Genomic DNA, 54,399 nt, shown 5'->3' with positions numbered 1-54,399 from the left:
TGGATCAACACCCGCCACGCTGGAGGCGACCATGAACGCAGCAATAAATATCTGTCAGGCCATGCACGACGCGAAGTTGCCTTCGGCGGTGAGCGAACCGGACGATCAGCGCGAATGGCTGGAAAGCGCCGCTGAACAGCTGGTGTGCGGCTCGGATGTGGAATGGAAGCGTCGGTTTGGCCCGGCGCAGAAAGTCACCTCAGCGCAGTATGCCGAACACCTGCAAACGCACCTGAATCAGCGGCAGATCGACGGCCTTGATGATCGCGACTCGTTCGCCAACTTGGTGCTAGCGGTGGTCGTAGGCAGCCCGGCCGAGGCGCTGACCCACGCCAAGCACTTGCTGGGCAGCAATAGTCCGGTGACGCAACTTGAGGCGATCGCCGCCGACTTCCTCCGCCCGCACGCTGCCAACGCGGTCTCTGCCGAGCACGAAGCCGCTGAAGACGATGTGGATGGCGACCTGTGAGCCCGCACATCCTGATCGACCAAGCCCTCGATAGCGTGTCAGCACCTGCCGGCGAAGAAGACATCAGCTTACTAGTTCAGGGGCTCATCACCCGTCTCTTTACCGACGGCGCGATCACCATCGACGAGTTCAACCACTACTGCAAACGGCTGCGTGACATCTGTCAGCGGCGGAAGGAGGACGCATGACCACGGCACCGGTTAAATCGCTGATCGACGAGCAGCTGGAGGATATCGAACACAAGATCGCTCTCCTCGGCTTCGGCCTTCCCTTCAATGAGGTAATCGGCCGCAAGCGCGAGGACCTGGTCGCGAATCTCCCCCAGCGCCTGGCGCCTTCCATGAAGGGCAAGCGGATTGCTGTGAGGGTTCGGTCGTGACCGGTCGCCAGTTCGCCCGCCGCCTTTTCATACGGCGCGGCTCCTTCTCAGCCATCGGTGTATTTACCTTTCTGATGCTGCTCAGCGCCCTCGCCGACCGCATCACTCAATAAGCCCATCTTTCAAAGCCGCGCACCTGCTCGGCGGGAGATAGTCATGTCAGCACCCAACCTAACTCTTTGGGAGGAGGTCGAAAAGACCGACCCCAAGTTCACAAAGGAATACACCGGCCTCGGCGGTTTCACTGGTACTGCAGTGAATGCCCAGTACTTGGCTAAACGCGCTACTGAGCAGTTCGGCCCGTGCGGTACCGGCTGGGGTTACGACGTCATCGAGGAGCGCTTCGATATCGGCGGCCCACTTTTGAACAAAGAAGGATCGGTGGTGGCCCATGCCCAGGTGCATACCCTCAAAGTCGCACTTTGGTACCTAGGTGGCGACGGCGAGCGCAAAACAATCACACACTATGGGCACACACCTTTCATCACTCAGAACAAATTCGGAAGTATCAGCACTGACTTCGATGCCCCGAAAAAATCCCTCACCGACGCCATAGGCAAATGCCTGAGCCAGCTCGGCTTCTCTGCCGACATTCGCTTGGGCCTCTACGACGACATTCATTACGTCAACGAACGCCTAGGTGAAGCAGAAATCGAGCGCGCCGAGGACAAAATCGAAGCGAAGGAGCGTCTGGCTGCTGAATACCGCGAATGGCTGGCTGAAACACTCCACTTGATCGGTACCGCGCAATCACTCAACGAGTTGGAGCAGCTCTACAAGTCAGCGATGCGCAAGCTGGATTTGCGCAAAACCGAACCAGATTGCGCTGCCCACAAACTCAAATTCACGCGCGCCAAAGACGCCCGTAAAGCAGACCTTGAAGATGCCTTGGAGGGCGCAGCATGACCGATCTCTACAAACTGAATGTGCAGATGGCCGAGCTCGCAGCCTTGGCTGACAGCGACGACGAAGGACTGCGCCAGGCCATCCAAGACACCATGGACGGCATCAAAGGCGAGTTCGAAGTGAAGGCTGATAGCGTCGTCATGCTGCGTCGCAACATCGAGGGTGACATCGACGCAATCGACAAGGAGGTCGACCGTCTGAACGAGCTCAAGCGCATCAAGAAAAATACCGTTGGGCAACTCAGTGATTATCTGCGCCGGAACATGGAGGCCGCAGACATCAAGTCAATCAAACGACCACTGTTCACCATCACACTCGCGCTCTCGCCCGAGAAGGTCATTGTCGACAACGAGCAAGCAGTGCCTGACGAGTTTGTCACGTTGAAGAGCGTGATCACTCCAGACAAGAAAACTATCGCCGTGAAGCTCAAAGAAATCCGTGATCACAACGACGCGGTGCGCAAGCGCATCGAGGCTGGCGAAGACGCGGAACACGAACTGCTGCCGGAACCAGCTTGGGCTCACCTTGAGCGCGGCGAAAGCTCGATCCGGATCAAGTGAGGCCAGCATGATCAGTCTCAACCTCAACGCAGTTCGGGCAAAACAAACTGAGTCGGATCGGATCGCCGCAGCGATGGCTGACTTCTGGACACGGCCCGGCGGCAGCTACAAGGAGTTGCCGTCGGCCCGATTGAAGCCCAGGCCCGCGCGGCGGGACTGGGTAGACCCTGAAACGGTTCTCAAGCGGCGACTAAAGCCAATATCGGCCGCTGACCGCAAGGCTCTACGCAAAATGACGGACTCGCTATGAAGTCGAAACGCAAACCCAACAACGGCTTCGCCCGGGCTGAACGCAGTTGCCGGGCGCTGCTGCGCACCAACCACGTCGCGGTGGTGAACATCGATCCCAGCGGCAGCCAGATCATGGCGAACTGGAAGAGCTGCAAGCAGATCCGCAGTCTGGCGATCGCCAATGCGATATTCGATTTCTCCTACCGCTGGACGATCTACATCGGCGCCATTTGTCGAGACGAGCGCGGTGCCGAGTACATCAAGTCGGTCGAGATATCGCCCGAGGGCATCTACAAGGTCGAGCGCCTGACTGACGCCATCGAGCATTACTACCTGGAGTTGCGAAACGCCTGCAACCCGAACCACATGGTTGCTTCAGGCTGGATCGCCATCCCGGCAGAGGTATCGCTCGACGAAGCACAAGCCGCGAAGCTGTTCTACGCCGCCGGCGCTTGGCACCAGGTGAAGGTAGCAGCGTGAGACGGTTTCGCACCCAACAACGCAAACGACAGAGCTGGCTGGATTTGCCGGCCAGCGGAATTCGAGAGGTAGGCCATGGCCGAGGAACAGCAGCAGCCGACGGCGGAAGCCATGAAGCAGCGCAGGAAGCGCGAGAAGTCAGCGGCGAAGGATGCCGCGCTCGGGATCGGAAAGTTTCAAATCGAAGTGGCCGGAGTATTCAAGCCTGACTTGCAGAAGGTCATGAAGGCCCATGGAATCAACAACCAGCAGGATGTTCACCAGCGGCTGCTGAGGAACCTGATCGGCGCCGACTTCGAAACACAGGCTTGGATGTTGCGGAATGTCACGACACCTTATGAGTTGAGCGAAAAGGTGTCGCAATCATTTTACGAAAAGAGCATCGCCGAACTGGCAGCCGATCCGGGCGACGAGATTGTCACGCCTGATGATTATTTCCCGAGCTAGACATGAGAAAATTTTCAAAATCCCGGATAGATCGGTGCAGCTCTTGCTGCGCGTTGAGAAACTCTTCTACGTGACTCGAGGTTGAGTAGTCATACAGAGCAAGACGCTTCGAGGCAGCGAGTTTCGCCTGCATGTTGCTCGTCAGCCTCGTGCACTCGTCCATGAATTTCTGGATGCTCATAAATAATCCCTTGCGGCTCTCGATACCGAACCCCAAGAAATAACCTATCTGACATCGAATTGCCATAATAATGTGTTAATTCGCCGATCGCTTTGCGTGGTGCCTGACTCAGATAACGCCCGGTGCTTCGATAAAGCGGTCAGCCGAATCCATATAGGTGGCGAGATCAATGATCTGACGCAGGCAGATGACCATCTCAAGCTTCTGGCCGTCGTCGGGCAACCCTATCCGCTTCAGCATTGCTCTCGCGTCTTCCTCAATTGCTGCGAGTGCATCTACATCGCTTTGCAATCTCATGTCGGCCTCCTGCCGGTGTGAGCTGCGAGATAGATACACCACCTGGTGGCTTGCCGGCCAGCGGAATTGAAGAGGCAGGCCATGGCCAAGACGCCAACAGAGCGTAAACGCGATCAGCGCGAGCGGGACAAATTGACCCAGGCGGAAAAAGAAGCCGCTCTATTGTCACGGCGGATTGTCACGAAGCTCTATCGCAACGATGACGCAGCACTTAAGCGTGTCATGTCCAGGTGTGGCATCGAAGAAGAGCAAGATCTGATTTCCCGATTCATCCGCGGAGCTGACCGCATGGACGACGAGCAACTGGCTGATCACATTCGCATTGCGTGACATGCCACCGTGACATACCCACCCTACTCGCTGCATCCGGATACAGAGGGCTCCGCCTACATATGCTTTTCCCGTCTCACGGATACAACGGCTGACTCAACCTCATTCCATGCGTTGGTGACATGCGGATGCCCTACTTGGCGATATCTCGTGTTGTCGATTATGAGGTTTTTAGCCTTCAGACTGATTTCCACCAAGTCCAAATTTAAATCTTGTGCTGCGCCAAGCACCGCAATAAGTGCTTGTTCCAGCGCGATTTCACGATCTGTAGCCATTTCAAACTCCTTTTGTCCCAGCATCATGCCGGGCCGAACACAAATACTGCAACGATCGGCAATACGCCAGCTCAGACAAAGCTCGGCGACTCAACGACTCGATGCGCCGACTCCATGTAGCTGGCCAGGTCGATCACCTCCCGAAGGAACACGACCACTTCCAACTTCACTGCGTCATCCGGCAGTCCTATCCGTTTCAGCATCGCCTTAGCGTCCTCTTCTATAGCCGCTAGCGCATCTTCATCGCTCTGCAACCTCATGTCGGCCTCCTGCCAGTGTGAGTTGAGTCATAGATACACCACCTGGTAACGAGCCGGCCAGCGGAATTGAAGAGGTAGGCCATGGCCAAGAGCAACGCAGATCGCTCAGCGAAAGCCGCGGCGAAGAGGAAGGAGCGCGGCGAAGAGGAAATCAGGCTGCACTGCCTGCCCGGTACTCGCCAAGCACTTGCTGAGCTGATGGCCTGGAGCGGTATCGAGGAACAGGGCGAGGCAATCACGCTGATGATTCATCACCTGCATGGCCTTGGCCCAGGCGGCGCCCTTCCCTTACTCACGCCGCCGCGACACGAATACGTGATACCCGAAAACGTGTCGCGGAAGTTAAAGCTGGCCTACGCCCGCGAGGCTTTACGGGTTACGGACGATTCGTAGTTTTGATGGGCGAAGCGGCTTTCTGAACAGCCAGATCTGTCAGTCGGGAAAGCATCTCGGCATTTCCAACCGAAGCCTGGCCAAAATTCGACTCGATCACGTCGAGAGGCAACTGTTCCTCACTCTGCATTTTTCCGTCGGGCTTATAAAACCCGATGAATGCCGCATCAACATGTCCTTGTAACAGGCCGACACTGATAGTCGAATGCTTACCGTTTTCATGAGTGTATTCACGACGCTCTGCATCGGGATAGCGCTCGAAGAACCCCAAAAAGACTTCATGACGTTCCAGCATTTTCGCTCCTTGATCCGGCCCTATGCCGGCCACCCGTAATACCCCAACCCAAACCAAATTGCCACCACCCGTCACGGAGGGCGGCGCCTGACTGGAGATATTCCATGAAAGAGCAAGAAAGCGCCGCGCTCACCGCACGCGTTGCAGACGACTTGGCCCAGCACCAATACACCCAGTTGGTGAACGAAAGCGGCGTCGAGGTTTGGCGCTGCGCACGGCCAGGCAGCAGCTGCTACGGGTTCGATATCTGTGTTACCCGCTTCGGCATGAGCATGATGGGCGATATTGGTCCTCTGGTGTTCCACGTCGGCGCCAGCTACGGCATCAACTTCTTGCGCCATCAGAGCGATGGTTATCTGCATGAGAAGCTGGACGGTGACATCAAGCGCGTGGTGATCGATTTCGACGCGATTCGTGACACGGTGTGCGAATGCGTCGCCGGGCGGATCGATTACGAATTGCCTGGGGATGAGGTCCCGGAATGGATCGCGGACATCCCGAACAAGGGCGCCACCCTGGAGCAGGCTGAAAAACTCATTGAATGGCTGCGCGGGCGCGATGAGGCCGAAGACGAGCGCCTTCCTTTTGCTGATCTGGCCGACGTAGTTGAGGAGGTCGAGACCTTCGCCGATGGCCGCGACAGCGAGGTGGTTCTGGCCTACGACTTCCTGCGTGAGCACGAAGAACTGATTGGTGGCAGCGACCTTTGGGAATCGACGATCAGCAAGCCGTGCCCAAATCTGATGGCTCGCCTGTACTACGTACGCCACGCCGCAAACGCCATCACGACGATCAAAGAAGCCGCCAGCGCCGCCGCCTGATCCTATAGTAGGCTTCCGCTAAAGACGCTTATGCTCGATGAGATCTTGAGCGATTTTATTTAGATCGTCATGTGCGGCACGCTCATCAGTCCAACGGCCTGCAACTTCCTGGTAGTACTCGACAGCCTTCGTGCTATCGCCCTCCGGCTGACGAATCGGCCCGAGGAATGCTACTTGTGGCGGACCGTCCTTTTGCGTGCCGAACGTGATCCAGACTTTCGGTTCGTTCTCTGGATAGCCGTAAGAGTCCCAATAAGCCATATCAATTCTCCTTGATCCGGCTCCATGCCGGGCCGAACACAAATACCCCACTTCAACGAACTGTGCCAGCAGGCTCTGCGCTGGATAAGCCGGCCAGGTCTCGCCACCGCGCCAGTTCGGCGATCAGCTTAAGCCCATGGCGCACCTCAACCTCAAGCCTTTCATCAGGAAGGCTGAGTAGACGGACAACCTCATCGCCGATCAGGCGCACCGCTTCCACATCGGTTTTCGTACTCATCGCAATCACCGTTTGATTTCGCTGAGTGCAAATCATCATCCCAATTTACGAATCACGCCAGCCGGCGAGGATCCCCTATGCCACCCTCTTACCAGATCCTGGTCGGCGACTGCCTCGAGTTGCTGCGTCGGATGCCCGATTGCAGCGTCGACAGCGTGGTCTCCGACCCGCCATACGGCCTGTCTTTCATGGGCAAGAAATGGGACTACGACGTTCCTACGACCGAGGTCTGGGCTGAGTGCTTGCGCGTTCTCAAACCAGGCGGTCACTTGCTGGCCTTCGCCGGGACGCGCACCCAGCACCGAATGGCAGTCCGTATCGAGGATGCCGGCTTCGAGATCCGAGACATGATTGCTTGGGTATACGGGTCGGGCTTTCCGAAGTCGCACAACCTCGGCGGTTCGCACGCTGGCTGGGGTACAGCATTAAAACCTGCGCTCGAGCCAATCACCGTTGCTCGCAAACCTTTCTCCGGAACAGTCGCCGCCAACGTCATCGCCCACGGAACGGGCGCACTGAATATCGATCGGTGCAGAGTTGGAACCCAAGACGACACAGCGCGAATCAGCAACGGAGCAATCAAGGGCGGCAACTTCGCCGGGGGTGGATCTGCGCGAGGCCCGATCGCCGGCGGCCATTCAGCCGGACGATGGCCGGCAAACCTGGTCCACGACGGCAGCGAAGAAGTACTCGCTGCATTCCCAGATGCGCCCGGCCAACTCGCACCCGCCAGCACCAGCGATACCCAGCGCGCCGGACAAAATGTTTACGGCAACATGAAGAGAGGACGCGGCACCGAGGCCAGTGCCGGTAGCGAAAACGCCGGTGTTGTCGGCTTCCATATGAGACCGGGCGCTCGAAGGCTCGATAGCGGAAGCGCCGCCCGGTTCTTCTACTGCGCCAAGACCAGCCGTAAAGACCGAAACGAAGGCCTTATCAGCTCAGACGCTCCCGCTGTCGCCAAGGACGCAACCATGCGCGACTGCGAGACGGCCGAGTGGAGTACTCGAAACGGCAACAGCCACCCTACGGTCAAGCCCACTGACCTGATGGCCTACCTGCTGCGCCTGGTGACCCCGGCCGGCGGCGTAGCGCTCGATCCATTCATGGGTAGCGGCAGCACCGGCAAGGCTGCGATGCGCGAAGGCTTCCAGTTCATCGGCTGCGAGATCGACGAGCAGTACGCGGCGATCGCCCGATCGCGAATCGAGCACGAAATCAACCGCCAGCAAGAACAGCAAGCCGAATCAGACCAGCTCGACCTTTTCGGCACCGCCTGACCCATCCACACCACTCCTAAATGAAACGCTGAATTTACCGGCGAGGATCCTCTATGTCCGCACAACAGAAGAAACACCCCTTCGATTTCAAAACTCAATACGGACTCGGCTTCAGCACTCAGGACGATGAGATCGTTGTCGACTTCTTCTGTGGTGGTGGTGGCGGCGGCGCCGGTACCGGACTGGAGATGGGTCTTGGCCGCGCGGTGAATGTCGCGAAGAACCACAGCCCGCAGGCGATCAGCATGCACACCGTGAATCACCCGGGCGCCGTGCATTACACCACCGACGTGTTCGAGGGGGATCCGGACACGGAGTGCGGCGGCAAGGCCGTTGGATGGTTCCACATGTCGCCGGACTGCACGCACCACAGCCAGGCAGCCGGCGGACAGCCGCGCAAACGCGAGATCCGGAACCTGTCGTGGATTGGCCTGAAGTGGGCAGGCATGAAACGCCCCCGCGTGATCAGCCTCGAGAACGTTAAGCAGATTTTGCAGTGGGGCAGACTGATCGCCAAGCGCGACAAGGACACCGGCCGGGTGGTGAAACTCGGAGGCGAAGTGGCCGCACCTGGTGAGGTTGTACCGGTCGGCCAGCAGTTCCTGATTCCCGATCCGAAGCAGCGCGGCAAGACATGGCGCCGCTTTGTGGCACTGCTGGAAGTCATGGGCTACGTCGTTGAATGGAAGGTGATCAAGGCCTGTGATTTCGGCGCGCCGACCAGCCGCGAACGCCTGTTCATGATCGCCCGCTGCGATGGCCAGCCAATCAACTGGCCTGAGCCAACCCACGCGAAGAATCCCGCAAAGGGCCAGAAGAAGTGGCGCACCGCCGCGGAGTGCATTGACTGGACGATCCCGAGCAAAAGCATCTTCGACCGTCCAAAACCGCTGGCACCGGCCACCCTTCGCCGAATCGCCAAGGGCATGAAGAAGTTTGTCATCGATGCGGCCGACCCGTTCATTGTGCCGATCGCGAACTGGTCCGGTGAAAGCGTGCAGTCGGCACACGACCCGCTGCGAACCGTGACTTCATGGCCGCGCGGCGGATCGTTCGCCATGGCCAGCCCAATCATCGCGCCAGCAACGCATCAGGGCAGTGATCGCATCAACGATCCCCACGCCCCGCTGCCGACAGTCACTTGTGCCAATCGCGGCGAGCTGACGCTGATCAGTCCTACCCTGATTCAAACCGGTTATGGCGAGCGAGCCGGCCAAGAGCCTCGAGTGCCTGGATTAGATCAACCGCTAGGAACAGTGGTTGCCGGTGGTGTGAAGCACGCACTCGCTGCCGCGCACTTGGTGAAGTTCAGGTTTGCGGATGAAGGCAAGGCGCTCGACGAACCGCTGCCGACCATCACCAGCGGCGGCAACTACCAGCGCCCTGCCGGTGCTGCCCACGCCATGGGCATCTCAACAGTGTTCATGGCGCAGATGAATGGCGGCTTCAATACGACGGCAGCCAAGAGCATCGAGGATCCGATGACCACGGTGACCAACACCGGCAGCCAGCAGCAGTTGGTGACGGCGAACCTGGTGCACTTGCGTGGCAACTGCGATGCGCGGGACACCGCCGACCCGTTGCACACTATCAGCGCCGGCGGCACTCATCACGGGCTGGTCACCGCCTTCATGGAGCGCCAGTTCGGCGCCAGCGTTGGCCAGGGTGTGGACGAACCGGCGCCGACGATAACCGCAGGCGGTGGCGGCAAGAGCTCGCTGGTTGAGTTCCAGCTATCGCCAGAGGTTGAAGCCGGTGCTCTGCGAGTCGCCGCGTTCCTGATCAGCTACTACGGCACCGAGAACATGAGCGCCGCCGACGCGCCAGCGCCAACCATCACCACCAAAGATCGGCTGGGCCTGGTCACCGTCACTATCAAGGGAACGCCTTACGTGATCGTCGACATTTGCCTTCGGATGCTTCAACCGGCCGAGCTGTACAAGGCTCAGGGCTTCCCCGCCGACTACATCATCAGCCACGGCTCCGACGGTAAGCCTTTCACCAAGACCCAGCAGGTGCACATGTGCGGCAACAGCGTCAGCCCGCCGCCGATGGCCGCACTGGCTCGAGCCAACGATCCGTGGCGTGTTGCTGAACGCCGAGCGGAAGCGGCCTGACTTCAAATCAAAGTTGCGGCCCTTTCCGAGCTGATCAATGGAATCGTGCCGCCCTTTCGCTGTGTTTCAAGCCAGAGCCTCGTGAATTCAATATTGAATTTCCAGTTGTGCTCTTTGAAAAGAGCTATCGCCGTTCCTGAGAGTTTGTACTCACCACACTCTGGGCAAGCGAGCTGCTTGTAGTCGCCCGCTGATGGAACTTCGCTCGACTCAGTGCCGCAGATAAAACATTCCATACCCACCTCCGTTGGCTGATCGCTGAACTGTAGCGGATCCTTCATCTTCTGGAGGTGATTACGATAAATCATTGCTCATCGAAGTCGGAGAAGGACTCAAGAACATACGTTCGACTTTCAAGAACTTTAAGCTTCTCGACTATGCCCAAAGAGTTGTAAAGAGATGAGTAAATCATAACAGCCGAGATCGTAAACCTAGCCCTTGGAACTTGCGAACTAAATTCGCTAAAAACGTCTGCCAGTTCAAGCTTCTTAAACATATCCCGAATATCAGGGTGATGAAACTTCATTCCTTCCAAAGCGTTGTGGGCGAATTTATTACGAATTTTAATAAGCCGATTCAGTTCATCACGCTCACGTTGAGATATCGCGCCAATTAAAAAAGCGTTGCTGACTGTGGCCGACAGTCGCCCAAAAGGTGCCAGCGCTCGGAGTTCATCAGCAGAGCATGGAGGAAGCCGATGTCTCACGACTTCAATGAGCAAATCTTCGAGCACGCATAAAACGAGTACAGCGCACCCCCGATCAGATTCAGTTTTGAATTCGTCAACGATTCGAAGAATCTTTTTTCTATCCTCGCCGAAAATCATAAAAAATCTCTACTTAATTAATCCGCCAATTTTAGCACTAAATATATCAACCCTTCTTATTCAAGTCAGCCGCTATAGCGGCAAGGAACCCCTATGCGCGATGCAAACATTCACCACTCACTGAACACGCTCACTGCAAGCCAGATGGCCAAACTGCTGGTAATGCATCACGGAATCGATGCTTTCGGCTACAAGTACGACAGCCTGGGCGATGCACCAAATGGCCTCGTTACGCTTGAAGATTTGGCGTCCATGTCCGGCGAGGATCTGGATCAGCTTTACGATGAGAGCTCGCACGATGATGCGGTGAACGAGGTGCGTTACAGCGCAGTGGACGCCCCCGGGGTTCCGTCTTGGTGCCACTACAGTTGGGAGCGAAACTACGAAGTCGATGTGAAGGCCTTCATCCTGCCCGATGGTCGTGCTCTCGCCTTTTGTGAGATGAGCGGCGGCGGCAAGCATGCCGAGCCGGACGCCTACCCTTGGGTTGAAGAGGCCAAATTTATCAAGGTCTCTGGCGTCGAAGAGCGCGTCATCAAGACTTACAAATTCGAGGATATTCCAGAAGCCTCAGAGGTGACGCCACGATCTTCGCCCCGCTCTACGTGAACTCCCTGATGTGCAGGGGGCCGTGGAGATGAAGGTTGTCCCACACACCGGCTGGCTTAGGCGTCGGCTCGAATCCGCAATCATCCTCTTAGCAGCCTGGATCATTGACGGTCGCAACGTTAGGCGATCGGGCGTCGTCTCCCGCCGCGATAACAATGACATGCGATACATGGCGGAAAAGCTCGAAGGCATCGCCGATCGCATTAAACGCCAGTACCCGTAACACATCACCCAACTCAACAACCTGCCCGCGTGCGGCCGTGCTGCGGGCAATCACTCACTCATAACCAGTTCAGCACTCGCAGCACTCGATCGAATGTTCGCTCACTCGCCACCCACGCCAGCATGACAAGGCCGCCTCCCGCGACGACGAAAATAAACCCACCAACCGCATCGATGATGACCAGAAAAATCCCCAGCGTCAGGAGTGCGGCACCGAGCGCCCCCAGTACCGTCCGGCTTTGCTTTTGCTCGGGATACTTGTTGAACATCCGAATACTCCCCATCAGGTGCGCATCAATCAACTGTAGCCCAAGCGCAACCACCCAATATCCACCACCTTCTGCCGCCACGCGCGGCATGGAGCAATACCTCATGGAAACCGAAATCCTCTCCGACGAGGAACTGGCCGAACTCACCGGCTACAAGGCCCGTGCCTACCAGCGCCGGTGGCTGATTGATCGCCAGTGGGTGTTCGTCGAAAGCCGCGGCAAGCGCCCGCTGGTGGGCCGCATGTATGCCCGCATGAAGCTGGGCATGATCAGCCCTACGATTGCCGATCCGAACCCGCCGCCGGCTGCACCGGTATGGACACCTGACTACTCGCGAGTGAATTGATATGCGCCCCCGCAAGGCCGACACACGCAACTTGCCGCCTCGGATGTACCAGTGGACGCGAACACGAAAAAGCGGAAAGGTTTGGATCGCCTATTACTATCTGGATATGACAGGCAAGGCGATCCCGCTGGGCAAGGATCTGGACTTGGCCAGGGTCAAATGGGCAGAGCTTGAGGCTAAGGAAAAGCCGCTCGATTTGCGCACGATGAAGGGCATCTTCGACCGATATATCCGCGACATCGTATCGAAGAAAGCGGCGCGGACGCAGAAGGACAATTTGGCGGAGATAAAGCAGCTTCGGCCGATGTTCGACAGCGCTCCCATCGACTCAATCACCCCAGCAACTATCGCCGGGTACCGCGACGCGCGGACCGCCAAGGTTCGCGCGAATCGCGAGATTGCCACCCTATCCCACGTGTTCAACATTGCTCGGGAATGGGGACTGACGACCCAAGAAAACCCCTGCCAAGGGGTGCGCAAAAACAAGGAAACGCCGAGGGACTATTACGCAAATGATGTGGTTTGGGATGCTGTTTACATGAAGGCAGCTCAAGAGCTGAAAGACGCGATGGACTTGGCCTATCTGACCGGGCAGCGACCGGCAGATGTTCTGGTTATGAGAAAGGACGACGTTGAGGGAAATTACTTGGGAGTTCAGCAAAACAAGACACACAAAAAGCTGCGTATCCAGATGACTGACGGTGATGAGCCAAACAGCCTGGGCCTGTTGATCGGGAAAATGGCCGAGCGCAATGCTCAGCACATTTGCAGCTATTTGATCGTGAGCGCACGCGGCAAGCGGATGACCGCGAAGATGCTTCGCGATCGATGGGACGACGCCAGAGAAAGGGCCAAGAAAGAAGCTGAAGAAAAAGGCGATGTTCAGCTGGCGGAGAAAATCGGAGGCTTCCAGTTCAGAGACATCAGGCCGAAAGCGGCGTCGGAAATCCTCGACGTCGGCGATGCGAGCCTACTCTTGGGGCACACCAAAGGAGACATTACCGAGCGCGTCTATCGACGAATTGGCGCCATTGCCAAGCCATCAAAATAGCCCCAAAAACCGTTACAAAACTCAAAATCCGCCCCTTGTAGAATGCGGGCTGTAGAGGTGTCAAAAAATAAACGTATTGTAACGAAAAGCGGCTACAGGCCACGGTTTCATTGGCTTTGCATATCGGTCTTGAAAACCGTCGACTGTAACAGGTCCATGAGTTCGAATCCCATCGCCTCCGCCATATTTGATACGACAAAGCCCTGATTATTCAGGGCTTTGTCGTTTCTGGGGTTTGAGATTTCAGTCCCCCACTTCTGTTTCGCTACCGCTTCTTGTCAGCCGTTCGCGCGCCCTCTTCTGAAACCCTCCTGTGCAAACCAAATAATCGCTCGCAACAACAGGTGTGGGGATTTTTGACCGTGATCGATAGGCGGATTTCGTCGTGCAGGTGCTCTGATCTGGCGATCCAACTAAGGTCATACGATCTCTCGGTCTTTTACCCCAACACCCAATAACTCCCCTGAAGCCAGACACTGAAACCTATAGTCCTCCCAAACCCTCTTGCCCGACCTACCCTAATACGGTACAAATCGACCAAGTTGTACGACAACATAAGAAAAAACCCGCACGCCATCTCGGATGGCCGAGCACAGTTCGAGATCTATCATGCCCCGCCCTACCCTCGCGCAATCCGCACCAACACTTTTCCCCCGCCATCTCGCCGTGATCATTCTGCTGTGCATGGGCTGTGCGTTCGCCGGTAACCATGTGGCGGCGCGGGTGGCTTTTGATAATGGCGCGGGGGTGTTGCTGGCGATTTTGCTGCGTTCGGGCGGGACCTTGCTGGTGCTCGCCATCCTGGTGCTGTGGCAACGACAAAGTCTGCGTCTGCCGGCGGGTGCCTGGCGCTGGCAATTACTGCTGGGGCTGCTGATTACCGCGCAAAGCCTGTGCCTGTATTCCGCCGTCGCTCGCGTCCCGGTGGCGCTGGCGCTGCTGGTGGCCAACGTCTTTCCCATCCTGCTGGCGTTGCTCACCTGGGCGATGGGTGGCCCGAGACCGACCGCACGCACTGCTTCGTTGATGGGTTTGATTCTGGTGGGGCTGGTGTTTGTGCTGGACGTGCCCGGACGTCTTTCGTCGACGACCAGCGTCGGCCCGGAATGGTGGCTGGGCGTCGCGCTGGCGTTCTGCGCCGCCAGCGTGTTCGCCTGTGCGCTTTGGATTACCGATCACAAGTTGTCTCAGGTGCGTGGCTCGGCACGCAGTCTGCTGACCATTTTTATCGTCTTCAGCAGCATTAATCTGGCGGGACTGACAGGCGCTTTTCCAAGCGGACTGAACCTGCCCGCAACCTCGACCGGATGGCTGGCCCTCGCCACCCTTGTCGTGCTGTACGGCACCGGTTTTATCGTGCTGTTTATTTCCGTGCCTCGGCTGGACATGCCCCGCAACGCGCCAGTCATGAATATCGAGCCATTGGCCACGTTGTTGATGGGCTGGATTGTGCTGGATCAAATGCTCAGTACCGGGCAGGTTCTGGGCGGGGTGATTGTGGTCACCGGCATCGTATTGCTGACGTATCGCAAGTCAGCTATCAAGGCGGGCGCCAAAGCGCAGGTGTGAGAATCACTTGAGAGGCGGCCTCTTCGCGCGCGGTTCTTGAATATGAGAAAACGCTGCCACCGGTGCCGCGCTTTCAGTTTCTGATTTCGCTCAAAAATGCTCTGATTTTTTCATGCTCTTCAAATGTCAACTCATAAGTGAGCTTGATTTTCTGAGCGGGCAACGGTTTTACCGCAAGAAGCTTATGTAAAGAGTTCCACGCTGCCACCATTAGAAACAAAGCCCCGAGGTAAACAAGGAGATACAAACTGAAGACAAATATAAGCTGCGGGGCATCATTAAAATCCAGCAACGTTGAGAGATAAATCAAGGTATCGGTGGTAACTATAAACAGAAGAATAAAAATCCATAACAAAAAATTTTGCATCCCAGCTGCAAGCTTCATATTTTTCATTCCTCATTTTCTGAACAACTAACACAACAATTCAATAGCTTTTAAAGCCCAGCTCCATCTGTGCTAAGCGGAACGATCAAATACCTGCATCTACATAGTACCAACCCCCACTCATATCAGTGACACTGGCTTTTTCCGCCTTATCGGGCTGGTATGCAGTCTTCGGTGAATAGATATAGGAGGCATAACAGTAAAAGCACGAAAGATCGACTTTCGCGAACGACACAATGCCTTTCTCGGACCGCACACTGATTCTAATGGGAGTTATGCTGGCCTTTTTCGCTGCATCTTTGATCTTGGTAAAAATCTCGCTTCCGTGCCCGTCGAAGGGTTTGGCTTTGTCGCCATCGCCGCAAGTAGAGGCAGGCGAAGTAGCATAGTTACCCACCTCGGCAAGCAGAGCTTCACACCAGTCCTGATCCTGAAAATAAGCAACCTTATAATCAACGGCAGTGGCGACCAGAGTATTTAGCCGAGGCACCATATTGGAGCTCGTCGAATCAGCCGTTACGTAGATAAGAACCACAACAAAACTCACAATTGCAGCGATACCCAGCACGAGTTTTATTAAAACTCCAGCCAGGTATTTAACAACTTCCCAAAGAACACGACACAACGATCTCATGGAGCGCGTAATAACGACTATAACGCGCCTGCTAGCAGACTCGTCGCGGTTCCATTTATCCGGGGGGTGTTTGGGTATAACGGGGATGGGTGCGTTTGCCTTTTCGCTCATGAATCATCCTTGTTCTTCCTTGAAAATCCCGTCCTGAAATTGTGTCCAACTGCAAGACGAATCCACAACTCAGCGCTGATAAGACGGATCCTCGCCACGCGCGGCGGCGGAAGGATAACACCAACGGCTTCCGTTCAGACCGTTCTACACGTCAGCCTCGCCCCCCCAAAACAGGCTGCTAAAAAACCGCGTAGCCTCGCCAAACCCCGCCTCATGCATTAAGGCCTGACGGCTCCAGCGTAGCCATTGCGATGATTTCCTGCGCCGTACCGCCAGCGCCGACGACCAGCACTTTGGCCGACGGCGAGTGGCCGAGACTCGCGGCCAACATGCACGCCGCGAGATCGTGACAGGCATCGTAACCAGCCAATGCGATGCGGCTTTGCCTGGCGTATTCGCTGGCGCGGGAGGTGTCGAATTTATCGGTGGCGAGGTTGGGAGTGGATGAGTTCAATGGGCGATTCTCCTTGTCTTTGCAGCAAGGTACGTCGGGGAATCGGATAAGAAAAATGCATTGATTTTATGTGGTGCATTCCTGTGGGGAATGCATATTTGGAGCAGCGACCAGGTGGAACTCTGCAATTCTCGCTGGTGGTTTGGCAGGTGCGTTTAACCTTATTTGGACTGGTGTTTAAACGCCACCTCGCGTTACGCCATCCAGACTACAAGACCTTGCGTCGTTGCCTACGACCACGCCAGAATCCGCCGGCTTGTGCGCTTGGAAGCCCGTTGGTAACTTGGTTCTCGTCGCTGATTGACGTATTTCAGCAGGTTCGGTGTTTCACATTCAGCGCGTCTTTAATCAAGGAATGACCCGAGAAATCAAGGATTCAGATTGATGTCACTTTCCATCGCGAGTTTCTTCCACCCTTATTTTAAATTCTTACATGGCGCCGCCTACAACTTGCACCAGAATCTGGAAGGTCTGGGCATCGTGTCATCGAGCTTCACCGAGCGTGACGAAGCTGGAAAAATCATCGCAAGCTACTGGTCGCCCGATCAAGCAATGGTGATCACGCTGGGCTATCTGGTGATGCTGTCACTGCTGCTAATTCCCTTACTCTCAGCGGCGGCCTATACGGTGGGCAAGAAGTGGGGCCTGCTCATCTTCTTCGCACTCCTGTTCCTGCCGGGTGCATTGAATTGCCTGGGCCTGTTTCCAATCATCAATTACCTGCCCACCCGTTACGCCATTAATGGTGTGGGTAACCTGGGCAGCGAGGTCGGGCTAATTCCCCTATTGATGCTATGCGCTATCACCGGATGGGGCGTCATGATTCTGTTCTATGACAACCTCAACCTCACTGAACGCTTTCGCCAGATCTACGATCACTTCTGGTTCCCGCTGGCCTTGGTAGCAGCGGTGTTTTTCGTGGCGGACAACGGCGCCAACGAAGACACCGCATTACTAAAGGAGGCAACGGTGAACATCCAGGACGCCAGCGGTTACTTGTTGAACCAAATCAGACGCTACGACGACTACTGTAAGACCAATGGCCTGGATGACCTTCGGTCGTGCCAGTGGAGCCGCGATTCGCAGAGGACCTTCACACACATCAAGGAAGGCGAAGCCGGCTACTTTATCCAATTCGCACCCGATGAATCCAAAGGGTTTTACTCCGCGAGTCGCCGGACCGTAAGCGATGATGATGTGAGCGCCATTCGCAAAGAGATCGCCGAATACAATCAACGTTTGTGTCCCGCGAAGTACTTTTCCAGTGATTTCTCGCGATCATCGCCGCTGTCAAGCACCTGTGAGTACGCGCCTTACCACTATTGCTCAGCCAGACCTGATGGTCCACCGGGTGTTGTGGACATGGGTATCAGCAGCCACACAGTGGCCTTGGCCAGCGAGTGCATCATCCCCGGGCTGGCCGCGGCCAAACCATACTTGAAGCAGTTGTCGGCACTGGTAAGCCAACATGACAAAGCCAAGAATCATCGTTGGATGTATTTCCTCGCCGTTGCTTTAGCGATCGGAGCAAAAGTGGCTCTATCCACCACCAAGCTATGCCTGATTGATGCGCGACCCGCAGCTGACAGACGTCTCATTCTGCGGGCTGTACGCTACCGCCTCGGCCAGTGCGCCCATTTAATGAAGCGTCTGCTGGTTGATTGCGGCCAATGGGCATGGTTCGCTGCAATTGGCGTAGTCAAGCGGTTCAAACGTGAGTAGCCCGCATGGGCACGTCCCTGTAACAGATCGAAACATTCTCCCCGTCGATCGGCCCGTGCCCTAGTGCATTCCTCTTGAATGCTTGCCTAATCCTATGGGGATGCACCGTGGTGGATAGGAAACGTTTGTTGCGCGGATTAGAGTTCGGTCAACAGGAGTGACCCACCATGATCCCTATCCCCAGCGCCACGAGTCACCTTTGGCGTTGAACATTGGCCCTCGCGTGAGCGTACCGGGCGACTTCTCGACAGCTATTCCCGGTCTGTCGCTGTTTCGTCGCGACCAGCCGGCGCCCCCTGCCGTGTGCATGATCGAGCCGAGCCTGATTCTGGTAGGACGTGGTGAAAAACGGCTGTGGGTCGGTGGTCAGGGTTACAGCTACGACCATTCGCGTTTTCTGGTCACGTCACTGGATCTGCCAGCCAACTCCGAAGTGCTTCTTGCCAGCCCGGAACAGCCCTGTGTCGGCCTCGTACTAAAATTGGATGTCAGCATGCTCGCCGAGGTCATCACCAAGAGCGGCTTGCCCGCGAAGCGGCATCAATCTACGAGGACGGGTGCTGGCATTGGCAACATGTCGTCCGCTCTGGAAGGCGCGCTCGATCGACTGCTGGCATTACTCGATGAGCCCGAGGCGATCCCGGTGCTGGCGCCGCTGGTTCTGCGAGAAATCCACTTTCGACTGCTCAATACCGATCAAGGGGCGCGGCTGCGGCAAATTACTGCCGTCGATGGCCAGGGTTATCGCATCGCCAAAGCCATCGACTGGCTCAAGGTCAACTACACCGCTGCGCTGCGCATCGACGAACTGGCGGCGCGGGTGCAGATGAGTCCTCCCACCTTTCACCATCATTTCCGCCATCTCACCGGCATGAGCCCGCTGCAGTACCAAAAATGGCTGCGTCTGAACGAGGCCCGCCGGCTGATGCTGGTAGAGCGCCTCGACGTATCGCGGGCGGCGTTTGCTGTCGGGTATGAAAGCCCTTCGCAGTTCAGCCGTGAATATGGCCGTCTGTTCGGTACCGCGCCCAGTCGTGACATTGCGCTGCTGCGGGGACAGCCATTGGAAGCAGAAGCGCTCGACAACGCGGCAAATTGAACGAAAAACCAGCTTTGCCGGTGATACGCCTCGCCGCGTTTCACTGCTTATAACAATGCAAGTCAACCGATGATCAAGCGGGTGAGCCATGGAACTACGAATAAACCAGAAGACCTATCAGGTCGATGCCGACGCCGATACACCCTTGCTGTGGGTGATCCGCGATGATCTGGGCATGACCGGCACCAAGTACGGCTGCGGACTGGCGCAATGCGGCGCCTGCTCGGTGCTGGTGGACGGCAATGTGGTGCGTTCGTGCGTCACGCCGGTGGCCGGTGTGGTCGGCCGGGAGGTCACCACCATTGAGGCCATCGAGGCGGATGAAGTGGGCAAGCGGGTCGTCTCCACGTGGGTCGATCTTCAGGTCGCCCAATGCGGTTACTGCCAGTCCGGACAGGTGATGGCAGCCACGGCACTGCTCAAACAAAACCCCAACCCGAGCGATGCGCAGATCGAGGCCGCCATGGTCAATCTGTGCCGCTGCGGTACTTACAACGCCATTCATGCGGCGATGCATGAGCTTGCCGGTAAGGGAGGCGTGTGATGAACGTACGTATCGACCCTTCCCAAGAGATCTCGACATTCCCTCTGCACGATCCGGTCAATGTCTCGCGCAGACGTTTTCTGACCGGCACCGCCGTGGGCGCACTGGTCCTCGGCTTCGGCCTGCCGCTGGGTTCGACACGCGTGCAAGCGGCGGCGGCGACTACCGAACGTGGCACGCAGGTGCCGGCGTTTCTGGAGATCCGCCCGGACAACCGGGTGCGTCTGCTGTGCCCGTTCATGGAAGGCGGGCAAGGTACGTTCACCGCAATGGCGCAGATCGTCGGTGAAGAGCTGGATGCCGACCCGGCGACCTTCCTCGTCGAAGCCGCTCCACCCGGCGAGGCTTTTGTGGTCATGGAGAACGGCATGCGTGTCACCGGCGGCAGCATGTCGGTACGCATGAGTTACCCGGTCATGCGTCGCCTCGGCGCACTTGCCCGCGCCATGCTGTTGCAGGCGGGCGCAGTAAAACTTGGGGTGCCGGTCGGCGAACTGACCACCGAACCTGGCAAAGTGGTGCATGCCGCGTCGGGCCGCTCGCTGGCGTACGGTGAATTGGCCGAGCGTGCGATGGATCTGCCGGTTCCCGATCCTGCCTCCGTGCAACTACGGGATCCGAGCCAGTTCCGCTGGATCGGCAAACCGGTCAAGCGCCTCGATGCCTATGACAAGTCCACTGGCAAGGCGCTCTACAGCATCGATCTGAAGGTCGACGACATGCTGCACGCCGCCGTTCAGCATGCCCCACGCCTGGGCATGACGGTGGGTAATCTACGCAACGAAGCTCAGGTCAAGGCGATGAAAGGCGTTCATTCCGTGCATCGTCTGCCGGGTGCCGTGGCAGTGGTCGCCGAGCGTTGGTGGCACGCAAAACGTGCGGTGGAAGCGATTCAGGTCGACTGGCAAGAGCCAACGGCCGACAGCAAAGTGCGGCCAATGCCCGCAGACTTTTCCAGTGATGACTGGCTCAAGCGACTCGCTGAAGATAAGAGTCCTGCCAGGGATGACGAAAATGAAGGCAACGTTGCGTCGGTTCTTGCTGATGCCAAGACTCGAATCGACGCCACTTACCACAACCAGTACCTGAACCACGGGCAGTTGGAACCGCCTTCTGCGCTGGCCAGATTCAATCCGGACGGTTCGCTGGAGGTCTGGCTGCCTAATCAGGCGCCGGACATGTTCCGTGCGGACATCGCCAAACGCACGGGTCTGGATCCGTCTCGCATCACATTGCATTCGCCACTGCTGGGTGGATTTTTCGGTCGGCACTTCCTGTACGACTCGGCCAGCCCCTATCCGCAGGCGATCGAGCTGTCCAAGGCAGTTGGCCGCCCGGTCAAGCTGATCTGGAGTCGGGAGGAGGAGTTCCTGCGTGACGTGCTCCGCCCCGTTGCTGCGGTGAATTTCCGGGCCGCTCTGGATAACGATGGCTGGCCGCTGGCAATCGAAGCGATCAGTGCCACTGAAGGGCCCTCCGAAGCCATCGCCGGCAAACAGGGTGAAAAACTCGACCCCACAGCGCTTGAAGGGTTGTCGGGCAAGTCCTATGCGATAGCCAACAAGCGGATCGCACAGATCTATGTCAAAGGTCCGGCGATGTTGGGTTACTGGCGTTCGGTGGGCAATTCCCTCAACGACTTCTTCTATGAATCGTTCCTTGATGAGTTGGCCGACAAGGGCGCCAAGGACCCGTTCGAACTGCGCCTGCATTTGCTGCGTGACAACAAGCGACTGACCACTCTGTTGCAGGCGGTGGGTGAGCTGTCGGGAGGCTGGAAGCGCGGGCCGTTTACTGCCGAGGACGGCACCCGACGTGCGCGAGGCGTGGCGATGGCTTCACCGTTCGGTACAGAAACGGCCGTGATCGCCGAGGTGTCCATCGAGAACGGACAGGTCAAGGTGCACGACATCTGGCAGGCAATTGACCCCGGCAGCATCGTCAATCCCGCGATTGTCGAGGCTCAAGTCAATGGCGCCGTGGCGCTGGGATTGTCTCAGACGCTGGTCGAGGAGGCAGTCTGGATTGACGGCAAGCCTCGGGCTCGCAACTACGACTTGTATCCGATCCTGCCGCCTGCGCGGATGGCACGGGTACACGTTCGTGTCGTCGAGAGTGGGGAAAAAATGGGCGGCATCGGCGAACCGCCGTTGCCCGCCGTCGCGCCGGCCGTCGCCAATGCGGTGGCGACGCTGACGGGACAACGGGTTCGCAGCCTACCCATGAGCCGACACACCTTCACTTGATCAGCGCCGGAGCGTCCATGAATAACAGCCGATTCGTTAGAACCGCAGGCTGGCTGGCGGTGCCGTGCCTGGTCGCGGCAGGCCTGCTGGCCTGGTATGTGACCCGCGAGCCCGCCTCGCCTCTTCAAAGCCAACAGATCACTGTGGCCAACATCGACCCGGCGCTGGTGGCTCGTGGCGAATATGTCGCCAGGCTCAGCGACTGCGTGGCTTGCCACAGCGTGCCGGGCGGACCACCGTTCGCCGGCGGCCTGGAAATGGCCACACCGCTGGGAGCGATCCACGCGACCAATATCACACCGGACACAGAAACAGGCATCGGCCATTACAGCCTGGCGGACTTCGACCGTGCCGTGCGCCAGGGCGTGGCACCCGACAGTCGCCGTCTGTATCCGGCGATGCCCTACCCGTCTTACGCCAAGCTCAGTGACGACGATGTGCGTGCGCTGTACGCGTTCTTCATGAAAGGCGTGACGCCGGTCAAACAGGCGAACATCCAGAGTTCAATTCCCTGGCCGCTGAACCTGCGCTGGCCTATTGCAGTGTGGAACGGTGTGTTTGTCGACGCCGAGCCCTACGTGACCAAACCGTCGCAGGATGAGCTGTGGAACCGCGGCGCTTACCTCGTTCAGGGCGCAGGACACTGCGGCAGTTGTCATACGCCGCGCGGTCTGGCGTTCAACGAAAAAGCACTCGATGAATCCGGTACGCCGTTCCTCGCGGGGGCTTTGCTGGATGGCTGGTACGCGCCGAGTCTGCGTGATGATCACAACACGGGCCTGGCCCGATGGAGCGAGCCCGAAATCGTGCAATTCCTCAAGACCGGTCGCAACAAACACGCGGTGGTCTACGGCTCTATGACCGAGGCGTTCAACAACTCCACGCAGTTCATGACTGATGAAGATCTGACGGCCATTGCCCGCTATCTCAAGTCGTTGCCCGGGGACCGCCAACGCGACGGAGAGCCATGGCAGTACCAAGAGGTTTCGGCAGCGACGCGTCCGGACTCACCGGGTGTCCACACCTACGTGACGAGTTGTGCCTCGTGCCACGGCCTGGACGGCAAGGGCCAGCCTGAATGGATGCCGCCGCTGGCGGGCGCGACCTCTGCACTGTCCAAAGAGAGCGCCTCGGCGATCAACATCACCCTCAATGGTGCGCAGCGTGTGGTCGCTGCCGGTGTGCCGGACGCCTATCGCATGCCCGCATTTCGTGAACAGTTGTCGGATCAGCAGATTGCCGAAGTCCTGACATTCATGCGCAGCAGCTGGGGCAATCAGGGCAGCGCTGTTGATGCACAGGCGGTGAGCAAGCTGCGTGAACACACCGATCCGGCCAGCAGCAGCCCGATCATTCTGCATATGCGCTAAATGAAATCTTGAGAGCCCTTCGAACGCTAATCAAAAGCACCGTTAAGCACCTCGTAAATCAAGCCGGTAGCAATGGCAACCAGTATCAAGTCCGTACCCGCCTGCTGCCATTCATAACCGTCGTAATGGGGAAGCCTGCCCAGTAACCGACCGTCCAGTTTCTTGGCGATGCCTGGAGGGAGCGGCTTCCCTCTGGCCAGGTTCTTCTGTATTCCCGGTGGTAGCGAGGGACCAGGATTCCAGTAGTTCGGGTAGCCATTGAGTACCCCCAAGACTCCGCCACGATCGATAACAGGCGCACGCCCCCAATTGTCCGAGCTGGAACCTTTGCCTTTACCTCCCTGATTGCCGTGTGCCTGATTGTTCTGGGGCCCGCCCTTTCCGTTCCCTTGACCTTTGCCGTTGCCGTTGCCGTTGCCTGGATCAGCCAGCGCCATCACTGAGCCCACAGCCAAAGCAAAACAAGTAACAGACGCTACGAGAAATCGAGTTTTAAACATGACGTCCTCTCAGAAAGGGAATGCTTATAGGAATGTAGACGGTATTCCAGGTTTTAGTGCTCAAGACGAGGGGCGACGCATCAGCCGATACGCTGCCGGAATCACAAACAACGACAGCAACGGCGCCGTGATCATGCCGCCAACCATGGGCGCGGCGATGCGGCTCATGACTTCGCTGCCGGTGCCGCTACCCAAAAGGATCGGTAGCAGACCGGCGATGATCACCGCCACGGTCATGGCCTTGGGTCGGACGCGTTGCACAGCGCCTTCACAAATCGCCGCCATCAGTCCGCGTTCAGTGTTGTCGCCGAGGCGTTCACGCTCGGCCCAGGCGTTCTTCAGATAGAGCAACATGATCACGCCAAATTCGGCGGAAACACCGGCCAGAGCGATAAAACCAACGCCGGTGGCGACCGACAGGTTGTAGCCCAACAGATAGAGGAACCATGCTCCGCCAGTCAGTGCGAACGGCAGCGTGGCCATGATCAGTAGGGCCTCATCGAACCGCGAAAACGTCAGATAGAGCAGCACAAAGATAATCAGCAGCGTGGCGGGCACCACCAGTTTGAGGCGTGCGTTGGCTCTTTCGAGAAATTCGAACTGTCCCGAATAGCTCAGGCTCATGCCTGGCTGTAACTTGACCTGCTCGTTGACGACCCGGCGCAGGTCAGCGACCACCGAGGCAATGTCGCGGTCACGCACATCGATGTATACCCAGCCCGACGGCCGAGCATTCTCGCTTTTGAGCATCGGTGGTCCGTCGGTGACTTTGACTTTCGCCACTGTGCCAAGGGTGATCTGGCTACCCGACGGTGTATAAATCGGCAATTGCTCCAGGGCCGTGAGCGAGTCACGCCACTCTCGTGGATAACGCACGTTGATCGGGAAACGTGCGAGCCCTTCAATGGTCTCTCCGACGTTTTCACCACCGATAGCGCCCGCCACGATGGACTGCACATCGGCGATATTCAGTCCGTAGCGGCCAGCGGCCTTGCGGTCGATATCCACATCGATATAGCGCCCCCCCGTCAGTCGCTCGGCCAGCGCCGAACTGACACCGGGCACCCCCTTGGCCACACGCTCGACTGCCTGAGTCACGGCATCGATTTGCGTCAGGTGGGTGCCGGCAACTTTCACGCCGATGGGACTCTTGATGCCGGTGGCCAGCATGTCGATACGGTTGCGGATCGGCGGTATCCAGATATTGGTCAGCCCGGGGACCCGTACCACTCGGTCCAGTTCTTCGACCAACTTTGCCGGGGTCATGCCTGGACGCCATTGCTCATGCGGTTTGAACTGGATGGTGGTTTCGAACATCTCCAGCGGCGCAGGGTCGGTGGCGGTTTCAGCGCGCCCCGCTTTACCGAAGACGTGCTCGACTTCAGGCACGGTCTTGATCAGACGGTCAGTCTGTTGCAGCAGTTGCGCGGCTTTCTGCGCCGACAATCCCGGCAGAGCAGAAGGCATATAGAGCAGATCGCCCTCGTCCAGCGGTGGCAGAAACTCGCCGCCCAGGCGCGACAGTGGCCATAGGGTGCTGAGAAAAACCAATAGCGCCACCAGCAGAGTGACTTTGGGACGACGCAACACCGCATCCAGGGCTGGTTGATAGAGCCGAATCAACCAGCGGTTCAATGGGTTCTGATGCTCAGTAGGAATTCGCCCGCGAATCCAGTAGCCCATCAGCACGGGCACCAGGGTTACGGACAATCCCGCTGCTGCGGCCATGGCGTAAGTCTTGGTGAACGCCAATGGGCCGAACAATCGCCCTTCCTGCGCCTCCAGCGTGAACACCGGAATGAACGACAAGGTGATGATCAGCAAACAGAAAAACAGTGCCGGACCGACTTCTGCCGCCGCGTCGGTCACCACATGCCAGTGACGCTCCCCCTTCAACTCCTCTCCAGGATGGGCCGCGTGCCAAGCCTCGATCTTCTTGTGCGCGTTCTCGATCATCACCACGGCAGCATCGACCATGGCGCCAATGGCGATGGCAATCCCGCCCAAGGACATGATGTTGGCGTTGATCCCCTGGTAACGCATGACGATGAAGGCAATCAAGACACCCACAGGCAGGGAGATGATCGCCACCAGGGATGAGCGCAAATGCCAGAGGAAGATCCCGCAGACCAATGCGACGACGATGAACTCTTCAATCAGTTTGTGGCTGAGATTTTTCACCGCGCGGTCGATCAGTTTGCTGCGGTCGTAGGTGGCGACGATTTCCACACCCGCCGGCAAACTGCTTTTCAGTTCATCGAGCTTGGCCTTGACCGCAGCAATGGTCTCGCGCGCATTCTTGCCGCTGCGCAGAATCACCACGCCGCCGACGGTCTCGCCTTCGCCGTCGAGTTCAGTAATGCCACGCCGCATTTCCGGTCCCAACTGGATCGTGGCGACATCACCCAGGGTCACCGGCACACCGCCCGCTGCCAACTTGAGCGGGATCGAGCGGAAGTCATTGAGCGTCTTCAGGTAGCCGGAAGCCCGCACGATGAACTCGGTCTCGGCCATCTCCAGCACCGCGCCACCGGTTTCCTGATTGGCCTTGCCGATAGCCTCGGTTACCTGTGCCTGAGTGATGCCGAGGCTGGCCATTTTCAGCGGATCCAGTTGCACCTGATATTGCTTGACCATGCCACCCACAGTGGCCACTTCCGCTACGTTGGGTAGAGTCTTGAGTTCGAACTTGAGGAACCAGTCTTGAAGGGCGCGCAACTGCGCCAGGTCATGTCCACCGCTGCGATCCACCAGTGCGTATTGATAGATCCAGCCTACTCCCGTCGCGTCCGGCCCCAACGCCGGTTTGGCGCTGGCCGGCAATCGACTTTGTATTTGGCTCAAGTATTCCAGCACCCGCGAGCGCGCCCAGTACAGGTCAGTCCCGTCTTCGAACAGCACATAAACGAAGCTGTCGCCGAAGAAGGAATAACCACGCACGGTCTTGGCGCCCGGCACCGAGAGCATGGTGGTGGCCAACGGATAGGTCACCTGATTCTCGACAATCTGCGGCGCTTGTCCGGCATAAGGGGTGCGGATAATCACCTGCACATCGGAGAGGTCGGGTAGCGCATCAATCGGCGTGCTTTGTACCGACCAGATGCCCCACGCCGTGACGAACAGCGTCGCCAGCAGCACCAACAATCGGTTGGCCACCGACCAACGAATCAGTGCGGCGATCATGGCTGGCTCCCGGATTGTTCCAGGCGTTCGGCACGCACGCCATCGTCGGTCTCATCCTCTGAACGGGCAACTATGCCCTTGAGACTCGCCTCAGAGTCGAGCAGGAACTGGCCAGACGTAACCACCTTCTGGCCTTCTTCCAGACCTTTCACTATCACCGTCTTTCCATCGCTCTCCGGCCCGAGTTGCACCTCGACGGGACGGTAGCGGCCGGCATCTTCGGCGAGCATCACCAAGGCACGTCGGCCAGTGCGGATAACGGCCTCGCTCGGCACCCACAACACACGTTGCCCAGTGGAGCGGTTCAGGCGTACCTGCGCCGTCAAGCCCGGCCTGAGGCGCCCGTCCGCATTGGGCAGTTCCACACGCGCACGCAGGGTGCGGCTGTCCGGATTGGTCTCGGGCAAAATCGCGCTGACCTTGCCACTGAGCGTTGTCCCCGGGAAGGCTGGCAGTCGCGCTTCAACCGCCTGCCCCACGGTGATTGATCCGGCGTCCGACTCCGCAATAGCCACGGCTAACCAGACGCTACTCAAGCCATTGACGCGCGCAAGAGTATCGCCAGTCGCCACGGTCATACCGGCGCGAACGTTCAACTCTTGCAGAACACCGGCAATGGGGCTGGTGAGCGTCAGGTACGGCTGAACCTTACCGCCCCGCTCCACCTGAGCAATCAGTGCTGCCGGCATACCTGTCAGCCGCAGGCGCTGACGGGCAGCAACCAACAACTCAGCATCCCCGCTGCGCTTGAGGGCAAGGAACTCTGTTTGCGCAGCAGCCCACTCTGGCACCAGGATATCCGCCAACGCCGCATTGGCTTTGAGCACATCACCCGGGGCATGGGCATAGACCCGCTCCACGAAACCGCTGGTGCGCGCCTGAATCACCGCAACATCGCGCTCGTTGAATGCCAATACACCCGTCACATCGAGGCTGGAGTCGAAGGTTCCACGGGTGACTGTTGCAACACGCAGACCGAGATTCTGGGTGAGACCTGGATCGATGGTGACGGCCGCACTGTCCCCCGCTGCGCTGGCGTATTGGGGGACCAATTGCATGTCCATGAACGGGGATTTACCCGGCTTATCGAACTTTTGTTGCGGGTACATGGGGTCGTACCAATACAGCGCTTTGCGCTCAGCGGGTGAACTAGCGCTCTGCGGCGAGGCGGTATCGGTGACTTCGTCCATGCGCTGCTGAGCGAACCAGTAACCACCCGCTACACCCAATGCCAGCGAGATGGCGATCAACAAGGCTGCGTTGCCTTTTTCAAGGGTCATTGGCTGGGTTCCCCATAAGCAAAATACAGACGAGCACTGCTCAGCGCTCGTTGCTCTTCTACGTCGATCTGTTTGAGACGGGCCTCGATGAGTTCACGTCGAGCGGCAACCACGGCGCTCAAATCGCCTTTGCCGGCGCGGTAGCTGGCCAGGCTGAGGTCGACCTTTTCCCTGGCCAGCGGCAATAGGCTTTGCTGGTTTCTGCGCACGGCACGATTCAGGCGCTCATAGTCAGCCAGTTCGTTCTCCAGTTGCTGTGTGTGCTCGCGCGACAGCGCTTCGCGCTCCGCCTCAAGCTGGCTGAGTTCAGACTGTTTAGCGGCGATTTTGGGATTCTGGCGAGAGTCAGGAAACAACGGCAGATCCCAGGAAAACTGCACGCTGACCATGTCGCCAAACTCACGACCACGGCGCTGGTAATCCACTTCCCAGCTCCAGTCCGACTGCTTCTCAGATACTGCTTCGCGAACCTTGGCTTGGGCTTCGCGGGTCATCGGCGCAAATGCTGCCAGCTCGGGATGACGTTGCAGCTTGTGGGAGTAACTTGAGGTATCGACGGGCCAGTCAGGCAAGCTGCCCACCGGTTTGTCGTTGCCGGCGGAGCCAATCCAGCGTTTGAGGGCCGCTCGGGCCTTTGCTCTCTGGACAATCAGCTCGTCCTGCTGCTCCGCCAACTGAGCCGCTTCCTGTTTGGGCGTCACCGCGTCGGCGGGCTGAGCGCGGCCACCGGCAATCTGGGCCCGGACGGTATCGGTCAGCAGGCGGTTTTCTTTGTAGAAGTCCTGGAACAGCACATCTTTGCGCTCAACCGAGTAGCTGTTGATCCAAGCCAACGCCGTGGACTGGCGCACCTTCAGGCGTTCGACTTGCCGCTGCGCAGCGGTGCGATCAATGGCCGCATCGGCCACTTCAATGCGTGCTTTGCGCTTGTCGCTGTTGGGCATCTCTTGCCTGAACCCGACCATTTGCATGGTCATGAAGTCCTGATCGATGCTCCAGCGATCCGGGCCGCCAATGGGAAAGTTCTGCACCCCCAGCAGTAGCTTGGGATCGGGGAGTTCACCGGCGGGAATAGCTGCACTGCTGGCAGCCTGAATCCTGGCGTCTTGTGCGGCCAGCGACGGCGCATTGTGTTCGGCCAGCCGCAACGCTTCATCGAGTGTCAATGCGCCAGCCAAGCTCGGCAATGCCAGCACGCTTACCACCAGACCGGCCACGAGGGCCCAGCCTGTGCAATAGCACTTGGAGTTCATGTTTGCGATTCCTGTAATCATCCACTGCACGCGCCAAAAGACACGCGCGCAGCTAGTCAATCCCGTTACTGCGGAATGAGGCTCAATGTGGGACAGGAATCAAACGCGAGGCGGTCGCCATACCCCGGACGGGGTCTGTACGGGTAGGGAATCGCTGAAGAAGGAAAGCACTACGGGGCTGAACAAGGTGACAGGAGGCTTGAGGATCGAGACTTGCAGCATGCCGCCGGTCTTGCATTCCTGGCCCGGCTTACAAGGTTTGCCGTGCTCGGAAGGGCTTTTCATATCGTTGCAGCAGTCCATCTCCATGTCGCCCGTCATCGCCATGCCCGTCGCTTTCATTGGGCAAGGTTCTGTCGGTGCCTGAACGCTCGCCATCCCGCTGAGGGGAAGCGCCAGGCTGAGCATGAAGATGAGGCAAAACCGCAGATAGCGTTTCATGGGCTGGAGTGTAGTCGCTGAAAATGGCTCTTACAATTGGACGCACGGCATAAACAATCTGCCGGCAGGCCTGACCCAGGCGATATCACCTAACCTGAATTAAGCCAGTATTACCGGCATCAGGTAAGCCACAACACCACAATCAGAATGAACAGGTGAAACTGACAAAACCGTAATCTTCGGCTCAGCCTTCTGAAAGGTTGCACTGCTTAACCTCGTCATCAAACCTGGCTGTATCTCCTGCTTGCTCTGTTATCCGACTGACTAGGAACAAAGCGCCATGCAACCTGAAACAACAAGACGAACCTTTGTGAAGGGAATCGCCGCCGCCGGGATTCTCGGTGGCCTGGGCCTATGGCGCACACCTGCCTGGGCGATCACCAGTCCCGGCGAGCCGAATGTCCTGGCGGGGACTGATTTCGACCTGTTCATCGGCGAAACCCCGGTCAACATCACCGGCAACCCGCGCACCGCGATGACCATCAACGGCGGCATTCCCGGCCCTTTGCTGCGCTGGCGCGAGGGCGACACGGTGACGTTGCGGGTGAGGAACAAACTCAATGCCGACACGTCCATTCACTGGCACGGCATTCTGCTGCCGGCCAACATGGACGGCGTGCCGGGCCTGAGCTTTCATGGCATTGAACCGGGCGGGATGTATGTCTATCAATTCAAGGTCCGGCAGAACGGCACTTACTGGTATCACAGTCATTCGGGGCTTCAGGAACAGTCCGGCGTTTACGGCCCGTTGGTGATCGATGCCAAGGAGCCAGAGCCGTTCGAGTACGACCGCGATTACGTGGTGATGCTGACCGACTGGACCGACGAAGACGCGGCCGGCCTCATGAAGACGTTGAAAAAACAGTCGGATTACTACAACTACAACAAGCGCACCGTGGGCGATTTCATCCACGACGTCAGTGAAAAAGGTTGGGGTTCCACGGTCGCAGATCGAAAGATGTGGGCTGAAATGAAGATGAACCCCACGGACCTGGCCGACGTCAGCGGCGCGACTTACACCTACTTGATGAACGGCCAGGCGCCTGACATGAACTGGACGGGGGTATTCCGCCCCGGCGAAAAACTGCGCCTGCGCTTTATCAACGGCTCGGCCATGACCTACTTCGACGTACGCATTCCCGGTCTGAAAATGACGGTGGTCGCCGCCGACGGTCTGCACGTCAAACCGGTGAGCGTCGACGAGTTTCGCATCGCGGTGGCAGAGACGTTCGATGTGATTGTCGAGCCGACCCAGGATGCCTACACCTTGTTCGCCCAGTCTATGGATCGCACGGGCTATGCCTGTGGCACGCTGGCGGTGAAGACGGGGGTGTCCGCGCCGATACCAGCGCTGGACCCAAGGCCGCTGGTGACCATGGATGACATGGGTATGGGCGGCATGGATCACGGCGCTATGGGCGGTGACATGGCAGGCATGGATCACAGCGCCATGGCTGGAATGGGCGACATGCAGTCCCATCCCGCGACGGAAAGCAACAATCCGCTGGTGGACATGCAGGCCATGACCACCTCCCCCAAACTCAATGACCCTGGCCTCGGCCTGCGTGACAACGGTCGTCGCGTCCTGACTTATTCCGACCTGCGCAGCACCTTCGAAGACCCGGACGGCCGCGACCCCGGCCGCACCATCGAACTGCACCTCACGGGCCACATGGAAAAGTTCGCCTGGTCATTCAACGGCGTGAAGTTCTCCGATGCCGAACCGCTGCGCCTCAAGTACGGCGAGCGAATCCGGATTGTGCTGGTCAACGACACGATGATGACTCACCCCATCCATCTGCACGGCATGTGGAGCGATCTCGAGGACGAAAACGGCCAGTTCATGGTGCGCAAACACACCATCGACATGCCGCCCGGCTCCCGGCGCAGTTATCGCGTAACCGCCGACGCACTCGGCCGCTGGGCCTATCACTGCCACCTCCTGTATCACATGGAAATGGGCATGTTCCGTGAAGTTCGCGTAGAAGAATGAGGCGCTACCCATGATCAGGATTACTCCAGTTTCTTTAGCGCTCGTGACCGCGAGCCTGACACTTTCCTCGGCGATGGCGGCCACGGACGGCATGCAGAACATGGATCATGGCCAGATGCAGGGCATGGACCATAGCCAGATGCAGGGCATGGACCATAGCCAGATGCAGGGCATGGACCACAGCCAGATGCAAAGCATGGACGACGGCCAAATGCAGCCCTCTGCGCCGACCGAAAGTCGCACGCCGATTCCGGCACTGACCGATGCCGATCGCGCCGCGGTGTTTGTCAGTCCGGGTGGGCATAAGGTGCACGACGCCGCGCTCAACACGTTCTTTCTTGCAGAGAAACTTGAATGGCAGGACGCCGATGACGGCAGCGCCCTGGCCTGGGATCTCTCCGGCTGGATCGGCGGCGATATCGACCGATTGTGGCTGCGTTCCGAAGGCGAACGCACCAACGGCAAGACCGAAGATGCGGAAGTCCAGGCCCTGTGGGGCCACGCCATCTCCCCGTGGTGGGACGTGGTGACCGGCGTTCGCCAGGATTTCAAACCCGGCGCCCCGCAAACCTGGGCGGCGTTTGGCGTGCAAGGCATGGCGCTGTACAACTTTGAAGCCGAGGCCACGGCGTTTATCGGCGAAGGTGGCCAAGCCGCCGCACGACTGGAAGGCGACTACGACATCCTGCTGACCAATCGACTGATTTTGCAGCCAACCGCCGAACTTAATGTCTACAGCAAAAACGACCCGCAACGCGGCATCGGTTCTGGCCTGTCCAACACTGAAGCGGGCCTGCGCCTGCGTTATGAAATTCGTCGTGAGTTTGCGCCCTATATCGGTGTGACCTGGAACCGCACCTACGGCAAAACAGCTGATTATGCCAACGACGAAGGCGAGGATCGCAGCGAAGCACGTCTGGTCCTGGGTGTTCGGCTGTGGTTCTAAAACGCGTCAACTTAACAATCACAATAATTACCGCTAGACGCGGTCAGAGGTCTTGTATGCGCCCGATCAAAACCACCGTTGTTGCCATCGCACTTTCCACCGGGCTGCTGCTGAGCTCATTCGCTCAGGCGCACCCGAAACTGCTCTCCTCTACCCCGCAGGAAGGCGCGGACGGCGCGGCCCCCAGCAAGATCGAACTGCACTTTTCCGAAAATCTCGTGACCCAGTTCTCCGGCGCGAAACTGGTCATGACCGAAATGTCCGGCATGGCCCACGCCCCGATGCCCATGAAGGCCAAAGTCTCTGGCGGCAGCGACCCGAAAACCATGGTTATCACACCGCTCTCTCCTTTGCCCGCCGGCAGCTACAAAGTCGAATGGCGCGCGGTGTCATCGGACACTCACCCGATCACCGGCAACGTTACGTTCAAAGTGAAGTAATTGATGAGCGATTGGGCCAGCATTGCCCTGCGGTTCGGCTTGTACCTGGATTTGATGCTGCTCTTTGGCGTGGCGCTCTTCGGCTTGTACAGCCTTAAAGGACGAGAGCGGGTGTCGGGTGTCGTGTTGCCGTTTCGGTCCATGCTGGCGGGGACGACGGCGCTGGGTGTGCTGCTGTCTGTCGCCAGCATGGTGATGATGGCGAGCACCATGAGCGGCGAGTCGGACTTCGCCGAGTTGCGTCCGCATATTGAAATGATGGTCGTTGAGACGGACGTAGGGTTAGCCTGGGTCGTGCGGATCATCGCGTTGATCGTTGGCGGTTTAGCGGTGATGCCCAACCTGCGTGCGCCTGGCGTTAGCCTGGTGGTCGCCGCTATTGCGGGCGGGGTTGCCCTCGCCAGTCTGGCCTGGAATGGTCACGGGGCAATGGATGAAGGCAGTCGTCGTTTTTGGCATTTTGCAACGGACATCCTGCACCTGCTGGCGGCAGGAGCCTGGTTCGGCGCATTGGTCGCTTTTGCGCTGATGGCCAAACCCGACACGCTACAAACCGAGGAGCGCATCAGATTGCTCACTCGGGCCGTCGCCCGATTCGAATCAGTGGGCGCTTTGATCGTAGTTGTCATCACGGTCACAGGCGTCGTCAACTACCTGTTCATCGTCGGGCCAACACTCGATGACGTTGCCCTCAGCGCCTACGGGACGTTGCTGATCATCAAAGTGGGGTTGTTTGCCGGGATGCTGGTGCTGGCCGCACTGAACCGACTTCACCTTGGCCCGCTCTTGCAGCGGGCGTTGCGAGAGGGTGAGTATCGAGTGGCGGCGAATGCGTTAAGGCGCAGCGTGTTGGTCGAGCTGTCGACAGCGGTTTTGATTGTCGCACTAGTGGCTTGGTTAGGCACCCTGAGCCCCGACATGGAGACATCAATAAGCGCAGTAAAGGCTTCCACAACTTTTGACAATGATCTCTGCCTCGCTCAAACCCGGTAATACGACCGATACCACCGAACAAAAGCCTCCACCCCCACATCAACCGCCACTTGCGGGCTGAAGTCGATACACGCGCTGAGCGCCGAGACGTCCGCCCAGGTCTTGACCACATCGCCTTCTTGCAGCGGCAGATAATTGCGCTGGGCCTCGATGCCCAGCGCTTGCTCCAGGCACTCGACAAACGCCAGAAGCGCGACCGGACTGCCGCGTCCAATATTGAACAACCGATTGGCGCCGCGCCCTTCCGTGCCCTCCGGGGGCTTGCTCAGCAAGCGCCGAATGGACTCGACAATGTCGTCGATGTAAGTGAAATCCCGGGCCATTTGCCCTTCGTTATAGATATCGATGGGGCGCCCTTCGATCATCGCCTGGGTAAATTTGAACAGCGCCATGTCGGGCCGCCCCCAAGGCCCGTACACCGTGAAAAAACGTAGCCCGGTGGCGCGCAGTCCATAGAGATGGCAGTAGCTGTAAGCCAGCAATTCATTGGCGCGCTTGGTCGCGGCATAGAGCGAAACCGGCTGCTCGACCGGGTCGCCTTCGTGGAACGGCATTTTATGGTTGGCGCCGTACACCGAACTGCTAGACGCGTAGATCAGATGCTCCGGGGGGAACTGCCGACAGGCCTCAAGCACATTCAGAAAACCCACCAGATTCGATTGCCCGTAGACGTCCGGTTGGTCCAGTGAATACCTGACGCCAGCCTGCGCCGCCAGATGAACGACGCATTCAAAGCGATGCTGTTGGAACAGCGCCATCAGTGCAGGTTTGTCGACAATGTCCATTTCGTGAAATTCAAAGCCTGGTAAAGACTGTAATGCAGCGAGTCGTGCCTGTTTGAGCGTGACGTCATAGTACGCATTGAGGTTATCGATCCCGACAACTTCAATTCCGTCTTTAATCAAGCGTTTAACCGTGTGATAGCCAATAAACCCGGCAGCACCGGTCACGAGAATAGTCATGGCAATGCTTCCCCTTAGTACTTGGTTCGTGAGTGAATCAGCGATCAGAACAAACAGTGGCAATACTTTGACGCCACTAATCCACACATGCCGTACAGCAAATGACAACTACTGGAAGTTGTGAGGTATAGCAGAGTTGATATCAAGGATCCAAAACTTCATGCACACCGAAGAAATGTAACAGTTGGGTGATCTCACCCGTTAACGAGGAAGTCCATGTTTGTAATCAATTCGACATCATCCAAAACCCTAAAATCGGAAGGACCGCTGGCGATCAAAAAAGTTTTATATATTTTCAGAATAGAAAACCATATATAACTCAGTGACTTACAAATTGGAAAAAGAGAACTGGATAAATGGCGTTTTTTTTGACTGTTAGTATTTGACAGCAGATCAGGAGTGGCCGATAACTAGGCACTGTCTGACCCACTTGCGCCGGAACCGTGAAATCTTCCGCCGTTAGTTGCCAGCCAGTCATCTAACAAACGTCTCCAAAAGGTTGCAGGTGCAAACCGTGCGGTAGCTTTGCCCAAACGAAAGCTAGCGTCTGTTTATACCCAAGACAACCCGGCCTATAACTAAAGCACGCCCCCAAGTGATTCATTTCTGAAACACTTACCCTGCCAATAAAAACATGTGACGCATCTGGCTTCGCCATCTTGGCCTTGATCAGCCTACTAGCTACCAGCAAGCATGAATACGCACTGACGTGTGTGCGTTCGGCATGCTTACACTTTCGCTATGTATGGAGTACTCCAGCATGCAAGCAGGTCGCCGTAATGGGTCTAACTGGTATTTATTGCAGTGCAAGCCGCGCCAGGATGAGCGGGCTCAATTCAATTTGCTTGCGCAGGATTACGCGACGTTTCGGCCTCAATTGATGAGCGAACGCATCGTGCGGGGCAAGCGGCACAAGGTCGTCGAATCACTGTTTCCGGGTTACCTGTTCATCCAGCTCAGCGGCGATGACAACTGGGGCCCGATCCGTTCAACGCGTGGTGTCAGCCGCATCGTCGAATTCAATCATGTGCCCGCCATCGTCAACGATCAGGTGATCGAACACCTGCGCGAGCGCAGTGTGACATCGCTTGAATCCCCCCCTCCCGACACGCTCGAACCCGGCGAAACCTTGCACATCGTTCAAGGCTCGCTGGCACCGCTTGAAGGTGTCTACCTGTCAATGCTGGGTCCTGAGCGCGTCATGATTCTGTTGCAGTTTCTCAACCGGCAACAGCCTGTGCGCGTACCGCTGTGCCTGCTTGAGCGACAACGACACTAACGCCCGCAATCCCCCTCAGTCACACGCCGATACCCACTTTGCGGACCAAGAACCATGGCCCTGAATTCTCGCTGCCCCGCTGCCCTGCTCTTGGCCTTTCTGTACCCCGAAGTGGCCTGGTGCGTGGAGCCACAAGCCATCAATGTCTACGGCTTCGACTTCATACCGAAGTTCGGTTTGTCGGAAAGCTACGACGATAACTTTCGTGAGCTTGAACACGATGCTCAATCGACGATGGTCACTCGGCTGGCACCCTATTTCGAGCTCAAGGCTGAAGACCGCAACAGTGCGACGCGGGTGATCTGGGAGCCCACGCGCTACATCTATCACCAAGATGACGATGCCTCGAACACCGCCCAGCGCCTGCGCGCCGACAGCATCATGGAGTTTACCGATCGCCATCGGCTGAAACTCGAAGCTGAAGCACGCAAGTACGAACGCACGACCTCGACGGCCGTCGACGGCATCAACGACAAGATCGAAAGTACGCGGGTCAATGGCGTGTACACCTTCGGGGCCAAAACCGCCGCCAACCAGATCGACCTCGGCGCCAGTTATGCGCAACTGCGCTACGACAACGGCGGTGGCATCAACGACGACAAAGAGCGCAACACCAGCGGCTTTTCCAGCACCTGGTACCACCGCCTCGGCAGCAATACGCGCGGCCTGCTCGAATACGACCACACGCGGTTCGACTACTTGCAATCGGACAGCACTCGCAGCAGCCGATCCAATGCGTTGCTCGGTGGCGCCGAATGGGACATGAGCGCCCGTACCACCGGCAAACTCAAGCTCGGTTATGAGCGCAAGGATTTCGACGAAAGCGGCGCCAGCGACTTGAGCAATCCCACCTGGCAAGTGGATCTGCAATGGAAACCGCGCACCTACTCGACCTTCACCTTTCTGGCCCGACAGGCCATGGCCGAAGGCGACGACGGCGCTGATGCCGTCAAGTCGACCTTCACCCAGGTCGGCTGGCGCCATGGCTGGACGGAACGCATCACCACCGTGGCTCAGGCCGGTATGGGCCGCTACGACTACGAGGGTCAGTCGCGCAGCGACAATCTTCAGGACTACAACCTGGCGGTGATCTACAAGATGCGCCGCTGGCTGGACATCGAACTCGGTTACCGATTCCGCGACAACGACTCGGACGCCGACAACGAAAGCTTCACCCGCAACGTCTTCCAGATCAGTTTCGACGTCAGTCTCTAAGAGGCCAGGCCCATGAATGCGCGCATCGTTTTCCTGTTATTGCTGGTGTGGCTGACTCCCGCAGCCCACGCCGCCGAAACCCTTACCGATTACAAACTCGCGGCCGGCGATGTCTTGCGCATCACCGTGTTCGGCGAGCCGGAGCTGAGTTTCAAGAAGATTCGCCTTAACGATTCCGGCACGTTTTCGTACCCGTTTCTGGGAGAAGTCGTCGCCCAGGGCCTGACCCCCAATCAGGTCGAGCGCAAGATCGTCGAGGGCCTCAAGCAAGGCTATCTGGTCGACCCCAAGGTCAGCCTCAGCCAGATCGAATACCGACCGTTCTACATCAATGGTGAAGTGCAAAAACCCGGCAGCTATGCGTTTCAGCCAGGGCTCACGCTTGAAAAAGCCATTGCCCTGGGCGGTGGCCTGACCGAACGCGCCTCGATGAAACGCGTGACCATCCTGCGCGGCGTGGGTGGTCCGCCCGTGATCGACGACATCAGCCGCACCACGGTCATCAGCCCGGGTGACACCATTTCCATTGCACAGGGGTTTTTCTAATCATGGACAACAGCCCTAGCACCTACGTCGAACGTCCCCTCCAGGCGCACTTGCGTGCGTCGCATAACGAAGAGTCGGACACCCTGGACCTGCTTCAGCTCTGGCGAACCGTCTGGGCCGCGAAGTGGAATATCGCCCTTCTGGTGTTGCTCTGCTGCGCACTGGCAGCGGCCGCACTGTCCATGATCACGCCGCAATACGTCGGCAGCACGACCCTGCTGATCAAGGACAAGACGCCGCCGGTCATGAGTTTTCAGCAGAACGTCGAATCCGGTGGTTCAACCACCACTGATTACTTGCAGACGCAACAGGCGTTGCTGCAATCGCGGGATCTCGCCGAACGGGCCGTGAAGAAGCTTGGCCTGACCACGAACCCGATCACTGACCCGCGTCAGCAACCGAAATCCTGGTTCGCACCACGCCAATGGCTGGCCGACCTCAATCGCGGTGAGTGGCTGCCATGGCTGGAATTCTTGCCTGCGCCCAAGCCTGCACTGACCGAAGAGGACGCTTTCAATGCCGTCACGCAGAACCTGATGCTGCACACCAGCGTCAAGTTTGTCGGCAAGAGCCAGTTGATCGAAATTGAAGTCGAGTTACCCGACCCCGCGCTCGCGGCCGCCGCCGCCAATGCACTGGCCCAGGGTTTTATCGACAGCCAGCAGGACACCAGCCTCAAGTCCTCGCAAAACAACACCAGTTGGATGAACACCCGTCTGGTCGAACTGCGCAATAACCTGCGCACTGCTGAAAACAAGCTGCAGGGTTATCGCGAGGAACAGGGCCTTGTAGACGTCGACGGCGTCGCCACCATCAGCGCCAACGAATTGCAGATGACCGGCAACCGGATGATCGATGCGCGGCGCAATCGTGCCGAAGCCGAAAGCCAGTTCCGTCAGGCGCAGTCGTTGAGCAATGGCGATATCAGCCGACTGTCCAGCGTGCCGGCGGTGTTGAGCAACCCGTTGATCCAGCAATTCCAGGCTGATCTGGCCAAGGCGCAAGCCAAGGTCGAGGAATTGTCCGGGCGCTATGGGCCGAAACACCCGTCGCTGGTGTCGGCCCAGACCGAATTGCGTACCGCCGCCAGCAGCTTGCGACTGCAAGTGCAGCAAGTGGTTGCCGGCATCGAGCGCCAGTACCAACTCGCCGTCGCCAGCGAAGGTGCGCTGCGCCAATCCTTCAACACCAACAAGGCGCAGATCCAGGACATCTCGCGCAAGGAATTCCAGCTGCGCGAATACCAGCGCGAGGTCGACAGCACCCGGGCACTTTACGAAACCTTCGTCACGCGTCTGAAGGAAACCGCCGCCACCTCCGACATGGATTCGGCCAAGGCGCGAATCGTCGACGCAGCGATTGTGCCGACCGAAGCGAGCAAACCGCGCAAATCCCTGATCCTCGCCATTGTGGCGCTGGTCGCCGCCGTCATCGGGGTTGCGCTGGCCTTCTTGCTGGAAACCCTGAGCAACACCTTCAAGAGCGACGAAACCATCGAAAGCACCCTCGGCGTGCCGCTGCTCAGCGTAGTGCCACTGGTGACGAAGAAGAGCCGTCGGCAACTGGCGCGACTGTTCGAGGACAACGACAACCCGCGATTCTGCGAAACCATCCGCAACCTGCGCACCTGGCTCATGCTGCAAAACACCGAGGCACCGGCGCAGGTGGTGCTTGTCACCTCATCCGTGGCCGGTGAAGGCAAAAGCACCATCGCCAACAACCTCGCCTGCTCGCTCACGTCACTGGAGCGGGTGCTGTTGATCGACGCTGATATGCGTCAGCCCACGCTGTCGCTGAACTTCGATTTCCCGCCGGAAAATCCAGGCCTGGCGAATGTGATCGCCGGCACCGCCAAGCTCGAAGACTGCATCCGCACGGTGGGCAATCTCGACATGTTACCGGCCGGCAGCCTGACGTTGTCCCCGCTCGATCCGTTCGACGCCCCTCGCCTGCCTTCGGCCCAGGCCGCGTACGGCTCGGCGCACCGGCCGCCAGCGCAGGATCTGCTGAGTTCGCCGCGTCTGGGGCGCATGTTGCAGGCACTCAAGGGCCGCTACCAATACATCATCATCGATTCGCCACCGGCCGAAATGGTCAGCGACGCCCTGTTGCTGGCCAAGCATTCGGATGCCGTCATCTACGTGGTGAAAGCCGAAAGCACCCCGGTCGCGCAAGTGCAAAAAGGGCTCTCGGTTCTTCAGCAAAGCCAGGCTTCGGTGTTCGGCGTGGTGCTCAACCAGGTCGATTTACGTAAAGCGCGAAAATACGGCCACAGCCATTCGCGCTCCTTCTACGACTACGACTTCGCCCCCCGCTAGCTCTTTACCTGTTTGAGAAAACCTTGGTGGCGAGAGCGCTTGCGCCCTCGCCACAGGGGTCCGTTCGTTCCTTTTTTGTGAGGCCGAGTCGATGACGCCGCTCAATACCGTTCAAATGACCCACCGCCGAGGCCTGACATTCTGGGGCCAATGGCTGTGCGCGATGACCCTGGTCAACCTGTTGCTGATCCTGCTGGTGCAATGGCGGGTGGGCAGCCTGCCCAGCGAATACCGCGTGCTGATGATCCTGACGATTCTCGGATCGGTGCCGACGTACAGCCTGATGCAGGTCTATCACAAGCGCCATGGGTTGCTGGCCGGGCTCAGTCGATTGTTGGCCGGGTGGCTGATTTTGCTCGCAGTGCTGAGCACCATCGCCTTCGTCACGCAGACCAGTGCCCTGTATTCACGGCAGGTAATGCTGGTCTGGGCCATCGGCGGATTTGCGGTGCAGATGTGCAGCTTCCTGCCGCTGCATTTTGTGGTGCGACTGTATACGCGGCTGAGCCGCAACGACCGCCGTTCGGTGATCATCGGCACCTGCTCGACAGCGCATGAGTTAGCGAAAAAACTCATTCAGCCCGACCGCACGTTACTGCTGGGTTTTGTATCGGCCACGCCCATGGTTCGCCCGGCGCCCAGCATCCTGCCGCTGCTGGGGCATGTCGACGATATCCGCGAAATCATCACTCGCCTCGAAGCGCGCCGGGTCTACATCGTGTTGCCGATGGCCGACGCCGCCACGATCGAAGCCCTGTACATCGACTTGCTCGACATTAACGTCGACGTGGTCTGGATCCCCGATTTCGGCAGCATGGTCTTGCTCAACCACTCGATCTCGGAAATCGAGCGGATGCCCGCGATCTATCTCAACGAAAGCCTCATCACCTCCCACCCCGGCAGCCTGTTCTGCAAGGATTTGTTCGAACGCAGCCTGGCTGCCATGGCGCTGATCGTGCTCAGCCCGCTACTGCTGGGCGTGGCGATTGCCGTGAAGTGCTCCTCGCCGGGGCCGGTGCTGTTCAAGCAAAACCGCCACGGCTGCGACGGCGAAGTGATCAAGGTCTGGAAGTTTCGCTCTATGCGTGTCCACGACGATCAAGAGGTGCGTCAGGCCAGCCGCGACGACGACCGCGTGACGCCACTGGGGCGTTTCCTGCGCCGCAGTTCCATCGACGAATTGCCACAACTGTTCAACGTGTTGCTCGGGCACATGGCGCTGGTCGGTCCGCGGCCGCATGCCGTCACGCACAACATCTATTACACCGGCAAGGTGCGCGCCTACATGGCCCGCCATCGCCTCAAGCCCGGCATCACCGGGCTGGCGCAGATCACCGGGCACCGCGGCGAAACCGAAACCCTGGAAAAGATGCAACTGCGGGTCGCCCAGGACCTGAACTACATCAACCAATGGTCGCTGTGGCTCGACATCAAGATTCTGGTCAAGACCCCCCTCTCGCTGTTCTCCAAAAACATCTACTGAGCGCGTGCCCGGTTCCCGGGCCGTCAACACGACCTACCGAGGTTTACCCATGAATGTGAGCGTATTCGGCATCGGCTATGTGGGACTGGTTCAGGGCGCCGCGTTGGCGCAGGTCGGGCACGACGTGCTGTGCGTGGATGTTGACGCCGCCAAGGTGCAAGCGCTCGAAAGCGGCACGCTGCCGATCTACGAGCCGGGCCTGAGAACGCTGGTGCGAGACAACCACCAGAGCGGGCGACTGCGCTTCGGCACCGACCTCGCGGAAGCGGTGCGCCATGGCGACGTGCTGCTGATCGCCGTCGGCACGCCGCCCGACGAGGACGGCTCGGCCGATTTGCGGCACGTGTTGAGCGTAGCGCGCACCATCGGCCTGAACCTGCAACGCCACGCGATCATTGTCGACAAGTCGACCGTGCCGGTCGGCACCGCAGACCGAGTCCGCGAGTGCATCACCCAGGCACTGGAGGAAAGCGACCGCGCCGACCTGACGTTCGATGTCGTCTCCAATCCGGAATTTCTCAAGGAAGGCTGCGCGGTCGACGACTGCATGCGCCCCGACCGGATCATCATCGGCACCGACAGCCCGCATGCCGAAGAGGTGATGCGCGAGTTGTACGAGCCGTTCAATCGCAACCGCGAAAAGATCATCGTGATGGACGTGCGCAGCGCCGAACTGACCAAGTACGCCGCCAATTGCATGCTCGCGACCAAGATCAGCTTCATGAACGAGATGGCCAATCTTGCCGAAAAACTGGGTGCCGACATCGAAATGGTCCGCCACGGCATCGGCTCCGATCCGCGCATCGGGTATCAATTTATCTACCCCGGCATCGGCTACGGCGGCTCGTGTTTCCCCAAAGACGTGAAGGCGCTGATCCACACCGCTGAAGGCGTGGACATCGATGCGCGGCTGCTCAAAGCCGTCGACTCGCGCAACAACGAACAGAAAACCACGCTGTTTCGCAAAATCTCCGATCACTTCAACGGTGCGCTGCAAGGCAAGACCTTCGCGTTGTGGGGCTTGAGTTTCAAACCCAACACCGATGACATCCGCGAGGCGCCGAGCCGCGTGCTGATGGAAGCCCTGTGGCGGGCAGGCGCCAACGTCCAGGCCTATGACCCCAAAGCCATGGAAGAAGCCCAGCGCTTATACGGCGCCCGCGATGACTTTACCCTCGCTGGTACCAAGGAAGCGGCGCTTAAAAACGCCGACGCGTTGGTCATCATCACGGAGTGGACATTGTTCCGCGCACCGGACTTCGACCTGCTCAAGCGCCAACTCAAGCAGCCGCTGATTTTCGACGGCCGCAACCTGTACGAACCGCAACGCATGAGCAAGCGCGGCTTCACCTACGTCTCGGTTGGCCGCCAAACCCAGCAGGCGCTGGAACCGGATGACGCGTCATGATCCGGCTAGCCTTGATGGGGCATTACTCGCCGAATCTGCTGATGGGCAACCGCGCATTTTCGTTTATCAATTTTGCTTCGATCGGCAGTTTTATCCGCCAGCCGCCGCCCTCCGTCGCCTACTTCTGCGACGGCATGTTGATGTCGGGATTCATGTCGCGGGTCACCGGCCAACCGGTGCAGCGGGTCAGTTTCGATTTCACCTCGATTGCCGACCCGGTGTTGCGCGATGCCGAACAGCAGCACTTGCGGGTGTACATCGTCGGCGCCACGCAAGCCGAGCTTGAGGCGTTCATCGGCAAGCTACGCGGGCGTTATCCGCAGCTGATTATTGCCGGTGCCCACAACGGCTATTTCAATCAGCCGCAAGCGGCGCACCTGCATGCCGACATCCGCAACACCGGGGCAAACCTGTTGTTGGTCGGGCTCGGTGCGGGTCTGCAAGAACGCTTCGTGATCGATGCGCTGAACGCAGGTTTCGCCGGTGTGGCCTTCACCTGCGGCGGCTTCATCCGTCAGGAAGCCACCGCCAGCGAGTGCTACTACCCCGCAGCCATCAATCGCCTGCACCTGCGCGCGTTCTACCGCATGTACCGCGAGCCGCACACCATCAAGCGCTACTTGCTCGACTACCCACGCAACTTCTTGCATCTGGCCGAGATGATCGTTCGGCACAAAGTCGCCATCGACATCACTGCGCCCTGAGCGCCGGGAATGACCATGCATATCCTCTTCACGCTCAAAGATTTCAAGACCGGTGGTGGCGTCGAGTGCGTGCAGCAACGCTTGGCCGGGCAATTTCTCAAGGACGGTCGCCGCGTCAGCTTCTTCATCATGAACGGCGAACGACCGGACAACGACGAGGTGCCGACGATTGCCGGCGGTGGCAGTGGTTTCACCGGTTTGCTGCGCTCGGTGGTGTTGCTGCGCCGGTTGATTCTGCGCGAAAACGTCACGCACCTGATCGGCGCCAAGGAGCAGGCCAATCTGTGCACCTGGCTCGCCACGCTCGGCACGCCGTGCAAGGTCATCTACACCCGGCACACCGACCTCAATTGTTCCGAACAACAGACTGGCGTGCGCAGCCTGCGCCTGTTGTACGCGCTGTACCTGTGCGGTAGCGGCAAAGTCGTGGCGGTCTCGCTCGGTCTGCGCCAGGCGCTGACCGGTCTGATGCCCTGGGGTCGCCGACGGATTCGCTATTGCCCGAATGCGGTGGTCACCGAGCAGTTGCTCAACGCCGCGCAAGCGCCGCTGCCCGCCGATGTGCCGGCGCGGTACTGGTTGGGCGTCGGTCGGCTGGTGGAACTCAAGGGCTTCCACGTAATGCTGGACGCTTATGCGCTGGCGGCACGTCAGGCCACAGTGCCGTATCTGGTAATTGCCGGGGACGGCCCGCTGCGTGGCGAACTGGAGGAGCAGGCGCGACGTCTGGGTATCGAGCGCCAGGTCCACTTCACCGGCCACTTGGCCAATCCTTATCCGCTGATCCGCCAGGCGCGCCTGCTGATTCTCAGTTCGTTGCATGAAGGCATGCCGACCGTGCTGGTCGAAGCCCTCGCCCTCGGTACACCGGTGCTGGCCACCGATTGCCCCACCGGCCCGCGTGAATTGCTCGACCACGGGCGCATCGGCCAACTGGTGCGGGTCAACGATGTGCCGGCGCTGGCCCAGGCCATGCTGCAAAGCCTAAACACCGACAAGTCCACCGCTGGGGAAGCTGTCGCGGATGCGGTGCGCCCCTACACCAGCCACCACGCGGCGCAGGCTTACTATCAGGTGTGGAATCAATGAAAAAACTGTTGATCATTCTTCAGGACCTCAGCGCGGGCGGCGCCGAGAAAATGATGGCGCGGCTGGCAGGTGCGCTGGTCGAGGCCGGCAACGACGTGACCCTGCTGATGCTCACCGGCGGCGGCGTCAACCTGGCGGGGCTCGATCCACGGGTCAAACAGGTGTCGCTGCACAGTCCACGCAGCGTTGCCGCTGTGCCGGCGTTGACGCGATTCCTGCGGCGCAATCGCTTCGATGCGCAACTGGCCGCCCTCACCCATGTCAACGTGATTGCCATTGCCGCCGCCACGCTGTCGGGCACGTTGGCGCGACTACACGTCAGCGAGCGCAACGCGTTTTCCCGCGACAAACACGTCAATCCGGCGCTGCACGTGCGCCTCGCGTACCTGTTGGCTCCGCTGTTGTACCGCTGGATTCCCAACCCGGTGATCTGCGTGTCGCGCGGTGTCGCCCAGGATCTGGTCGATACCACGCTGGCCCGCACTCGGGACGTGACCACCGCTGACAACCCGGTGCTCGACAACGACTTTCGCGAGCGGCCACTGGCGCCCGCAACTCATCCCTGGCTGCTGAACAAAACCCTGCCGGTGATCGTCGCGGTGGGAAGGCTGGCCAGGCAAAAAGGCTTTGATACGTTGCTCGATGCCTTCGCCCGACTGGCGGATCGCAACACTCGGCTGATCATTTTTGGCGAAGGCTCGCTGCGCGCCGAACTGCTGGCGCAAGCCAACGCCCTCGGGGTCGCCGAGCGCTTCGACCTGCCGGGTTATGCCAGCGACGCATTGGCGCAGATCGGCGCGGCGGATTGTTTCGTCCTGTCGTCACGCTTCGAGGGCAGCCCGAATGCACTGGTCGAAGCGCTCTCGACCGGCACGCCGGTGGTGTCGACGCGCTGCCCTTATGGGCCTCAAGAAATTCTCGCCGAAGGCAGCGTCGCGCCACTGGTCAGTATCGATGATCCCGCAGCACTGGCGCAGGCTATCAGCCTGGAGCTGGCCCTGCCCCGTGAGCTCAACCGCCAACGGCGCATCGATGCCGCCGCGCGCTTCGTCAGTGGTCGCGCGGTTAAAACCTACCTGACGGCGTTGCTCGGGAGTCCATCGCCATGAACCGACTTCAAGTCCGCTATTGCACATTGCGCGATGCCTTCGTCCTTTTCGGCGTGCTGTTCTACGTGCAGATCATCACTTTCTTTCTCGGGATGGGCAGCGCCGCGAGCCTGGACGACGCGCAGAAAGACCTGGAAGGTAACGTCGCCAACCAGGTCTGCGGCTTGATCACGCTGTTGGTGCCGCTGTTCTTCTTTATCCGCAACAAGGTGTTCCTGAGCAAAAGCTTCTACCGACAAAACGCATTCCTGCTGATATTCCTGGTCTGCGTAGCCGCTTCAATCGGCTGGTCCGACGACCCGACCCTGAGCCTGAAACGCTTCGTCGCGATGATCAGCGTGGTGTTTTTCGCAGGTTTCATCGCCTGGCACTACAGCCTCGAAAGAATCGCCTTCATGCTCGGCTGCGTGATTGGCGCAGCGGCACTGATGGGCCTGATTTTCGCGGTCATCCGCCCCGATATCGCCTTTATCAGCGGCGGCATTCGTGACGGTGCGTTCAAGGGTATTTTTCCGGAAAAGAATGCCGGTGCGCGGATCAACGCCATCGCCATTCTTTTACTGCTGCCGATGATCCGCCAGCGCAATCCACTGGCCATCGCGTACGCCACGTTTTGCCTGATCGCCATCGGCCTGGCGCAGTCCGCCACCGGGATCGCACTGATCGTCGCCGGCACCGCGAGCTACTGGTATTTCCTCACCTTGATCCGGTTGCGCATCAACCGTTCGCTCACGGCGTTCTTCGCCGCCACCGTGGTGTACGGGCTGATCTGCGTGTTTCTGTACGGCAATTACACGCTGCTGCTGGAACTCGTCGGCCGCGATCCGTCACTCACCGACCGCACGTTGATCTGGGAACTGCTCGGGCCGCTGATCGATGATCGCTTCCTCAAGGGCTACGGCTTCGGCGCGTTCTGGACCAGTGCAGACGCGACCGGGTTCATCAACCGTTGGGGCTACATCGGCAACGCCCACAGCGGCTATGTCGAGACCCTGCTCAACGGCGGACTGATTCAACTCATCGCGCTGATCCTGCTGTTCGCCGAAGCGCTGAGCAAGCAATACCGGGCGATCACCGCCGACCAATCAGCGCGTTATCACGCCTGCGCCCTGGTGATCATCGGCTTGTTTGCGGTCACCAACTACGTCGCCTATGTGATCCCCAACTATCGCTCGGCCGAGTTCCTGGTGTTCTGCGTCCTCGCCTTGTCGTTCCGCCATCACCACGTCAAACGCCCTGCGCCGTTGCCGCGCGCCAATGCCCACGCCGCCCCGCGCCACCGTGCGCGAGCCAAGGAGTTCTCATCATGCTGAACAGCTCTGTGCCAACGTCAGGATCGGTGTGTGTGATCATCCCGATGTACAACGCTGCCGCCAGCATCGGCCCGGCGCTCGCATCGCTCGGCCTGCAAACCCGACGTCCGGACAAGGTGATCGTTATCGACGACGGCTCCAGCGACGAAGGCCCGCAGATCGTCAGGGACTACGCCGCGCCGTTTGAATTGATCCTGCTGCAACAGGCCAATCAAGGCCCGGCCGCCGCTCGCAATCAGGGAGTGTTCAGCGCCACCGAAACCTTTATCGCGTTTCTCGATGCCGATGACCAATGGCACCCCGAAAAACTGCAGAAACAACTGGCGCTGTACGAACAACTCACACGCGATGGACGCCAGGTCGGGCTGATCGATTGCTACCAGATGAACGAGTACAGCGACGGCACCCGACAGGTCGAGGACCGGTGCAAGGGTGGCGATCATTTTGCCGATTTCATGCGTGAGAACGTGATCAACGGCACCTCCGGCGTGCTGGTGTTGCGTGAAGCAGTTGTTGCGTTGGGCGGCTTCGATCAGACCCTGCGCTATGCCGAAGACCGCTTGCTATGGACGCAGATCGCCGAGCAGTGGGAGATCCACACCGTGCCCGAGGTTTTGCTGCGACGCAGCGTCAACAGCGGCAACATCACCGCGCAACCGCGCAAGTACTACCCGTACAAAGTCCACTTTATCGAGCTCTTTCTCGCACGCTATGGCGCGCACATGAGCAAGCAGCAGCGCATCGATTTCGTCCTGGCCAATCATGCCGATTTTCTGCGCGCCTCTTCCCGGCGCGGCGACCACGCGCATGTGATCAACGTGTTCCGCAACATGCTCGAGCACTCATGGCAGACGCTGATTTTCTCCCGCGGCAAACCGACCCTGCGCTACGTCTACGCCTTGGCGAAGACGCTGCGCAGGACGGCTTGAGTCCGAGGTCCCGCCATGGCCAACCGGCGCCTGACCACCCTGATCTGGATCTTCACCGAGAAATTCGGCCTGATTTTCCTCTCGATGATCACCTTCGTCGTGTACGCCCATTTGCTCACGCCGACGGAGCTTGGCATCGGCACGATCATCATCGCCATCGTCGAGGTGGTCGGCATTCTTTACTCCTCGGTGCTCGAAGATCCGCTGGTCCGGCTTGAACGCCTGGAAGACAAACACATCAGCACCGCGTTCTGGTTTTCGGTGCTGATCAGCCTGGCGTCGATCCTCGTGATCACGCTGGGCGTGATGCTCTATACGCCTTCACCAGCGCTGCAATGGATGACGGCCATCGCCTCGGTGAAGATTCTGTTCACCATGATGGCGCGGGTCTACGTCGCGCAGATGCGCCGCAGTGGCAACTTCAAGCTACTGGCCTCACGCACGCTGCTGGGCAAAGTCGCCGGCGGCGGCACCGGCATTGCCGTTGCGCTGCTGGGGTTCGGCCCGTGGGCGGTGATTGCCCAGGCGCTGATCATGGATCTGGTGTCGATGGTGGTGCTGATGCGCGGCGATCGGCGGCGCATTCCCTTCGCTATCGACGGGCCGCTGTTGCTTGATCTGCTGCGCACAGGCACGCCGGTGGCGATCAACGTCATGAGTTCGCAAACCCTGCAACGCGGGGTCAACGTGGTGCTGGGTATCACCGCCGGCGCCCACGCGGTCGGCATGTTCAACCTGGCGATGCGCATCATCGACCTGCCGCGATCCGCCATCTACAACGGCCTGATGAGCTATGCATTGCCGGCCTTCGCCCGGCGCAGCGCCGAACCGTCACGGCTGGTCGGCCTGATCGGCGACACCACGGCCATCAGCGGCTTTCTGCTGACGCCATTGTTTGTCGGCATCGCGCTGACCGCCGAGGACATCATCCTGCTGATCTTCGGCGCCAAATGGGCCGATGCCGTCGGGCTCCTGCAAGTGCTGGCCTGCACCGCCGCGCTGGGCAATCTGGCCCTGTATGCAACCACGGCGCTGGTGGCCGTCAATCGCACCTATCTGACGCTCAAGGCTGAGGTGTTCACCACGCTGCTGGCACTGGCGCTGGTGTATGTCCTCGGGCCTGTGTATGGCGGCATGGCGGCGGCGGTTGCGCTGCTGATCCGCATGGTCGCGATCACCCCGTTGCAGGTGATCGGGCTGAACACGGCGATCGGTTATGGCTGGCGCACGTTCTTCGAATCCGCTTACCGCAGCGTGATCGCCACGCTGGTGATGGCCGCTGTCGTGTCGTGGGTATCAAGCCATTCGGGCCTGGCGGGCTACCTGCACCTGATCGCCAATATCGTCACCGGCGGCCTGACCTATGCCTTGGTCTACAGCGTGTTGCACCCGCGCTGGCCGCACGAATTCAAGTTGGTGTTCACCACCCGGTGAGCGCCGTTGTCTCTCTGGAGCACATCGTCATGCGCAAAACTACGCTGATCACCGGGGGCGCCGGCTACATCGGTTCCCATACCGCGTTGAAACTGGTGGAGGCCGGCCACCGGGTGCTGGTGCTGGACAACCTGAGCAACAGCAGTGTCGAATCGATCCGGCGGCTCGAGTCACTGAGCGGTACACGGATCGAATTCATCGAGGGCGACATCCTCGACTCGCGGTTGCTCGACGAGATTTTCAGCGACTACGACATCGAAGCCGTGGTGCATTTCGCCGGACTCAAAGCCGTGGCGCAAAGCGTGCGCAAACCCATGGATTATTACGCCAACAACGTCACCGGCACGCTCACGCTGTGCCAGGCCATGGCGCGTGCGCATGTGTTCAATCTGGTGTTCAGTTCCTCGGCGACGGTCTATGGCGAACCGGCCTGCACGCCCATCGGCGAAGAGCTGGGCACCGGCAAACCGTCCAATCCCTACGGCCGCTCGAAGTTGATGGCCGAAGAATTGCTGACCGACCTGACGTGTTCCGATGGACGCTGGAACATCGCCCTGCTGCGTTACTTCAACCCGATCGGTGCTCACGAAAGCGGCATGATCGGCGAGGCGCCCAACGGCATACCGAACAACCTGTTGCCGTGCCTGACGATGGTCGCGACGGGACGGATGAGCGAGTTGATGGTGTATGGCAACGATTACCCGACCGTCGACGGCACCTGTGTGCGCGATTACATCCACGTAGTCGATCTGGCCGAAGGTCATCTCAAAGCCCTCGAGCGACTGCAAGGCGACCACGGCATTCACATCTGGAACCTCGGCACCGGCATCGGCTACAGCGTGCTGCAACTGATTCGCGGTTTCGAAGACGTCACCGGCATCAGCATTCCCTACCGCTTCGCCCCCCGGCGCAACGGTGATGTGGCGCAGTACTGGGCCGATGCGAGCAAGGCCAGCCGCGAGTTGGGCTGGAACGCACAACGCAACCTTGGGCAAATGCTCACAGACAGTTGGCGCTGGCAGTCGAACAACCCGGACGGCTACCTGCAGCAGCCCGCGCCGATGTTGGCATTCGCCGGCAAATAATGGCCGTCTGATCCGGGAAGGACTTCGCCATGTTCAGGCAAACCGTACTGACATTGCTTTGGTTGATGTTGAGCGCCGGAGCGCAGGCCTCTCCCTATCTGCCTGTCACCGATGGGCTGGTGCTGTGGCTGGACGGCGCCGACTCGACGCACATGAGCCTTGATGCGCAGAATCGGGTCTCGCGATGGCAGGACAAATCCGGGCAGAGCAATGATGTGAACCTTGATGATCCGGCGGCCGCCTCCCTGCCCTTGCGCGTGGAGAACGCCATCAATGGTCGCTCGGTGCTGCGCTTCAACGGAGCCTCGGCCTTCACCGGCCAAGCCATTCGCACCGTAAAAGGTCCGGTAACGGTGTTCGTGGTCTCGCGTCGCTTGCGCGAACAGGCTGGCGGCAAAGCCTGGCAGCGCTTGTTCAGCTCCCGTCCGCAACTGGCCGACAACGACAACGTGGCACCGAACTTCGGCCTCAGCGTTCAGCAGACCGGCGCCTATGCGCCAACCGTGGCGTTTCTGGAAACCACGAACGTACCCATCGGCCCGTTCGCCGTGGCGCGCAACGTGGTCGGCACCTCGGAAATCTTGCGTGGCGACATTGCCGAAGTGCTGGTCTACGATCGGCTGCTCGCCTCGCAGGCAGAACGTCAGCAGGTCTCGGATTACCTCACCGAAAAATGGGCGGTGACACTGCCGCCGCCCTCCAGTGCGTGGACTCGCACCGGCCCGCTAGGCCCGACACCCGCGCGAACCAACGCCAACCTGCCGTTATCCGATCAGGCGAACGCCGGGAAATGGGTGCTGGATACGCGGCTGTCCGACGAATTCAACGGCACCGCCATCGACGCCAGCCGTTGGCACGTCAACAACGCCACGGGCACTGACTCGCTCGGGCGCAAACCGGCATTGTTTCTGCCCGAGAATGCCAAGGTCGCCAATGGCAATCTGAACATCTCGTTTCGCAAGCAAACGCTGCCCGAGAAGTACGTGCGCCTGGGCTACAAGGACTACAGCTCGGCGATGGTACGCACCATTGAGCGTGGGCTCTACGGCTATTACGAGACGCGAGCCAAACCGATGAACTCGGCGGGCTCCAGTGCGTTCTGGCTGGCCTGGACCGGGCTGCCGGAAAACGCCACCGAAATCGATATCTTCGAAATCGGCGGCAAGACCCTCAATGGCAAATTCGACGTCATGTACAACATGAACGCGCACGTCTGGGCCACGCCGCAAAGCGACGAACACCTCAGCGACGGCAGCACCTGGACGGCGCCGTGGCGGCTGGCGAACACCTTTCATGTCTACGGCTTCGACTGGCGAGCGGACACCCTGCGCTGGTACGTCGACGGGGTGATGGTGCGGGAGGCGAAGAACACGCACTGGTTCTTCCCGATGCAAATCGTGTTCGACAGCGAGGCGATGTGGAACTGGTTCGGCGTGGTCGATGACGCCGACCTGCCCTCCACGTTTCGCATCGACTATGTGAAGGTCTGGACGCAGCGTCCGTAGAGCCAGACTGATCGATAGAACTGTTTCCGAGCACTTTTCAGTCTTCTGATGAGTGGTACATGGCGCGGGTTTAATGCCTGCATCCGCTGGTCTAGCCTTGTACAAAACCACGCGGGAGAAAACGCCATGTTTCTCGCTCTCAGAAATCTGTATGTGCTGTCCTTGGCAGGCTTTTATTGCATCGCGGCGTTTGCTCAGGAATCAGCAAGCGTCGATCAGCCGCCGGCGATACTCCCCCTGGAATCCGAATCGCAGGCAAAAATCATTGCCTTTCCGCCGCTGGCCGGGCCGCTCGCGCGCGGGGTGGTGATCATCCAGTATCGAACAGAACACGCCAGGATCATGCCGGTATTTGGCAAAGTCGCGGGTGACGTATCACCCCGTCTCGGCCACCTTCATGTGACGGTCGATGACTGGAAAGGCACGTGGGCGCACACCAGTGAAGACCCGATTATCCTGGTGGGACTGACGCCCGGCCCGCACAAGGTTCTGCTGGAAATCGCCGACCCGACCCACACCGTTCTCACCCGTACGACGGTCAGTTTTATTGTTCCCGAGGTGAAACCAATGGACGTTCCGCACATGGACGACGGGCACGCGGTTAAACCGTGACTGACAATGTTGATGGAGATGGCTCATATCTCAGGTCGACGGTCTGGGTGTTCTGCGTCAAAGCCCTGCTTGGGGTGGGCGGGAAGCGGGTGGTCTTTTATCAGATTAGGGAAGCGCAATTCGGGGTTAGCATCTAGTTGTTCCCATAGGCCGGAATACAGTTCGTGAAGCTTGGGATCTGGCTGATATCCAAAGTTATCTACCGAAGATGGTTGCGGCTCAAATGCCCCGCTGAGATAACTTAAACCTCTAGCGCTGCCTAATGACGCTGCACGCTGGTAATAAGATAGCGCAAGAGGCATGTTTTCTTTAGATATTTTATAGAACGCAGCTGTTTCTATAATAGCCTCTGGTGAATCTTGAGCTCCAGCACATTGAAAATATGGCTCGGCCATTCGTTCATCTTGTTTGTCTTTAGGTAATTGGAACGCAAAGTAATTTCCGATACGCACTTGAGCCAACGGATTACCTAATTGTGCCGCTTGGAACATATAGGAACTGGCCATCCGGTCGGACTTCAACACTCCTCGTCCATTTTCGGCAACCACCGCCCAGTTGTAATAACCCAACGGGACTTTGAGCTTCACCATGCGCTCGTAGAGGTCGAGCATCTTGCTGGTGTCTTGTTCAACACCAGGTTGTCCCGGCCAGCCCGTGCGATAGAGCCCCGCCAGGTTATGCATCGCCTTCCAATGATCTTTG

The 54,399-nt window shown here is 58.8% G+C and carries 59 protein-coding genes and 1 pseudogene (1 of these 60 only partly in view); 41 read left to right on the top strand and 19 right to left on the bottom strand.

Annotated elements, in window-relative coordinates:
- Positions 1–31 precede the first annotated feature (31 nt).
- The 7 genes from ACIQVE_RS09115 to ACIQVE_RS09085 all read left to right on the top strand — a co-directional run bounded on the left by ACIQVE_RS09115 (position 32) and on the right by ACIQVE_RS09085 (position 3,472).
- Positions 32–469 carry a hypothetical protein gene (locus ACIQVE_RS09115; RefSeq protein ID WP_402806981.1) on the top strand — a complete coding sequence of 146 codons (438 nt, stop codon included), beginning with the start codon at positions 32–34 and terminating at the stop codon, positions 467–469.
- Positions 466–657, top strand: coding sequence for a hypothetical protein (locus tag ACIQVE_RS09110; protein ID WP_402806978.1), 192 nt, complete (start codon positions 466–468; stop codon positions 655–657). Before ACIQVE_RS09115 ends, ACIQVE_RS09110 begins: the two co-directional genes overlap by 4 nt.
- The gene (locus ACIQVE_RS09105) at positions 654–848 is read left to right on the top strand and encodes a hypothetical protein (RefSeq protein ID WP_402806975.1); all 195 of its coding nucleotides are present in this window, start codon (positions 654–656) and stop codon (positions 846–848) included. Before ACIQVE_RS09110 ends, ACIQVE_RS09105 begins: the two co-directional genes overlap by 4 nt.
- A gap of 156 nt (positions 849–1,004) precedes the next feature.
- Complete coding sequence (locus ACIQVE_RS09100) at positions 1,005–1,754, top strand: hypothetical protein (protein WP_402806972.1); 750 nt, start codon at positions 1,005–1,007, stop codon at positions 1,752–1,754.
- Entirely contained in the window at positions 1,751–2,314 is a 564-nt protein-coding gene (locus tag ACIQVE_RS09095) for a siphovirus Gp157 family protein (protein WP_402806969.1), read from the top strand. The genes ACIQVE_RS09100 and ACIQVE_RS09095 overlap by 4 nt, the downstream gene beginning before the upstream one ends.
- 246 nt (positions 2,315–2,560) lie before the next feature.
- Complete coding sequence (locus tag ACIQVE_RS09090; RefSeq protein ID WP_402806967.1) at positions 2,561–3,025, top strand: hypothetical protein; 465 nt, start codon at positions 2,561–2,563, stop codon at positions 3,023–3,025.
- 75 nt (positions 3,026–3,100) lie between these two features.
- Positions 3,101–3,472 (top strand): hypothetical protein, encoded by a 372-nt coding sequence (locus ACIQVE_RS09085; protein WP_402806965.1) that lies wholly within the window; start codon positions 3,101–3,103, stop codon positions 3,470–3,472.
- Between the two features lie 289 nt (positions 3,473–3,761).
- On the opposite strand, the gene ACIQVE_RS09080 is transcribed toward ACIQVE_RS09085, so the two are convergent.
- Positions 3,762–3,950, bottom strand: a complete 189-nt coding sequence (locus ACIQVE_RS09080; protein WP_402806963.1) for a hypothetical protein — start codon at positions 3,948–3,950, stop codon at positions 3,762–3,764.
- Positions 3,951–4,031: 81 nt separating this feature from the next.
- On the opposite strand from ACIQVE_RS09080, the gene ACIQVE_RS09075 reads away from it, so the two are divergent.
- Positions 4,032–4,280, top strand: coding sequence for a hypothetical protein (locus ACIQVE_RS09075; RefSeq protein WP_402806961.1), 249 nt, complete (start codon positions 4,032–4,034; stop codon positions 4,278–4,280).
- 56 nt (positions 4,281–4,336) lie between these two features.
- Here the strand turns inward: ACIQVE_RS09075 and ACIQVE_RS09070 are convergent, their stop codons facing one another.
- Positions 4,337–4,555, bottom strand: a complete 219-nt coding sequence (locus ACIQVE_RS09070) for a hypothetical protein (protein ID WP_402806960.1) — start codon at positions 4,553–4,555, stop codon at positions 4,337–4,339.
- A gap of 71 nt (positions 4,556–4,626) precedes the next feature.
- Positions 4,627–4,815, bottom strand: coding sequence for a hypothetical protein (locus ACIQVE_RS09065; protein WP_402806957.1), 189 nt, complete (start codon positions 4,813–4,815; stop codon positions 4,627–4,629).
- Positions 4,816–4,896: 81 nt separating this feature from the next.
- Here ACIQVE_RS09065 and ACIQVE_RS09060 point away from each other — a divergent pair, with 81 nt between their 5' ends.
- The gene (locus ACIQVE_RS09060; RefSeq protein WP_402806954.1) at positions 4,897–5,208 is read left to right on the top strand and encodes a hypothetical protein; all 312 of its coding nucleotides are present in this window, start codon (positions 4,897–4,899) and stop codon (positions 5,206–5,208) included.
- Here the strand turns inward: ACIQVE_RS09060 and ACIQVE_RS09055 are convergent.
- The gene (locus ACIQVE_RS09055) at positions 5,192–5,503 is read right to left on the bottom strand and encodes a hypothetical protein (RefSeq protein ID WP_402806951.1); all 312 of its coding nucleotides are present in this window, start codon (positions 5,501–5,503) and stop codon (positions 5,192–5,194) included. The genes ACIQVE_RS09060 and ACIQVE_RS09055 overlap by 17 nt on opposite strands.
- Positions 5,504–5,607: 104 nt before the next feature.
- Between ACIQVE_RS09055 and ACIQVE_RS09050 the strand changes: the two genes are divergently transcribed.
- A complete protein-coding gene (locus ACIQVE_RS09050; RefSeq protein WP_402806949.1) occupies positions 5,608–6,324 on the top strand; it encodes a hypothetical protein in 717 nt (238 codons plus the stop codon).
- An 18-nt stretch (positions 6,325–6,342) separates the two neighbouring features.
- On the opposite strand, the gene ACIQVE_RS09045 is transcribed toward ACIQVE_RS09050, so the two are convergent.
- Together ACIQVE_RS09045 and ACIQVE_RS09040 are read right to left on the bottom strand one after the other, a co-directional pair.
- A complete protein-coding gene (locus ACIQVE_RS09045) occupies positions 6,343–6,585 on the bottom strand; it encodes a hypothetical protein (RefSeq protein WP_178964906.1) in 243 nt (80 codons plus the stop codon).
- Between the two features lie 52 nt (positions 6,586–6,637).
- The gene (locus ACIQVE_RS09040) at positions 6,638–6,823 is read right to left on the bottom strand and encodes a hypothetical protein (protein WP_402806945.1); all 186 of its coding nucleotides are present in this window, start codon (positions 6,821–6,823) and stop codon (positions 6,638–6,640) included.
- Between the two features lie 77 nt (positions 6,824–6,900).
- On the opposite strand from ACIQVE_RS09040, the gene ACIQVE_RS09035 reads away from it, so the two are divergent.
- Together ACIQVE_RS09035 and ACIQVE_RS09030 are read left to right on the top strand one after the other, a co-directional pair.
- Complete coding sequence (locus ACIQVE_RS09035) at positions 6,901–8,103, top strand: DNA-methyltransferase (RefSeq protein ID WP_402806942.1); 1,203 nt, start codon at positions 6,901–6,903, stop codon at positions 8,101–8,103.
- 53 nt (positions 8,104–8,156) lie between these two features.
- Positions 8,157–10,220 (top strand): DNA cytosine methyltransferase, encoded by a 2,064-nt coding sequence (locus ACIQVE_RS09030; RefSeq protein WP_402806940.1) that lies wholly within the window; start codon positions 8,157–8,159, stop codon positions 10,218–10,220.
- A gap of 2 nt (positions 10,221–10,222) precedes the next feature.
- Here ACIQVE_RS09030 and ACIQVE_RS09025 read toward each other — a convergent pair whose 3' ends face one another.
- Together ACIQVE_RS09025 and ACIQVE_RS09020 are read right to left on the bottom strand one after the other, a co-directional pair.
- Positions 10,223–10,528 carry a hypothetical protein gene (locus ACIQVE_RS09025; protein WP_402806938.1) on the bottom strand — a complete coding sequence of 102 codons (306 nt, stop codon included), beginning with the start codon at positions 10,526–10,528 and terminating at the stop codon, positions 10,223–10,225.
- Complete coding sequence (locus ACIQVE_RS09020; protein WP_402806936.1) at positions 10,525–11,046, bottom strand: hypothetical protein; 522 nt, start codon at positions 11,044–11,046, stop codon at positions 10,525–10,527. Before ACIQVE_RS09020 ends, ACIQVE_RS09025 begins: the two co-directional genes overlap by 4 nt.
- Positions 11,047–11,139: 93 nt before the next feature.
- Between ACIQVE_RS09020 and ACIQVE_RS09015 the strand changes: the two genes are divergently transcribed.
- Positions 11,140–11,655, top strand: a complete 516-nt coding sequence (locus ACIQVE_RS09015; RefSeq protein ID WP_402806933.1) for a hypothetical protein — start codon at positions 11,140–11,142, stop codon at positions 11,653–11,655.
- A gap of 28 nt (positions 11,656–11,683) precedes the next feature.
- Positions 11,684–11,878: a hypothetical protein gene (locus ACIQVE_RS09010; protein ID WP_041481068.1), complete on the top strand. Its 195-nt coding sequence runs from the start codon at positions 11,684–11,686 to the stop codon at positions 11,876–11,878.
- Positions 11,879–11,936: 58 nt separating this feature from the next.
- Here the strand turns inward: ACIQVE_RS09010 and ACIQVE_RS09005 are convergent, their stop codons facing one another.
- Positions 11,937–12,236 (bottom strand): hypothetical protein, encoded by a 300-nt coding sequence (locus tag ACIQVE_RS09005; protein ID WP_402806931.1) that lies wholly within the window; start codon positions 12,234–12,236, stop codon positions 11,937–11,939.
- Between the two features lie 13 nt (positions 12,237–12,249).
- Between ACIQVE_RS09005 and ACIQVE_RS09000 the strand changes: the two genes are divergently transcribed.
- The 3 genes from ACIQVE_RS09000 (at position 12,250) to ACIQVE_RS08990 (ending at position 15,112) form a co-directional block, all read left to right on the top strand.
- Positions 12,250–12,492 carry a DUF4224 domain-containing protein gene (locus ACIQVE_RS09000; protein ID WP_095135434.1) on the top strand — a complete coding sequence of 81 codons (243 nt, stop codon included), beginning with the start codon at positions 12,250–12,252 and terminating at the stop codon, positions 12,490–12,492.
- Position 12,493: 1 nt separating this feature from the next.
- Positions 12,494–13,543 (top strand): tyrosine-type recombinase/integrase, encoded by a 1,050-nt coding sequence (locus tag ACIQVE_RS08995; RefSeq protein WP_402806929.1) that lies wholly within the window; start codon positions 12,494–12,496, stop codon positions 13,541–13,543.
- A gap of 609 nt (positions 13,544–14,152) precedes the next feature.
- Positions 14,153–15,112 carry an EamA family transporter gene (locus ACIQVE_RS08990; RefSeq protein WP_402806927.1) on the top strand — a complete coding sequence of 320 codons (960 nt, stop codon included), beginning with the start codon at positions 14,153–14,155 and terminating at the stop codon, positions 15,110–15,112.
- A gap of 73 nt (positions 15,113–15,185) precedes the next feature.
- On the opposite strand, the gene ACIQVE_RS08985 is transcribed toward ACIQVE_RS08990, so the two are convergent.
- The 3 genes and pseudogenes from ACIQVE_RS08985 to ACIQVE_RS08975 all read right to left on the bottom strand — a co-directional run.
- Positions 15,186–15,497 carry a hypothetical protein gene (locus tag ACIQVE_RS08985; RefSeq protein WP_402806925.1) on the bottom strand — a complete coding sequence of 104 codons (312 nt, stop codon included), beginning with the start codon at positions 15,495–15,497 and terminating at the stop codon, positions 15,186–15,188.
- Positions 15,498–15,582: 85 nt separating this feature from the next.
- Positions 15,583–16,242, bottom strand: coding sequence for a hypothetical protein (locus tag ACIQVE_RS08980; protein ID WP_402806923.1), 660 nt, complete (start codon positions 16,240–16,242; stop codon positions 15,583–15,585).
- Positions 16,243–16,471: 229 nt separating this feature from the next.
- Positions 16,472–16,696: pseudogene (locus tag ACIQVE_RS08975) on the bottom strand (SAM-dependent methyltransferase); the annotation flags it as partial.
- A gap of 384 nt (positions 16,697–17,080) precedes the next feature.
- Here ACIQVE_RS08975 and ACIQVE_RS08970 point away from each other — a divergent pair.
- From ACIQVE_RS08970 to ACIQVE_RS08950, 5 genes are all read left to right on the top strand, one after another.
- Positions 17,081–18,418, top strand: coding sequence for a hypothetical protein (locus ACIQVE_RS08970; protein ID WP_402806921.1), 1,338 nt, complete (start codon positions 17,081–17,083; stop codon positions 18,416–18,418).
- Between the two features lie 136 nt (positions 18,419–18,554).
- Positions 18,555–19,517, top strand: coding sequence for an AraC family transcriptional regulator N-terminal domain-containing protein (locus tag ACIQVE_RS08965; RefSeq protein WP_402807155.1), 963 nt, complete (start codon positions 18,555–18,557; stop codon positions 19,515–19,517).
- 88 nt (positions 19,518–19,605) lie between these two features.
- Complete coding sequence (locus tag ACIQVE_RS08960) at positions 19,606–20,061, top strand: (2Fe-2S)-binding protein (RefSeq protein WP_402806919.1); 456 nt, start codon at positions 19,606–19,608, stop codon at positions 20,059–20,061.
- Entirely contained in the window at positions 20,061–22,307 is a 2,247-nt protein-coding gene (locus ACIQVE_RS08955; protein ID WP_402806917.1) for a molybdopterin cofactor-binding domain-containing protein, read from the top strand. Before ACIQVE_RS08960 ends, ACIQVE_RS08955 begins: the two co-directional genes overlap by 1 nt.
- A 17-nt stretch (positions 22,308–22,324) precedes the next feature.
- Entirely contained in the window at positions 22,325–23,677 is a 1,353-nt protein-coding gene (locus ACIQVE_RS08950; RefSeq protein ID WP_402806915.1) for a c-type cytochrome, read from the top strand.
- 26 nt (positions 23,678–23,703) lie between these two features.
- Here the strand turns inward: ACIQVE_RS08950 and ACIQVE_RS08945 are convergent, their stop codons facing one another.
- The 5 genes from ACIQVE_RS08945 to ACIQVE_RS08925 form a co-directional block, all read right to left on the bottom strand.
- Positions 23,704–24,177 (bottom strand): anti-virulence regulator CigR family protein, encoded by a 474-nt coding sequence (locus tag ACIQVE_RS08945; RefSeq protein ID WP_402806914.1) that lies wholly within the window; start codon positions 24,175–24,177, stop codon positions 23,704–23,706.
- Positions 24,178–24,237: 60 nt separating this feature from the next.
- Positions 24,238–27,360 carry an efflux RND transporter permease subunit gene (locus ACIQVE_RS08940; protein WP_402806913.1) on the bottom strand — a complete coding sequence of 1,041 codons (3,123 nt, stop codon included), beginning with the start codon at positions 27,358–27,360 and terminating at the stop codon, positions 24,238–24,240.
- Positions 27,357–28,640 (bottom strand): efflux RND transporter periplasmic adaptor subunit, encoded by a 1,284-nt coding sequence (locus ACIQVE_RS08935; RefSeq protein WP_402806910.1) that lies wholly within the window; start codon positions 28,638–28,640, stop codon positions 27,357–27,359. Before ACIQVE_RS08935 ends, ACIQVE_RS08940 begins: the two co-directional genes overlap by 4 nt.
- Entirely contained in the window at positions 28,637–29,893 is a 1,257-nt protein-coding gene (locus tag ACIQVE_RS08930) for a TolC family protein (RefSeq protein ID WP_402806908.1), read from the bottom strand. Before ACIQVE_RS08930 ends, ACIQVE_RS08935 begins: the two co-directional genes overlap by 4 nt.
- 99 nt (positions 29,894–29,992) lie before the next feature.
- Entirely contained in the window at positions 29,993–30,334 is a 342-nt protein-coding gene (locus ACIQVE_RS08925) for a hypothetical protein (protein ID WP_402806906.1), read from the bottom strand.
- A gap of 280 nt (positions 30,335–30,614) precedes the next feature.
- On the opposite strand from ACIQVE_RS08925, the gene ACIQVE_RS08920 reads away from it, so the two are divergent.
- From ACIQVE_RS08920 to copD, 4 genes are read left to right on the top strand one after another with little or no spacing between them, the layout of a single operon-like run.
- Positions 30,615–32,327 carry a copper resistance system multicopper oxidase gene (locus tag ACIQVE_RS08920; RefSeq protein ID WP_402806903.1) on the top strand — a complete coding sequence of 571 codons (1,713 nt, stop codon included), beginning with the start codon at positions 30,615–30,617 and terminating at the stop codon, positions 32,325–32,327.
- A gap of 10 nt (positions 32,328–32,337) precedes the next feature.
- Positions 32,338–33,273 carry a copper resistance protein B gene (locus ACIQVE_RS08915; RefSeq protein WP_402806900.1) on the top strand — a complete coding sequence of 312 codons (936 nt, stop codon included), beginning with the start codon at positions 32,338–32,340 and terminating at the stop codon, positions 33,271–33,273.
- 56 nt (positions 33,274–33,329) lie between these two features.
- Positions 33,330–33,713 carry a copper homeostasis periplasmic binding protein CopC gene (copC, locus tag ACIQVE_RS08910; RefSeq protein WP_115146694.1) on the top strand — a complete coding sequence of 128 codons (384 nt, stop codon included), beginning with the start codon at positions 33,330–33,332 and terminating at the stop codon, positions 33,711–33,713.
- A 3-nt stretch (positions 33,714–33,716) separates the two neighbouring features.
- Positions 33,717–34,706, top strand: a complete 990-nt coding sequence (gene copD, locus ACIQVE_RS08905; RefSeq protein ID WP_402806895.1) for a copper homeostasis membrane protein CopD — start codon at positions 33,717–33,719, stop codon at positions 34,704–34,706.
- On the opposite strand, the gene ACIQVE_RS08900 is transcribed toward copD, so the two are convergent.
- Positions 34,694–35,668: an NAD-dependent epimerase/dehydratase family protein gene (locus ACIQVE_RS08900; protein ID WP_402806892.1), complete on the bottom strand. Its 975-nt coding sequence runs from the start codon at positions 35,666–35,668 to the stop codon at positions 34,694–34,696. The genes copD and ACIQVE_RS08900 overlap by 13 nt on opposite strands.
- Positions 35,669–36,428: 760 nt before the next feature.
- Between ACIQVE_RS08900 and rfaH the strand changes: the two genes are divergently transcribed.
- The 15 genes from rfaH (at position 36,429) to ACIQVE_RS08825 (ending at position 53,697) form a co-directional block, all read left to right on the top strand.
- Complete coding sequence (gene rfaH / locus ACIQVE_RS08895; RefSeq protein ID WP_402806889.1) at positions 36,429–36,947, top strand: transcription/translation regulatory transformer protein RfaH; 519 nt, start codon at positions 36,429–36,431, stop codon at positions 36,945–36,947.
- A gap of 54 nt (positions 36,948–37,001) precedes the next feature.
- Positions 37,002–38,162, top strand: a complete 1,161-nt coding sequence (locus ACIQVE_RS08890; protein WP_402806887.1) for an outer membrane beta-barrel protein — start codon at positions 37,002–37,004, stop codon at positions 38,160–38,162.
- Between the two features lie 12 nt (positions 38,163–38,174).
- Positions 38,175–38,708 (top strand): polysaccharide biosynthesis/export family protein, encoded by a 534-nt coding sequence (locus ACIQVE_RS08885; RefSeq protein WP_402806884.1) that lies wholly within the window; start codon positions 38,175–38,177, stop codon positions 38,706–38,708.
- Between the two features lie 2 nt (positions 38,709–38,710).
- A complete protein-coding gene (locus ACIQVE_RS08880; protein ID WP_402806882.1) occupies positions 38,711–41,026 on the top strand; it encodes a GumC family protein in 2,316 nt (771 codons plus the stop codon).
- Between the two features lie 91 nt (positions 41,027–41,117).
- The gene (locus tag ACIQVE_RS08875) at positions 41,118–42,509 is read left to right on the top strand and encodes an undecaprenyl-phosphate glucose phosphotransferase (protein ID WP_402806881.1); all 1,392 of its coding nucleotides are present in this window, start codon (positions 41,118–41,120) and stop codon (positions 42,507–42,509) included.
- Positions 42,510–42,558: 49 nt separating this feature from the next.
- Positions 42,559–43,917 (top strand): UDP-glucose dehydrogenase family protein, encoded by a 1,359-nt coding sequence (locus tag ACIQVE_RS08870; RefSeq protein ID WP_402806879.1) that lies wholly within the window; start codon positions 42,559–42,561, stop codon positions 43,915–43,917.
- Positions 43,914–44,621 (top strand): WecB/TagA/CpsF family glycosyltransferase, encoded by a 708-nt coding sequence (locus tag ACIQVE_RS08865; RefSeq protein ID WP_402806877.1) that lies wholly within the window; start codon positions 43,914–43,916, stop codon positions 44,619–44,621. The genes ACIQVE_RS08870 and ACIQVE_RS08865 overlap by 4 nt, the downstream gene beginning before the upstream one ends.
- A 15-nt stretch (positions 44,622–44,636) precedes the next feature.
- Positions 44,637–45,710, top strand: a complete 1,074-nt coding sequence (locus ACIQVE_RS08860) for a glycosyltransferase (protein WP_402806875.1) — start codon at positions 44,637–44,639, stop codon at positions 45,708–45,710.
- Positions 45,707–46,819 (top strand): glycosyltransferase, encoded by a 1,113-nt coding sequence (locus tag ACIQVE_RS08855; RefSeq protein WP_402806874.1) that lies wholly within the window; start codon positions 45,707–45,709, stop codon positions 46,817–46,819. Before ACIQVE_RS08860 ends, ACIQVE_RS08855 begins: the two co-directional genes overlap by 4 nt.
- Positions 46,816–48,132, top strand: a complete 1,317-nt coding sequence (locus tag ACIQVE_RS08850; protein ID WP_402806871.1) for an O-antigen ligase family protein — start codon at positions 46,816–46,818, stop codon at positions 48,130–48,132. The genes ACIQVE_RS08855 and ACIQVE_RS08850 overlap by 4 nt, the downstream gene beginning before the upstream one ends.
- Positions 48,126–49,061 carry a glycosyltransferase family 2 protein gene (locus tag ACIQVE_RS08845; protein ID WP_402806870.1) on the top strand — a complete coding sequence of 312 codons (936 nt, stop codon included), beginning with the start codon at positions 48,126–48,128 and terminating at the stop codon, positions 49,059–49,061. The genes ACIQVE_RS08850 and ACIQVE_RS08845 overlap by 7 nt, the downstream gene beginning before the upstream one ends.
- Positions 49,062–49,076: 15 nt before the next feature.
- Positions 49,077–50,495 carry an oligosaccharide flippase family protein gene (locus tag ACIQVE_RS08840; RefSeq protein WP_402806868.1) on the top strand — a complete coding sequence of 473 codons (1,419 nt, stop codon included), beginning with the start codon at positions 49,077–49,079 and terminating at the stop codon, positions 50,493–50,495.
- Positions 50,496–50,524: 29 nt separating this feature from the next.
- Entirely contained in the window at positions 50,525–51,580 is a 1,056-nt protein-coding gene (gene galE, locus ACIQVE_RS08835; RefSeq protein WP_402806866.1) for a UDP-glucose 4-epimerase GalE, read from the top strand.
- Positions 51,581–51,609: 29 nt separating this feature from the next.
- A complete protein-coding gene (locus ACIQVE_RS08830) occupies positions 51,610–53,085 on the top strand; it encodes a family 16 glycosylhydrolase (RefSeq protein ID WP_402806864.1) in 1,476 nt (491 codons plus the stop codon).
- A 126-nt stretch (positions 53,086–53,211) separates the two neighbouring features.
- Positions 53,212–53,697 carry a DUF6130 family protein gene (locus ACIQVE_RS08825; protein WP_402806862.1) on the top strand — a complete coding sequence of 162 codons (486 nt, stop codon included), beginning with the start codon at positions 53,212–53,214 and terminating at the stop codon, positions 53,695–53,697.
- Between the two features lie 23 nt (positions 53,698–53,720).
- Here ACIQVE_RS08825 and ACIQVE_RS08820 read toward each other — a convergent pair whose 3' ends face one another.
- On the bottom strand, positions 53,721–54,399 hold the 3' portion of the coding sequence (locus ACIQVE_RS08820; protein ID WP_402806859.1) for a tetratricopeptide repeat protein. The gene runs 269 nt beyond the window's last position; only the last 679 of its 948 coding nucleotides appear in the window; its start codon lies off the right edge, out of view; its stop codon occupies positions 53,721–53,723.

Origin of the sequence: Pseudomonas sp. NPDC098747 (assembly GCF_044760045.1) — a bacterium.
Taxonomy (GTDB): domain Bacteria; phylum Pseudomonadota; class Gammaproteobacteria; order Pseudomonadales; family Pseudomonadaceae; genus Aquipseudomonas.
Note: the sequence above shows the minus strand (reverse complement) of the source record. Positions and strands in the feature narration are given on the sequence as shown.

What these genes read in the sequence shown, in the direction of transcription:
- ACIQVE_RS09005 (WP_402806931.1), bottom strand. Translation starts at nt 12,236, where the DNA reads ATGCCGCGCGTGGCGGCAGAAGGTGGTGGATATTGGGTGGTTGCGCTT.
- ACIQVE_RS08930 (WP_402806908.1), bottom strand. Translation starts at nt 29,893, where the DNA reads ATGAACTCCAAGTGCTATTGCACAGGCTGGGCCCTCGTGGCCGGTCTG.
- ACIQVE_RS08885 (WP_402806884.1), top strand. Translation starts at nt 38,175, where the DNA reads ATGAATGCGCGCATCGTTTTCCTGTTATTGCTGGTGTGGCTGACTCCC.
- ACIQVE_RS08880 (WP_402806882.1), top strand. Translation starts at nt 38,711, where the DNA reads ATGGACAACAGCCCTAGCACCTACGTCGAACGTCCCCTCCAGGCGCAC.
- ACIQVE_RS09000 (WP_095135434.1), top strand. Translation starts at nt 12,250, where the DNA reads ATGGAAACCGAAATCCTCTCCGACGAGGAACTGGCCGAACTCACCGGC.
- ACIQVE_RS08865 (WP_402806877.1), top strand. Translation starts at nt 43,914, where the DNA reads ATGATCCGGCTAGCCTTGATGGGGCATTACTCGCCGAATCTGCTGATG.
- ACIQVE_RS09060 (WP_402806954.1), top strand. Translation starts at nt 4,897, where the DNA reads ATGGCCAAGAGCAACGCAGATCGCTCAGCGAAAGCCGCGGCGAAGAGG.
- ACIQVE_RS09015 (WP_402806933.1), top strand. Translation starts at nt 11,140, where the DNA reads ATGCGCGATGCAAACATTCACCACTCACTGAACACGCTCACTGCAAGC.
- ACIQVE_RS09115 (WP_402806981.1), top strand. Translation starts at nt 32, where the DNA reads ATGAACGCAGCAATAAATATCTGTCAGGCCATGCACGACGCGAAGTTG.
- ACIQVE_RS09105 (WP_402806975.1), top strand. Translation starts at nt 654, where the DNA reads ATGACCACGGCACCGGTTAAATCGCTGATCGACGAGCAGCTGGAGGAT.
- rfaH (WP_402806889.1), top strand. Translation starts at nt 36,429, where the DNA reads ATGCAAGCAGGTCGCCGTAATGGGTCTAACTGGTATTTATTGCAGTGC.
- ACIQVE_RS09040 (WP_402806945.1), bottom strand. Translation starts at nt 6,823, where the DNA reads ATGAGTACGAAAACCGATGTGGAAGCGGTGCGCCTGATCGGCGATGAG.
- ACIQVE_RS09020 (WP_402806936.1), bottom strand. Translation starts at nt 11,046, where the DNA reads ATGATTTTCGGCGAGGATAGAAAAAAGATTCTTCGAATCGTTGACGAA.
- ACIQVE_RS09070 (WP_402806960.1), bottom strand. Translation starts at nt 4,555, where the DNA reads ATGGCTACAGATCGTGAAATCGCGCTGGAACAAGCACTTATTGCGGTG.
- ACIQVE_RS09075 (WP_402806961.1), top strand. Translation starts at nt 4,032, where the DNA reads ATGGCCAAGACGCCAACAGAGCGTAAACGCGATCAGCGCGAGCGGGAC.
- ACIQVE_RS08945 (WP_402806914.1), bottom strand. Translation starts at nt 24,177, where the DNA reads ATGTTTAAAACTCGATTTCTCGTAGCGTCTGTTACTTGTTTTGCTTTG.
- ACIQVE_RS08935 (WP_402806910.1), bottom strand. Translation starts at nt 28,640, where the DNA reads ATGACCCTTGAAAAAGGCAACGCAGCCTTGTTGATCGCCATCTCGCTG.
- ACIQVE_RS09045 (WP_178964906.1), bottom strand. Translation starts at nt 6,585, where the DNA reads ATGGCTTATTGGGACTCTTACGGCTATCCAGAGAACGAACCGAAAGTC.
- copC (WP_115146694.1), top strand. Translation starts at nt 33,330, where the DNA reads ATGCGCCCGATCAAAACCACCGTTGTTGCCATCGCACTTTCCACCGGG.
- ACIQVE_RS08920 (WP_402806903.1), top strand. Translation starts at nt 30,615, where the DNA reads ATGCAACCTGAAACAACAAGACGAACCTTTGTGAAGGGAATCGCCGCC.
- ACIQVE_RS09100 (WP_402806972.1), top strand. Translation starts at nt 1,005, where the DNA reads ATGTCAGCACCCAACCTAACTCTTTGGGAGGAGGTCGAAAAGACCGAC.
- galE (WP_402806866.1), top strand. Translation starts at nt 50,525, where the DNA reads ATGCGCAAAACTACGCTGATCACCGGGGGCGCCGGCTACATCGGTTCC.
- ACIQVE_RS08970 (WP_402806921.1), top strand. Translation starts at nt 17,081, where the DNA reads ATGTCACTTTCCATCGCGAGTTTCTTCCACCCTTATTTTAAATTCTTA.
- ACIQVE_RS08875 (WP_402806881.1), top strand. Translation starts at nt 41,118, where the DNA reads ATGACGCCGCTCAATACCGTTCAAATGACCCACCGCCGAGGCCTGACA.
- ACIQVE_RS08825 (WP_402806862.1), top strand. Translation starts at nt 53,212, where the DNA reads ATGTTTCTCGCTCTCAGAAATCTGTATGTGCTGTCCTTGGCAGGCTTT.
- ACIQVE_RS08980 (WP_402806923.1), bottom strand. Translation starts at nt 16,242, where the DNA reads ATGAGCGAAAAGGCAAACGCACCCATCCCCGTTATACCCAAACACCCC.
- ACIQVE_RS08940 (WP_402806913.1), bottom strand. Translation starts at nt 27,360, where the DNA reads ATGATCGCCGCACTGATTCGTTGGTCGGTGGCCAACCGATTGTTGGTG.
- ACIQVE_RS08950 (WP_402806915.1), top strand. Translation starts at nt 22,325, where the DNA reads ATGAATAACAGCCGATTCGTTAGAACCGCAGGCTGGCTGGCGGTGCCG.
- ACIQVE_RS09010 (WP_041481068.1), top strand. Translation starts at nt 11,684, where the DNA reads ATGAAGGTTGTCCCACACACCGGCTGGCTTAGGCGTCGGCTCGAATCC.
- ACIQVE_RS09095 (WP_402806969.1), top strand. Translation starts at nt 1,751, where the DNA reads ATGACCGATCTCTACAAACTGAATGTGCAGATGGCCGAGCTCGCAGCC.
- ACIQVE_RS09085 (WP_402806965.1), top strand. Translation starts at nt 3,101, where the DNA reads ATGGCCGAGGAACAGCAGCAGCCGACGGCGGAAGCCATGAAGCAGCGC.
- ACIQVE_RS08915 (WP_402806900.1), top strand. Translation starts at nt 32,338, where the DNA reads ATGATCAGGATTACTCCAGTTTCTTTAGCGCTCGTGACCGCGAGCCTG.
- ACIQVE_RS09030 (WP_402806940.1), top strand. Translation starts at nt 8,157, where the DNA reads ATGTCCGCACAACAGAAGAAACACCCCTTCGATTTCAAAACTCAATAC.
- ACIQVE_RS08960 (WP_402806919.1), top strand. Translation starts at nt 19,606, where the DNA reads ATGGAACTACGAATAAACCAGAAGACCTATCAGGTCGATGCCGACGCC.
- ACIQVE_RS08900 (WP_402806892.1), bottom strand. Translation starts at nt 35,668, where the DNA reads ATGACTATTCTCGTGACCGGTGCTGCCGGGTTTATTGGCTATCACACG.
- ACIQVE_RS08870 (WP_402806879.1), top strand. Translation starts at nt 42,559, where the DNA reads ATGAATGTGAGCGTATTCGGCATCGGCTATGTGGGACTGGTTCAGGGC.
- copD (WP_402806895.1), top strand. Translation starts at nt 33,717, where the DNA reads ATGAGCGATTGGGCCAGCATTGCCCTGCGGTTCGGCTTGTACCTGGAT.
- ACIQVE_RS09080 (WP_402806963.1), bottom strand. Translation starts at nt 3,950, where the DNA reads ATGAGATTGCAAAGCGATGTAGATGCACTCGCAGCAATTGAGGAAGAC.
- ACIQVE_RS09025 (WP_402806938.1), bottom strand. Translation starts at nt 10,528, where the DNA reads ATGATTTATCGTAATCACCTCCAGAAGATGAAGGATCCGCTACAGTTC.
- ACIQVE_RS08850 (WP_402806871.1), top strand. Translation starts at nt 46,816, where the DNA reads ATGAACCGACTTCAAGTCCGCTATTGCACATTGCGCGATGCCTTCGTC.
- ACIQVE_RS08995 (WP_402806929.1), top strand. Translation starts at nt 12,494, where the DNA reads ATGCGCCCCCGCAAGGCCGACACACGCAACTTGCCGCCTCGGATGTAC.
- ACIQVE_RS08890 (WP_402806887.1), top strand. Translation starts at nt 37,002, where the DNA reads ATGGCCCTGAATTCTCGCTGCCCCGCTGCCCTGCTCTTGGCCTTTCTG.
- ACIQVE_RS09090 (WP_402806967.1), top strand. Translation starts at nt 2,561, where the DNA reads ATGAAGTCGAAACGCAAACCCAACAACGGCTTCGCCCGGGCTGAACGC.
- ACIQVE_RS09050 (WP_402806949.1), top strand. Translation starts at nt 5,608, where the DNA reads ATGAAAGAGCAAGAAAGCGCCGCGCTCACCGCACGCGTTGCAGACGAC.
- ACIQVE_RS08840 (WP_402806868.1), top strand. Translation starts at nt 49,077, where the DNA reads ATGGCCAACCGGCGCCTGACCACCCTGATCTGGATCTTCACCGAGAAA.
- ACIQVE_RS08955 (WP_402806917.1), top strand. Translation starts at nt 20,061, where the DNA reads ATGAACGTACGTATCGACCCTTCCCAAGAGATCTCGACATTCCCTCTG.
- ACIQVE_RS09065 (WP_402806957.1), bottom strand. Translation starts at nt 4,815, where the DNA reads ATGAGGTTGCAGAGCGATGAAGATGCGCTAGCGGCTATAGAAGAGGAC.
- ACIQVE_RS08830 (WP_402806864.1), top strand. Translation starts at nt 51,610, where the DNA reads ATGTTCAGGCAAACCGTACTGACATTGCTTTGGTTGATGTTGAGCGCC.
- ACIQVE_RS08990 (WP_402806927.1), top strand. Translation starts at nt 14,153, where the DNA reads ATGCCCCGCCCTACCCTCGCGCAATCCGCACCAACACTTTTCCCCCGC.
- ACIQVE_RS09055 (WP_402806951.1), bottom strand. Translation starts at nt 5,503, where the DNA reads ATGCTGGAACGTCATGAAGTCTTTTTGGGGTTCTTCGAGCGCTATCCC.
- ACIQVE_RS08855 (WP_402806874.1), top strand. Translation starts at nt 45,707, where the DNA reads ATGAAAAAACTGTTGATCATTCTTCAGGACCTCAGCGCGGGCGGCGCC.
- ACIQVE_RS08860 (WP_402806875.1), top strand. Translation starts at nt 44,637, where the DNA reads ATGCATATCCTCTTCACGCTCAAAGATTTCAAGACCGGTGGTGGCGTC.
- ACIQVE_RS08925 (WP_402806906.1), bottom strand. Translation starts at nt 30,334, where the DNA reads ATGAAACGCTATCTGCGGTTTTGCCTCATCTTCATGCTCAGCCTGGCG.
- ACIQVE_RS08985 (WP_402806925.1), bottom strand. Translation starts at nt 15,497, where the DNA reads ATGAAGCTTGCAGCTGGGATGCAAAATTTTTTGTTATGGATTTTTATT.
- ACIQVE_RS08845 (WP_402806870.1), top strand. Translation starts at nt 48,126, where the DNA reads ATGCTGAACAGCTCTGTGCCAACGTCAGGATCGGTGTGTGTGATCATC.
- ACIQVE_RS09035 (WP_402806942.1), top strand. Translation starts at nt 6,901, where the DNA reads ATGCCACCCTCTTACCAGATCCTGGTCGGCGACTGCCTCGAGTTGCTG.